This window comes from Lacinutrix sp. Bg11-31 (assembly GCF_002831665.1).
Classification (GTDB): Bacteria; Bacteroidota; Bacteroidia; order Flavobacteriales; family Flavobacteriaceae; genus Lacinutrix.
Genome location: NZ_CP025118.1, coordinates 2,191,518 through 2,249,188, shown reverse-complemented (window position 1 = coordinate 2,249,188; position 57,671 = coordinate 2,191,518). Strand labels below are relative to the sequence as shown.

The 57,671-nt window shown below is 31.6% G+C and carries 45 protein-coding genes and 1 tRNA gene (2 of these 46 cut by a window edge); 30 read left to right on the top strand and 16 right to left on the bottom strand.

From position 1 onward, the window contains the following. The 4 genes from leuB to CW733_RS10115 form a co-directional block, all read right to left on the bottom strand. Positions 1–206, bottom strand: partial view of a 3-isopropylmalate dehydrogenase gene (gene leuB / locus CW733_RS10130; RefSeq protein WP_100997070.1) — the beginning only. It extends 913 nt beyond the left edge of the window; the window shows 206 of its 1,119 coding nt (coding positions 1–206); the start codon lies at positions 204–206; its stop codon lies off the left edge, out of view. A 139-nt stretch (positions 207–345) separates the two neighbouring features. Further along, complete coding sequence (leuD, locus tag CW733_RS10125; RefSeq protein ID WP_100997069.1) at positions 346–927, bottom strand: 3-isopropylmalate dehydratase small subunit; 582 nt, start codon at positions 925–927, stop codon at positions 346–348. Position 928: 1 nt separating this feature from the next. Next, the gene (leuC, locus tag CW733_RS10120) at positions 929–2,329 is read right to left on the bottom strand and encodes a 3-isopropylmalate dehydratase large subunit (RefSeq protein ID WP_100997068.1); all 1,401 of its coding nucleotides are present in this window, start codon (positions 2,327–2,329) and stop codon (positions 929–931) included. 37 nt (positions 2,330–2,366) lie between these two features. Then, positions 2,367–3,542: a 2-isopropylmalate synthase gene (locus CW733_RS10115; protein WP_100997067.1), complete on the bottom strand. Its 1,176-nt coding sequence runs from the start codon at positions 3,540–3,542 to the stop codon at positions 2,367–2,369. Positions 3,543–3,690: 148 nt separating this feature from the next. On the opposite strand from CW733_RS10115, the gene CW733_RS10110 reads away from it, so the two are divergent. From CW733_RS10110 to CW733_RS10045, 10 genes are all read left to right on the top strand, one after another. Further along, a complete protein-coding gene (locus CW733_RS10110) occupies positions 3,691–5,232 on the top strand; it encodes a hypothetical protein (protein WP_100997066.1) in 1,542 nt (513 codons plus the stop codon). 271 nt (positions 5,233–5,503) lie between these two features. Further along, positions 5,504–10,450 (top strand): PAS domain S-box protein, encoded by a 4,947-nt coding sequence (locus tag CW733_RS10105; protein ID WP_100997065.1) that lies wholly within the window; start codon positions 5,504–5,506, stop codon positions 10,448–10,450. A gap of 90 nt (positions 10,451–10,540) precedes the next feature. Further along, the gene (locus CW733_RS10100; RefSeq protein ID WP_100997064.1) at positions 10,541–10,912 is read left to right on the top strand and encodes a response regulator; all 372 of its coding nucleotides are present in this window, start codon (positions 10,541–10,543) and stop codon (positions 10,910–10,912) included. A gap of 2 nt (positions 10,913–10,914) precedes the next feature. Continuing rightward, the gene (locus CW733_RS16630; RefSeq protein WP_232730347.1) at positions 10,915–15,798 is read left to right on the top strand and encodes a PAS domain S-box protein; all 4,884 of its coding nucleotides are present in this window, start codon (positions 10,915–10,917) and stop codon (positions 15,796–15,798) included. A 551-nt stretch (positions 15,799–16,349) separates the two neighbouring features. After that, positions 16,350–16,535, top strand: coding sequence for a hypothetical protein (locus CW733_RS10070; RefSeq protein ID WP_100997063.1), 186 nt, complete (start codon positions 16,350–16,352; stop codon positions 16,533–16,535). A 186-nt stretch (positions 16,536–16,721) separates the two neighbouring features. Further along, positions 16,722–17,333: a hypothetical protein gene (locus CW733_RS10065; protein ID WP_157811566.1), complete on the top strand. Its 612-nt coding sequence runs from the start codon at positions 16,722–16,724 to the stop codon at positions 17,331–17,333. Positions 17,334–18,057: 724 nt separating this feature from the next. After that, positions 18,058–18,480, top strand: coding sequence for a hypothetical protein (locus CW733_RS10060; protein WP_100997061.1), 423 nt, complete (start codon positions 18,058–18,060; stop codon positions 18,478–18,480). After that, positions 18,470–18,895 (top strand): hypothetical protein, encoded by a 426-nt coding sequence (locus CW733_RS10055; RefSeq protein ID WP_100997060.1) that lies wholly within the window; start codon positions 18,470–18,472, stop codon positions 18,893–18,895. The genes CW733_RS10060 and CW733_RS10055 overlap by 11 nt, the downstream gene beginning before the upstream one ends. Next, positions 18,882–20,720 carry a PAS domain S-box protein gene (locus CW733_RS10050; RefSeq protein ID WP_100997059.1) on the top strand — a complete coding sequence of 613 codons (1,839 nt, stop codon included), beginning with the start codon at positions 18,882–18,884 and terminating at the stop codon, positions 20,718–20,720. Before CW733_RS10055 ends, CW733_RS10050 begins: the two co-directional genes overlap by 14 nt. Positions 20,721–20,734: 14 nt before the next feature. After that, the gene (locus CW733_RS10045) at positions 20,735–21,202 is read left to right on the top strand and encodes a response regulator (protein ID WP_100997058.1); all 468 of its coding nucleotides are present in this window, start codon (positions 20,735–20,737) and stop codon (positions 21,200–21,202) included. Positions 21,203–21,484: 282 nt separating this feature from the next. Here CW733_RS10045 and CW733_RS10040 read toward each other — a convergent pair. After that, positions 21,485–21,560, bottom strand: a tRNA-Phe gene (locus CW733_RS10040). A 191-nt stretch (positions 21,561–21,751) separates the two neighbouring features. On the opposite strand from CW733_RS10040, the gene CW733_RS10035 reads away from it, so the two are divergent. The 7 genes from CW733_RS10035 to CW733_RS10005 all read left to right on the top strand — a co-directional run bounded on the left by CW733_RS10035 (position 21,752) and on the right by CW733_RS10005 (position 29,621). Next, the gene (locus CW733_RS10035) at positions 21,752–22,480 is read left to right on the top strand and encodes a type III pantothenate kinase (RefSeq protein WP_100997057.1); all 729 of its coding nucleotides are present in this window, start codon (positions 21,752–21,754) and stop codon (positions 22,478–22,480) included. After that, the gene (locus tag CW733_RS10030) at positions 22,480–23,796 is read left to right on the top strand and encodes a hypothetical protein (protein ID WP_100997056.1); all 1,317 of its coding nucleotides are present in this window, start codon (positions 22,480–22,482) and stop codon (positions 23,794–23,796) included. The genes CW733_RS10035 and CW733_RS10030 overlap by 1 nt, the downstream gene beginning before the upstream one ends. Positions 23,797–23,814: 18 nt before the next feature. After that, positions 23,815–25,146: a hypothetical protein gene (locus CW733_RS10025; RefSeq protein ID WP_100997055.1), complete on the top strand. Its 1,332-nt coding sequence runs from the start codon at positions 23,815–23,817 to the stop codon at positions 25,144–25,146. Further along, positions 25,146–25,700: an LPS export ABC transporter periplasmic protein LptC gene (lptC, locus tag CW733_RS10020; protein WP_100997054.1), complete on the top strand. Its 555-nt coding sequence runs from the start codon at positions 25,146–25,148 to the stop codon at positions 25,698–25,700. Before CW733_RS10025 ends, lptC begins: the two co-directional genes overlap by 1 nt. A 130-nt stretch (positions 25,701–25,830) precedes the next feature. Further along, positions 25,831–26,025: a hypothetical protein gene (locus CW733_RS10015; RefSeq protein WP_100997053.1), complete on the top strand. Its 195-nt coding sequence runs from the start codon at positions 25,831–25,833 to the stop codon at positions 26,023–26,025. Then, positions 26,026–27,318 (top strand): hemolysin family protein, encoded by a 1,293-nt coding sequence (locus CW733_RS10010; protein WP_100997052.1) that lies wholly within the window; start codon positions 26,026–26,028, stop codon positions 27,316–27,318. A gap of 158 nt (positions 27,319–27,476) precedes the next feature. Continuing rightward, positions 27,477–29,621, top strand: a complete 2,145-nt coding sequence (locus CW733_RS10005; RefSeq protein WP_100997051.1) for a peptidylprolyl isomerase — start codon at positions 27,477–27,479, stop codon at positions 29,619–29,621. A gap of 142 nt (positions 29,622–29,763) precedes the next feature. Here CW733_RS10005 and CW733_RS10000 read toward each other — a convergent pair whose 3' ends face one another. Both CW733_RS10000 and CW733_RS09995 read right to left on the bottom strand, forming a co-directional pair. Beyond that, positions 29,764–30,678: a GYDIA family GHMP kinase gene (locus tag CW733_RS10000; protein ID WP_100997050.1), complete on the bottom strand. Its 915-nt coding sequence runs from the start codon at positions 30,676–30,678 to the stop codon at positions 29,764–29,766. After that, on the bottom strand, positions 30,678–31,976 hold the full coding sequence (locus CW733_RS09995; protein WP_100997049.1) for a hydroxymethylglutaryl-CoA reductase, degradative: 1,299 nt from the start codon (positions 31,974–31,976) through the stop codon (positions 30,678–30,680). The genes CW733_RS10000 and CW733_RS09995 overlap by 1 nt, the downstream gene beginning before the upstream one ends. A 180-nt stretch (positions 31,977–32,156) precedes the next feature. Between CW733_RS09995 and CW733_RS09990 the strand changes: the two genes are divergently transcribed. From CW733_RS09990 to CW733_RS09975, 4 genes are all read left to right on the top strand, one after another. Further along, entirely contained in the window at positions 32,157–34,391 is a 2,235-nt protein-coding gene (locus CW733_RS09990) for a S9 family peptidase (protein WP_100997048.1), read from the top strand. Positions 34,392–34,414: 23 nt separating this feature from the next. Then, positions 34,415–35,932 carry a peptide MFS transporter gene (locus CW733_RS09985; RefSeq protein WP_100997047.1) on the top strand — a complete coding sequence of 506 codons (1,518 nt, stop codon included), beginning with the start codon at positions 34,415–34,417 and terminating at the stop codon, positions 35,930–35,932. A 26-nt stretch (positions 35,933–35,958) separates the two neighbouring features. Continuing rightward, on the top strand, positions 35,959–37,737 hold the full coding sequence (locus CW733_RS09980; protein WP_100997046.1) for a peptide MFS transporter: 1,779 nt from the start codon (positions 35,959–35,961) through the stop codon (positions 37,735–37,737). Between the two features lie 103 nt (positions 37,738–37,840). Further along, entirely contained in the window at positions 37,841–38,392 is a 552-nt protein-coding gene (locus CW733_RS09975) for a thioredoxin fold domain-containing protein (RefSeq protein ID WP_100997045.1), read from the top strand. Between the two features lie 6 nt (positions 38,393–38,398). Here CW733_RS09975 and CW733_RS09970 read toward each other — a convergent pair whose 3' ends face one another. The 5 genes from CW733_RS09970 to surE all read right to left on the bottom strand — a co-directional run bounded on the left by CW733_RS09970 (position 38,399) and on the right by surE (position 43,254). Continuing rightward, positions 38,399–40,417 (bottom strand): ComEC/Rec2 family competence protein, encoded by a 2,019-nt coding sequence (locus CW733_RS09970; protein WP_100997044.1) that lies wholly within the window; start codon positions 40,415–40,417, stop codon positions 38,399–38,401. 117 nt (positions 40,418–40,534) lie between these two features. Then, positions 40,535–41,071 (bottom strand): C40 family peptidase, encoded by a 537-nt coding sequence (locus CW733_RS09965; protein WP_100997043.1) that lies wholly within the window; start codon positions 41,069–41,071, stop codon positions 40,535–40,537. Between the two features lies 1 nt (position 41,072). Then, a complete protein-coding gene (gene lpxB / locus CW733_RS09960; protein WP_100997042.1) occupies positions 41,073–42,194 on the bottom strand; it encodes a lipid-A-disaccharide synthase in 1,122 nt (373 codons plus the stop codon). A 3-nt stretch (positions 42,195–42,197) separates the two neighbouring features. Beyond that, positions 42,198–42,485 (bottom strand): hypothetical protein, encoded by a 288-nt coding sequence (locus tag CW733_RS09955; protein ID WP_100997041.1) that lies wholly within the window; start codon positions 42,483–42,485, stop codon positions 42,198–42,200. After that, positions 42,478–43,254, bottom strand: coding sequence for a 5'/3'-nucleotidase SurE (gene surE / locus CW733_RS09950; RefSeq protein ID WP_100997040.1), 777 nt, complete (start codon positions 43,252–43,254; stop codon positions 42,478–42,480). Before surE ends, CW733_RS09955 begins: the two co-directional genes overlap by 8 nt. A 165-nt stretch (positions 43,255–43,419) precedes the next feature. On the opposite strand from surE, the gene CW733_RS09945 reads away from it, so the two are divergent. Continuing rightward, positions 43,420–45,564: a carboxy terminal-processing peptidase gene (locus CW733_RS09945; protein ID WP_100997039.1), complete on the top strand. Its 2,145-nt coding sequence runs from the start codon at positions 43,420–43,422 to the stop codon at positions 45,562–45,564. Positions 45,565–45,570: 6 nt separating this feature from the next. Beyond that, positions 45,571–46,662, top strand: coding sequence for an ABC transporter permease (locus CW733_RS09940; RefSeq protein WP_100997038.1), 1,092 nt, complete (start codon positions 45,571–45,573; stop codon positions 46,660–46,662). 47 nt (positions 46,663–46,709) lie between these two features. Here the strand turns inward: CW733_RS09940 and CW733_RS09935 are convergent, their stop codons facing one another. The 4 genes from CW733_RS09935 to CW733_RS09920 form a co-directional block, all read right to left on the bottom strand. Next, entirely contained in the window at positions 46,710–47,501 is a 792-nt protein-coding gene (locus tag CW733_RS09935; protein WP_100997037.1) for an energy transducer TonB, read from the bottom strand. Positions 47,502–47,626: 125 nt separating this feature from the next. Beyond that, positions 47,627–48,490, bottom strand: a complete 864-nt coding sequence (locus CW733_RS09930; RefSeq protein WP_100997036.1) for an RluA family pseudouridine synthase — start codon at positions 48,488–48,490, stop codon at positions 47,627–47,629. Between the two features lie 43 nt (positions 48,491–48,533). Further along, a complete protein-coding gene (gene yihA, locus CW733_RS09925) occupies positions 48,534–49,139 on the bottom strand; it encodes a ribosome biogenesis GTP-binding protein YihA/YsxC (protein ID WP_100997035.1) in 606 nt (201 codons plus the stop codon). 262 nt (positions 49,140–49,401) lie between these two features. Next, positions 49,402–50,166 carry an alpha/beta fold hydrolase gene (locus CW733_RS09920; RefSeq protein ID WP_100997034.1) on the bottom strand — a complete coding sequence of 255 codons (765 nt, stop codon included), beginning with the start codon at positions 50,164–50,166 and terminating at the stop codon, positions 49,402–49,404. Between the two features lie 296 nt (positions 50,167–50,462). Here CW733_RS09920 and mraZ point away from each other — a divergent pair, with 296 nt between their 5' ends. The 7 genes from mraZ to murD form a co-directional block, all read left to right on the top strand. Further along, positions 50,463–50,933 (top strand): division/cell wall cluster transcriptional repressor MraZ, encoded by a 471-nt coding sequence (gene mraZ, locus CW733_RS09915; protein ID WP_100997033.1) that lies wholly within the window; start codon positions 50,463–50,465, stop codon positions 50,931–50,933. Next, complete coding sequence (gene rsmH / locus CW733_RS09910; protein WP_100998766.1) at positions 50,920–51,816, top strand: 16S rRNA (cytosine(1402)-N(4))-methyltransferase RsmH; 897 nt, start codon at positions 50,920–50,922, stop codon at positions 51,814–51,816. Before mraZ ends, rsmH begins: the two co-directional genes overlap by 14 nt. Positions 51,817–51,906: 90 nt before the next feature. Next, positions 51,907–52,230, top strand: coding sequence for an FtsL-like putative cell division protein (locus CW733_RS09905; RefSeq protein ID WP_100997032.1), 324 nt, complete (start codon positions 51,907–51,909; stop codon positions 52,228–52,230). A gap of 61 nt (positions 52,231–52,291) precedes the next feature. Then, positions 52,292–54,241, top strand: coding sequence for a penicillin-binding protein (locus CW733_RS09900; protein WP_198520132.1), 1,950 nt, complete (start codon positions 52,292–52,294; stop codon positions 54,239–54,241). Next, a complete protein-coding gene (locus CW733_RS09895) occupies positions 54,238–55,701 on the top strand; it encodes a UDP-N-acetylmuramoyl-L-alanyl-D-glutamate--2,6-diaminopimelate ligase (protein WP_100997030.1) in 1,464 nt (487 codons plus the stop codon). The genes CW733_RS09900 and CW733_RS09895 overlap by 4 nt, the downstream gene beginning before the upstream one ends. Before the next feature lie 63 nt (positions 55,702–55,764). Further along, positions 55,765–57,000 carry a phospho-N-acetylmuramoyl-pentapeptide-transferase gene (mraY, locus tag CW733_RS09890; protein WP_100997029.1) on the top strand — a complete coding sequence of 412 codons (1,236 nt, stop codon included), beginning with the start codon at positions 55,765–55,767 and terminating at the stop codon, positions 56,998–57,000. A gap of 90 nt (positions 57,001–57,090) precedes the next feature. Further along, a protein-coding gene (murD, locus tag CW733_RS09885) for a UDP-N-acetylmuramoyl-L-alanine--D-glutamate ligase (RefSeq protein ID WP_100997028.1) crosses the window boundary here: on the top strand, positions 57,091–57,671 show its 5' portion. The gene runs 757 nt beyond the window's last position; the window shows 581 of its 1,338 coding nt (coding positions 1–581); it begins with the start codon at positions 57,091–57,093; its stop codon lies off the right edge, out of view.

Below are 57,671 nucleotides of genomic sequence, written 5' to 3'. Positions count from 1 at the left end.
ATAGCGTCACTCGTTTTGCAAAGCTCTAAAGTGTTATCTGGTAAAGGATTGTTGTGTTCGTCTATAGCAACTGCACCAACCAATGCTTCTTTAAATAAAAACGTATGGTCAAATTCTAAAGCAATTGCTTTTAAAACTTTAATCGCTTGCTTGGTTACTTCTGGACCAATGCCATCTCCTGGTAAAACTGCAATGTTTAATTTCATAGAAAATTTATTTTTTTATTTCCATGTAAATGGAAATATTTTTATTATTATATTTTTTTGGCGTTACCTAAAGGTCAGGCTTTCACTACTCGCTCTTTTCAAGGAGCTCAAACATGCCGTTCTATCCTTAACGCACTAATTAACCAAGTGCATTTTCAAACGCTTCAATCTCTGTCTTTTTACTAAGCAAGTAATCGATGTCGTCGTAACCATTAATCATACATGTTTTTTTGTATGGGTCAATGTCAAAAGTTTCCAATTTATCACCTGCAGAAATAGTTTGTAATTCTAAATTAACTATAATTTTTGTGTCAGGATTGTTTTTTACTGTATTTAGTAATTTATTTAAAAAATCCTCGGTAACCTGAACAGGTAACAATCCATTGTTAAGTGCATTTCCTTTAAAAATATCTGCGAAAAAGCTAGATACAATTACTTTAAGGCCATAACCAACTAAAGCCCACGCTGCATGCTCACGACTAGAGCCGCAACCAAAATTATCTCCAGCAACTAATATGCTTCCAGAGTAATTTGTATTGTTTAAAGAGAATTTAGAATTTTCAGAGCCATCTTTATTATAACGCCAATCTCTAAAAACGTTATCTCCAAAACCTTTTTTATCTGTCGCTTTTAAAAAACGCGCAGGAATAATTTGGTCTGTATCTACATTCGCAATATCTAAAGGTATTGCTCTCGATGTTAATGTTGTAAATTTTTCCATGCTATGCGAATTCTAATGTTTCAATATTTTCTGTTACATCTACTATTTTTCCAGCAATTGCTGCTGCAGCTGCTACTAAAGGGCTTGCTAAAATGGTTCTAGAACCTTGACCTTGTCTGCCCTCAAAATTTCTATTTGAAGTTGATACGCAATATTCGCCTTGTGGTATTTTATCGTCGTTCATTGCTAAACAAGCAGAGCAACCAGGTTGCCTTAGCTCGAATCCAGCAGCATCAAAAATGTCTTTTAGGCCTTCGTTAATAATTTGTGTTTCTACTTGCTTGCTTCCAGGAACCAACCATGCAGTTACATTATCTGCTTTTTGTTTACCATCTATATATTTTGCTGCTACTCTAAAATCTTCGATTCTAGAGTTGGTGCAACTACCAATAAATACATAATTTATTTGCTTGTTAATTAAGCTTTCGCCAGCTTCAAAATTCATGTACTCTAAAGACTTTACAAATGAAGTGTCTTTATTATTTGGGATGTTTTCTGAGATTTTAATTCCCATACCTGGATTTGTTCCGTAGGTAATCATAGGTTCTATATCTTCAGCATCAAAAGTGTATTCTTTATCAAAAGCAGCACCTTCGTCTGTTGGTAATGTTTTCCAATAAGCTACTTTTTTATCGAAAGCATCTCCTTTTGGTGCGTATTCGCGTCCTTGAACATAATCGAAAGTAGTTTGGTCTGGAGCAATCATGCCACCACGAGCTCCCATTTCTATACTCATATTACAAACTGTCATTCTGCCTTCCATAGTCATGTTTTCAAAAACATCTCCTGCATACTCACAAAAATAACCAGTACCAGAATTGGTGCCTAATTTTGATATAATATAAAGAATAACATCTTTAGGTAATACGCCATTTTTAAGCTTGCCATTAACGGTAACTCGTAAGCTTTTTGGTTTTGTAAGTAGTAGGCATTGGCTTGCAAAAACCTGTGCTACTTGGCTAGTTCCAATACCAAAAGCGATAGTACCAAAAGCACCATGTGTTGAGGTGTGGCTATCTCCACAAACCATTGTCATTCCTGGTTGTGTAAATCCTAGCTCTGGAGCCATTACGTGTACAATACCATTGTATTTGTGCCCTAATTCGTATAGTGTAATATTGTTTTTTTTACAGTTTGTAGACAGTTGCTCTAATTGATTTCTAGACTGTAAGTCCTTAATTGGCAAATGTTGATTTTCTGTTGGTGTGTTGTGATCTGCAGTTGCTACAATTTGATTTGGTCTAAAAACAGCAATTCCGCGATCTTCTAATTCATTAAAAGCTTGCGGGCTTGTTACTTCGTGTATTAAGTGTTTGTCTATATAAAGTATCTGTGGACCGTTTTCTATACTGTCGACCACGTGTGCATCCCAGACTTTATCGAATAATGTTTTTTTACTCATATTTTGTTATTCCTGCATAGGCAGAAATCTAATTTAATTAGGCAGATATAATTTCTCTATACATGTTACTAGTTTCGATAATTTGGTGAATATCTTTATCGTTTACTTCTTTCTTTCTATCTGCAAAGCTTAAAAAATTTGCATAAACATCATCTAATTGTAGCTTGGTTAATTCGTAACCAACATTTTTAGCTCTGTAAGCTAAAGCAGCACGACCGCTTCTTGCTGTTAAAACAATAGCAGATTCTGTTACGCCAACATCTTTAGGGTTTATAATTTCGTAAGTTTCGCGGTTTTTAATCACACCATCTTGGTGAATTCCAGAACTGTGGGCAAAAGCATTTGCGCCAACAATTGCTTTGTTAGGTTGCGTGTAAATTCCCATGCTATCTGAGACCAACTGGCTCATTCCGTATAACATTTCGGTTTTAATATTAGTATCTAAATTAAGATAAGGATGTTGTTTTAAAACCATAACAACTTCTTCTAAAGCTGTATTTCCTGCACGTTCTCCAATACCATTAATAGTACACTCAATTTGTCTTGCTCCATTTATTACACCTTCAATAGAATTTGCAGTTGCTAAGCCTAAATCGTTATGGCAATGACAAGATAAAATAGCTTTTTCAATACCTTTTACGTTTTCTTTTAAGTATTTAATTTTTGCACCATATTCACTTGGTAAGCAGTAACCTGTTGTGTCTGGAATATTTAATACTGTTGCTCCAGCTTTTATCGCTGCTTCGCAAACTCTGGCTAGGTATTCGTTTTCTGTACGACCAGCATCTTCTGCATAAAACTCAACATCTTCAACAAAAGACTTAGCATACTTTACGGCTTGAAAAGCACGCTCGATAATTGTTTCTCTATTAGATTTGAATTTATGAACAATATGAGAATCTGAAGTCCCAATACCAGTATGTATTCTCGGTTTTTTAGCATGTTTTAATGCTTCCGAAGCCACTTTTATGTCATTTTCTACAGCTCGTGTTAAACCACAAACAGTTGCGTTTTTTACTATTTTTGAAATCGCTTCAACAGATTTAAAATCACCTGGACTAGAGACAGGAAAGCCAGCTTCTATAACATCCACTCCTAATAAATCTAATTGTGCTGCGATGACTACTTTTTGTTCAGTATTTAGTTTGCAACCAGGAACTTGTTCTCCATCACGAAGCGTTGTATCGAAAATTTGTATGTTATTATTTGACATTTAAGGGTGTTTTATTTTTCTATTGAAAGACTAATTTATACTTTGGTTATTCGTTACTAGTAATCACAATTTATAGTGTTACGATGTTCAATCTTTAAAATAGAGCATAAAATACTAGTAATCAATTACTTAAAGCAGTTATTAGTTGATGACTAAAGATCAAAAAGATAATTTATTCGCCTTAGTTAAGTCTTTAAACAAGTCTGAAAAACGCCAATTCAAATTGTATGTTGGAAGATTGGGTGTAAATTCCGATTCTAAATTTTTAAACTTATTTACAGTTTTAGACAAGTCTAAAAACTATGATGAGGCTTCTATATTAAAGTCTACCCAAATAAAAAAACAGCAATTAGCAAATGTAAAAGCACATTTGTATAAACAGATTCTTATTAGCTTAAAACTAAACCCATCACATCAAAATATTAGGTTACAAATTAGGGAGCAGTTAGATTTTGCTTCAATATTATACCATAAGGGGCTTTATAAACAGAGTTTAAAAATTTTAGATAAAGCAAAAGATGTTGCTATTGCTAATGAGGAAAAAAATCTAGCCTTTGAAATTGTAGAGCTAGAGAAAATTATTGAAGCACAATACATAACTAGGAGTATAAGTACTAGAGCAGATGAGCTTACTATTCAGGCAAAAGAATTAAGCGAGTTAAATGTAATTACTAGTAAGTTGTCCAACCTGTCGCTTCAATTATATGGGATAATATTAAAAACGGGTTATGTAAAAAATGAGCAAGAAAGCAATGAAGTAACCAAATATTTTAAGGATAGATTGCCAAAATTTAAGATATCTAAGGTTGGTTTTAGAGAAAAATTGTGGTTTTATCAAGCTCATTTATGGTACAGTTTTTTAATGCAAGATTTTTTAAATTGCTATAAATACGCTTCAAAATGGGTCGATTTATTTTATCAATATCCAGATATGGTGAATTTGAATCCTGTATTCTTTTTAAAAGGAAGTAACTATTTGTTAGAATCTATTTTCTTTATAAATAACAAGTCAAAATTTTTAGAAGCGTTTTCAAAATTAAAATCAAGAATTGAAGTGTCAAGTTTTCCAAAAGACGAAAATGTACAGTCATTAACGTTTCTGTATCTTAACTTTCATGATATAAATAAACATTTTATAGATGGTAGTTTTCAAGATGGGTTAGCATTAATACCTAAAATTGAAATAGATTTAATTCAATTTAAAGATAGGGTAGACGAGCATCATACAATGATATTCTATTACAAGTTTGCTAGTTTGCATTTTGGAGTTGGTAACAATAAGGAGTGCATAAAATATTTAGATAAGATTATTTCTAATAAATCGCTTTCTATGCGAGAGGATTTGTTGTGTTTTTCTCGAGTGCTAAATTTGGTAGCGCACTATGAAGCAGGATTAGATTACCATTTAGACGCTTTGCTAAGAAGTACTTATAAGTTTTTAATTAAGATGAATGATCTTCACGAAGTACAGAAGGAGATGATAAAATTTATTAAAGGCTTACAGGGTCTTTATCCTCAAGATTTAAAAAACGCATTTAGAACTTTACGAGATACTTTAAAAACATACGAAGATCACCCTTATGAGCGTCGTGCGTTTTTGTACTTAGATATTATTTCTTGGTTAGAAAGTAAAATAGAGAATAAACCGGTAAGTCAAATTATTAGATCTAAATATTTGAAAAAAACATAATAAAAATAAAATCACGATTTAAATTAATCTATTTTACGTAATAAGGGTAAGTATTAGAAGTTTTTGGTTTTAATTTCTTGTTAAGATGCTTATTTTTAACAGTTAAAAACAGTTTGTGCTTTTTTTATTGTTTCCATTCGAATTATAGTATTGTGCTTTGTGTAGTTGACTAATAATTAGTGTTGTTTTTTTTAATTTATAGTTTTTAAATTTATTTTTTAGTTTTAAACTAAAATTGTATTTTAAGCCCCTTGCTTAACCAAATCATTATATGAATACATATACTATAGTACTTGTAGAGTTTTTATTCATATCCTCTAGTATCCTTTTGTTGTTTAAGCTTAGAAAATTATTAGGTTTAGCTCCTCTTTATCTTTTTTTGGGTGCTGTGAGATACCTACAGGTGCTTTCGGTTACAAGGATAAGTTTTACCGACTTAGAAGGAATAACAATTTACCCAGTATCTGTTGTAATATTTAGTTCTCTTCTATTTGCGGTTTTATTAATCTATATTAAAGAAGGTGTTTCTAGTGCTAGAGCTCTTATTTTAGGAATTATCATTTCAAACCTCCTTTTATCTGCATTGTTTGGTATTGCGCATATGCCAAATTTGGACAACATAGAGTCATCATTTGCTTTTTTAATAAATGATAAATATTTCATTTTGGGTACTATTTTATTGCTACTAGATTTTCTGCTATTGATAATAATCTATCAATTTTTAATTTCAAAAACTAGTAAACAATATTTCTTTTTTATACTCTTTATTTCGTTATTTATAGTTTTTGTTTTTGATGCACTTATTTTTAATGTAACACTATATTATGGTTCTGCTGATTTTGTTAATTTGCTATTAGGTAGTGTTGTAGCTAATGTTTTTGCCGCATTGGTGTTTTCTTTGGTTTTATATGTCTATTTAAAGTATATAGATAATGAGAAAAGTAATACTTATTTAACACCTAATAAAGAGCGAAATGGTTTTTCAATATTGAGGTATGAAAAAGAATATTTAAAAATAAAGGCTGAGAAACAGCAGTTAGAAGAAAATATAGCCTCTCAATTAGAAGCTTCTTTAAATAATATTTCTGATGGGTTTATATCTTTAGATACTAAATGGTGTTTTACTTTTGTTAATAAAAAAGCAGGGGAGTTTATTGGAAGGTTACCCGAAAGTTTAATTGGTAAACATATATGGACAGAATTACCTCAAGGGATTAATACACCTTTTTATAATGCATACTACAAAGCTTTAAATAGCCAAGAAACACAATATATTGAAGAGTTTCATGAAGTGTTAGGTAGGTGGATTAATAGTAGAGTTTATCCGTCACCACAAGGTTTAACTATTTATTTTACAGATATAACAGAACAAAAAAAGGCAGATGCTAATAATCAAATGCTACGTTCTTTAGTAGAAACTAGTGACGATTTTATTGGCTTGGCAACCTTAGAAGGCGACCCTATTTATTTAAATGATAATGGTAGGCAATTAGTAGGGTTGGGAGCATATGAGAAACTGCCAATTTCTATTAAAGATTTTTTCTCTGAGAATTATCATGATATAATAGTAAATAAACATTTACCTGCTATTTTTAGTAAACAATATTGGAATGGAGAAGCGCACTTTAAAAATTTTAAAACAGGTGATTTAATACCAATTGAAATGTCTGGGTTTTTAATTAAACATAAAGAGACAAATAAACCAATAGCACTAGGTATTGTTGCTTCAGATATTTCTAAACGTAAAGAAGCGGAAGAAAAGTTAATAAATAGTGAGCAACTTTTTAGAGGGCTAACATCTAAAGCGCCAACCGGAATATTTCAAACGGACGCAAACGGTTCTTGTAATTATGTAAATGAAAAGTGGCTTGAAAATGCAGGGTTATCTTATGAAGAAGCTATGGGTTATGGTTGGGCTGCAAATATTCATCCTGAAGACAAAGAAAGAGTCGCTAAACAATGGGAAGCATATGTTTTATCAGGAGATAAAGAACTTGAAAATGAATTTAGATTTTTATGTAAAAATAATAAGTGTACCTATGTATCTGTAACTACTGTTGCCACGTACGATGCTCAAAATAATTTATCTGGTTATATAGGAATGCAATTAGATATTACTGAACGTAAGAAAGCTGAAGAAGAATTAATAAAAAGCGAGCAATTATTTAGGCGATTATCTTCTAATGCACCAGTTGGTATTTTTCAAACAGACAAAGATGGCGCTTTCAATTATGTTAACGAAGAATGGATGAAGTGTTCTGGATTAACTTTTGAGGAAGCAATGGGATTTGGCTGGGTTGAAGGTTTGTGTTCAGAAGATAAAGAAAGAGTAATTAATGGCTGGAAAGCAGCTCTATTATCTGGTAAAAATTTCACTATAGATACTAGGTTTGTAGACAAAAGAGGCAAAAAAACCTGGGTTTCAATTAAAGCAGTTGGTTTGCGTGATGCTAACAAAATATTATATGGCTATATAGGAATGCAATTAGATATTACTGAACGCAAGAAAGCTGAAGAAAAGTTAATAAATAGTGAGCAATTATTTAGACGATTATCAGCTAATGCACCTGTTGGCATTTTTGAAACCGACAAAGAAGGAGTTTGTAATTATGTTAATCAAGAATGGATAAAATATTCTGGACTAACTTTTAGCGAGTCTTTAGGTTCTGGTTGGTTAAATGCTATTCATCCGGAGGATAGAGATAGGGTTTTAAGTGAGTGGGAACAAGCTGCTTCTAGTAGGAATGGATTCGTTTCGGACTTTAGGTTGTTAAATAAAAATGGGAACACAAAATGGCTTTCAGCGAAATCAACTAGTTTATATGATTCTAATAATCAATTATATGGATATATAGGTACATTTGTAGATGTTACCGAGCGTAAAGAAGCTGTAGAGAATTTAATAAATAGTGAACAGTTATTTAGACGATTGTCATCTAATGCTCCTGTTGGAATTTTTCAGACAGACAAAGATGGTGTTTGTAACTATGTAAATAAAGAATGGATAAAATATTCTGGATTAAACTTTGATGAAACTTTAGGCTTTGGTTGGTCAAATGCTATACATCCAGAAGATAGAGATGGAGTTCTTAAAAAGTGGCAAAGTGCTATTTCTACAGAAACAGAGTTTGCAACAGATTTAAGGTTTCTTAATGAAAAAAAGGGGATAACAACTTGGCTTTCAGTTAAAGTTGTCAGTTTGTATAATGCTAACAAAGAGTTGTATGGCTATATAGGAACACTTATAGATATTACCAATCGTAAAAAATCTGAAGAGCAAATTATTAAAAGCGAAAAGTATTTAGAGAATATATTAAATAGTATTGGTGACCCTGTATTTGTAAAGGATGATAAAAGCCGAATGTTATTAGTAAATAATGCGCTTTGTTCCATGTTTGGTATGTCTAGAGATGCTATTGTTGGAAAAACATTAGCCGAAAACGTGCCTTTAGAAGAAAGAAATCGTTTTTTAAGTAATGATAAGCAAGTGCTTTTAACAGGTATTGAAAACGTAATAGAAGAAACGTTGAGTTTAGGTAAAAAGACCAGTGATATTCGAACTATTTCTACAAAAAAAACGCGATTTATTGATAATAGTGGAGATAAATTTATAATTGGAGTAATAAGAGATATTACAGAAAGAAAAAAAGCAGAAATTGAATTAAAGGAAAGCGAGGAGAAGTTCTCTAAAGTATTTAAATCAAGTGTAATAGGTTTTTCTATTACAGATTTAGACCACGTTAGGGTTGAAGTTAATGATGCTATGGCAAAGCTGTTAGAGTCAACACGAGAGCATTTACTTGGTAAAACAGGAGAAGAGTCAGGAGTAGATGTATTGAATGCTGCTTTCTATGAGCAAAAAAATAGGTTCGAAGAAAAAATTAAAAAGAATGGTTTCTTAAGTAATGAAACAGTTTACAGGACCTTAATAAGTGGAAAAAAGATAACTACCTTGGTTTCTGTAGAGCTTATAGAAATACAAGGTGTTCCTCACTTTCTTAGTGCAGCAATTGATATTACAGATAAGGAAAATGCAGAAATAGCACTAAAAGAGAATGAAGAAAAATTCTCTAAAGCTTTTAATTCTCATGCTATAGGAAAAGCGATACTTAATAAAGAAAAAAAAATTATTGAAGTAAACGAGGTGCTAGCAGGCATTGTTGGATTTAAAAGAGAAGACTTGTTAGGTAATATAGCAGAAGAAATAGGGCTGTTTAATTTTGACAGTGAAAAAAACAAAGAAAATGAAAATAAGCTATGGAGTGAATTTAGTGAAAAAGGATATGTCTCAAATATTGAATTAAAATACCTAATGAAAGCAGAAAGAGAACTTTATGTATTAATTTCTTTGGAAGCACTTGAGCTAAATAATGAAGGTCATATTTTGTTAACTATTGTAGATATAACTGAAAAGAAAAATATTGAAAAAGAATTAGAAAAACATAGAAATAATCTTGAAGAGCTAGTGAGGTTAAGAACTTCAGAATTAGAAAAAGAAAAAGTGAAAGCGCAGTCTGCAGATTTATTGAAATCGGCCTTTTTAGCAACCATGTCGCATGAATTAAGAACACCTATGAACTCTATTATTGGGTTTACTGGCATTCTATTAAAAGAATTTGCTGGACCTTTAAATACAGAGCAAAAGAAGCAGTTAACCATGGTTAAAAGTAGTGGGCAGAACTTGCTAGGGTTAATTAATGATGTTTTGGATATCTCTAAAATTGAAGCAGGAAAATTAAATATGTCTATTTCTCCTTTTAATTATTTAACAACATTAAAAAATACTATAGACTTCTTATTGCCACAAGCGTCTAAAAAAGGGCTTGTTATTAATTCAGAAATAGCTAGAATAGATATTACTTTAAATAGTGATGAGAGAAGAGTTGAACAAGTATTACTAAATCTATTTTCTAATGCTATTAAATTTTCTAGACAAGGAACTATTATAGTAAAAGTAGATGTTATAGATAATTTGCTTGTAACGCAAATAATAGATCAAGGAATAGGTGTTAGTAAAAAAGATCTTAATAAACTATTTCATCCTTTCATTCAGTTAGATGGAGGATTAAATAGAAGTCATGAAGGCACAGGTTTAGGATTAGCAATTTGTAAAAGTTTAATAGAAAAATTAGGAGGTACAATTAAGGTGCAAAGTAAATTAAAAGAAGGAAGTAATTTTACTTTTAAATTACCATTAGAGCCTATTGATAATAAATAACTTAGAAAAAGCACAATGTTAAAATGCTTATAGTATTTTAGTATAGCTAGAGGTTAATTTACTGTTTGTAAAATATTTATAACTAAATTTATGAAGTCAACAATTTTAATAATCGAAGATAACGAGCAGAATATGTATATGCTATCTTACCTGCTTACTAGAAGCAATTATAATGTAATTGAAGCATTTAATGGGTTAGATGGGTTTAGATTGGCGCATGAACATAATCCGGAAATTGTTTTAATAGATATTCATCTTCCAGATATGGATGGTTATGAAATATGCAATAAATTAAGACATAAAGGCCTTCCTAAAGGCACTACAATAATAGTTGTAACATCTTGTGCAATGAGTGGAGATAGAGAGAAGGCAATAGGGGCTGGTGCAGATGGTTATTTAGAAAAACCAATAAACCCAGAAACATTTGTAAACGAAATGGAAAATATCATTAAGAAGAAATAAAAATGACTAATAAAACTATTTTAATAGTAGACGATACTTTCGAGAACTTATACCTACTTAGAGTAATACTTGAAGAAGCAGGTTTTAATATTATTGAGGCAGGCGATGGTAGTGAGGGGCTAAAAAGGTTGTATGAGAATAATAATGTAGATCTTATTATTTCAGATATTTTAATGCCTGTAATGGATGGGTATCTGTTTTGTCAAGCATGTAAAAAGGAAAACCTATTTAAAAGAATACCATTTGTTTTTTATACCTCAAATTATATTGAAAAATTAGATGAAGATTTTGCGTTAAAATTAGGAGCAGCAAAGTTTTTAAGAAAACCAATAGAGCATGACGAGTTGCTTACTACTGTAAAGGATATTTTAAAAACAGTAAGAACTAAGCCAAAATATAATAAAAAAATAAGAATCTCTGAAGGCGAAGTTTTAAAGCTTTACAGCGAAAGGCTTGTTAATAAACTAGAAAAGAAGAGTTTAGACTTGGGTAAAGAGGTTGTAGAGCGTAAAAGAGCAGAGCAATTATTAATTAATAAAAACGAGATATTAGATTTAATTGCTGTAAACACACCTTTAAAGAAGGTTTTTAAGCAATTACTATTAAACTACGAGTCTGTACACCCAAATTATTTTGGTTCTATTAGCTTAGTGGACGAGGAAGGTAAGTTTCTCCTTTTGGCATCTGCACCATCATTGCCAAAATCATACAATTTGGCCTTAGAAGAATTAGCTATCGAAAATAATACAGGCTCATGTCCTACATCGGCGTATACTAAAAAACCTGTAATAGTTAAAGATATAAGTATAGATAAGTTGTGGGTTAAACATAAAGACTTAGCCTTAAGTCATGGTTTAAAGTCGTGTTGGTCTATACCCATTTTATCGAAGGACAATGCTGTTTTAGGGACTTTTTCAATTTATAGTAAGTCTGTAAATACGCCTACTTTAGATGATATTCAAGAACTTGATTTTGCTGTAAGTTTGGCTAATATTGCAATAGAAAGATATCGAATACTTGCAGAAATTAAAAAGAAAGATGAGTCCTATAAATCCTTAATAGATCAAGCAAGTGATTCTATAGTATCCTATTCATTAGATGGCACAATATATGATTTTAATAAAGCAGCTTATAGAAATTTAGGCTATACTAAAAAAGAGTTTTTAAAATTAAAAATTCAAGATTTTAATACTGGTGATCTTATTCAAAATCCGGATAATCTTAAAAAAATACTTAATGGAGAGTCTATAATTTCTGCCAGGCGGTTCAAATGCAAAGATAAATCTGTTATAGATGTAGAAATATCTTCAAAATTACGAAAGGATGGTAAGATAGTTGCTATTTCCAGAGATATAACAGAGCGTAAAAAAGCAGAAATAAAACTTTTAGAAAGTGAATATAATTTAAGGCAGTCTCAAATAGTTGGTAACATCGGGTCTTATGTTATAGATATAAGTACCATGACTTGGGAAGGTTCTGTTGTGTTATTTAATATTTTTGGTATTGATAAAAATGATCAATCTTATTTAAAGACGATAGGAAATTGGGGTGCACGTATGCATCCAGACGACAGAGAAGGAGTGCTAAGTTATTTTGAATATTGTGTAGTAAACCATAGAAAATTTAACAAGGAATATAGAGTTTTAAAACTAAAGACTAATGAGGAAATTTGGGTCCATGGTTTAGGAGAGTTGCTTTTTGATACCGAAGGGAACTCTGTAAAAATGATTGGTACTATACAGGATATTACCGATCGAAAACAATCAGAAATTAAACTTTTAGAAAGCGAATACAGATTAAGGCAATCTCAAGTAGTTGCTAATATAGGGTCTTATGAGGTGGACTTGAATACAATGACTTGGGAGGGTTCTGTGGTATTAGATGGTATTTTGGGTATAAATGAGTCGTATGTAAAAACAGTTGAAAGTTGGAATAACCGTATTCATCCAGAAGAAAGAGCAGAGTTACTAGGTTATTTTGAAAACTGTATTATAAAGAATAAAAAATTTAATAAAGAATACAGGGTTATAAAGCTGGATACTAAAGAGGAGGTGTGGGTGCATGGTATTGGAGAACTGATTTTTGACAGTGAAGAAAATCCAATAAAATTAATTGGTACAATACAAGATATTACAAGTCGTAAAAAAGTAGAAATAGAACTTCAGGAGAGCGAATACAGTTTAAAGCAATCTCAAGTAGTTGCTAATATTGGGTCTTATATATTAGACTTGAATACAATGACTTGGCAGGGCACTGAAGTGTTAGATAAAATTTTTGGCATAAATGAATCGTTCGAAAAATCGATTAAAGGTTGGAGTAGTCTTATTCATGCAAATGAAAGAGAGGAGGTGCTAAGTTGCTTGATGGATGGTATTACAAATAAGATTAGATTTAATAAAGAGTATAGAGTTTTAAAGGAAGATACCAAAGAAGAAATTTGGGTACATGGTTTAGGAGAAATTATTTATGCTAATGGAGTAGCTGTAAATTTTATAGGGATTATTCAAGATATTACTGAACGTAAAAAAGCAGAATTAGATTTAATAATAGCTAATAAGTTCTCATCAAGTATTTTAAAGTCAATGAGCGAGGGTTTATTTGCTATAAATTTAGATTCAGAAATAATTAGTGCAAACCCATCATTTTGTGAAATGACAGGTTTTTCAGAAAAAGAATTAATAGGTATTAGACGTCCATATCCATTTTCTCCTCCAGAATTAAAAAAAGAGAATAATGAGCGTTATAACTTATTAATGCAAAATAAAAATAAAAAAGATTATGAAAACACTTACATGCATAAAAACGGGAATCGTTTTCCTGTGCATGTTTTAGTTTCAAGTATATATGATGAGAATGGTGTAAAAACCGCAAATTTTGCTACTATTCAAGATATTACCGAGCGTAAAAAAGCAGAAATAGACTTAAAACTTGCAAAAGAATTTAATGACAAGCTTATTGAATCTATGCAAGAAGGGATGCTTATGCTTGATATGTCTGGAAGAATTATAAAAGTAAACGATTCTTTATGTGAAATTTTAGGCTATTCAGAAAAAGAACTAATTGGTCTTGAGTTGCCGTATCCATTTGCTAAAGCAGAGGATCTTAGTGAAATGCAAGGAATTGAGACAAAAGTATCTAAAGGTGAAGCTCCATCATTTCAATTTGAATTTACAAGAAAAAATGGAGAGCAATTTATGGCCTCGTTTTTAGCAGGAAATATAAAAGATGATAATGGAGAGGTTATAGCAATATTTGCGACCGTGAAAGACATATCCGAAGAAGAAAAAGCAAAAAGAATTTTAGAGAACAATGCTGCTAAATCTAAAGAAAAGAAAGATGTTATTTTAGAATTAGCTAACCTTGTTGGTGAAAATATTAATATAACATTTAATAAGATAACGCATCTAGCTGCTAAAACTTTAGATGTAGAAAGAGTTAGTATTTGGAGTTTTAACAAGGATAAGAGCGAGTTGTATTGCGAGAAATTATATTTGCTAAAAAACAAGAAGTACGAAATTGGTGGTGTTTTAAAACAGATTGAGAACCCAAAGTATTTTCAAGCTCTAGAAAGTAAACAAGCAGTTCTAGTCTCTAATGCAGAAAAAGATAGTATTACAAAACGGTTAGCAAAAGAGTATTTAATCCCAAATAATATTAAATCCCTTATGGATGTTGTTATTAATAGTGCAAACGGGCATTATGGTATAGTTTGCTTCGAGCATGTTGGTGACGATTTAAGAGATTGGTCTGTCGAGGATCAAGCGTTTTCAACTTCTATTGCAAGTATAGTATCGTTAATGGTTGAGAGTACAGAACGAAAAGTAGCTGAAAATAAAACTTCAATTGCTAATCAGAAATTAACAGAAGCTAATAAAGAGTTAAACGTATTAAGAAACCAATTAGAGCAAGAAAACATGTATCTAAGAAATGAGTTAGATTTAGTTTTTAACTATGAAGAGATGGTATATGGTAGTATAGAGTTTAGTAATGTGCTATCAGAGGTTGAAAAAGTCGCACCAACAACAGCAACAGTTCTGTTGTTAGGAGAATCTGGCACAGGAAAAGAGCTTTTAGCTAGAGCAGTACATAATACAAGTTTACGTAATAAAAAACCATTAATTAAAGTTAATTGCTCAGCTATACCTCGAGAGTTAATTGAAAGTGAGTTGTTTGGTCATAAAAAGGGATCCTTTACAGGAGCGATTAATGATAAAATAGGAAAATTTGAGTTAGCAGATGGAGGTACTTTGTTTTTAGATGAAATAGGTGAGTTGCCACTAGATATGCAACCCAAAATATTAAGATTCTTACAAGAAGGAGAAATTGAAGTTGTTGGTGGTACTACTGGGTTAAAAAAATTAGATGTTAGAGTAATTGCGGCAACAAACAGAGATCTTAAAGCAGAGGTAGAAAAGAAACAGTTTAGAGAAGATTTATATTTTAGACTTAATGTGTTTCCTATAGAAGTGCCGCCTTTAAGAAAGCGAAAAGACGATATTCCTTTATTGGTTGAGCATTTTGTAGATAAATTTAATAAAGCTTATGGAAAAAGTATTAAGTATATTCCAGATGATGCTATGAGTAAGTTAAAAGCATATAATTGGCCAGGAAATATTAGAGAATTAGAAAATTTAATAGAACGCGCCTCAATAGTATCGACTAGCGATACTTTGTTAATTCCAGGTTTTGAGTCTTCTACGCAAAAATCTAAGTCAATTAGTAAAAAAGATTTGTCCTTAGATTCTGTGCAGCGTAATCATATAATACAGATTCTAGAGCAATGCAATTGGAAAATTAGTGGTCCCAAAGGAGCGGCAATAATACTAAATTTAAAGCCCAGTACATTGAGAGATAGAATTACTAAATTAGAGATAACAAAAGCGTAATAAATTAATGTAATACCACTAATTATAGTAGTTCGTCTTTAAAAATGCGGTACGTCGATATTTCATAGTGTTCAATAAAATTGTATTTAAATCACAAATATCTAGCAATTAGTGTTTTGTGATTTTTTTTGTTTGTAAATGAGTTTTTGGTATTTGTATTGGAATACATTTTTAAAATAATATTACTAGTAAGCATGAAGTTAACACGCGATAATAGTTCTGTTTTAGGCTTTTAAAACCATTAATAATAAACCAAAATTGCAAACAATCTTAACCTGCTTAATTTTTTAAAATTTAAAACCTCATTTAAAAACGCTTTTATTAGTTACAGTTATTTGTTTTAATTATTGTGCATTCTCTCAAGTAGGAGTTTGCACTTCTGGTTCTGAGCTTTCTTCAATTTTAGATATTAGTTCAACAGATAAAGGAGTGTTAGCGCCAAGGATGACTACGGCTCAAAAATCAGCAATAACAAGTCTTGCAGGTGGTTTGTTGGCGTACGATATGACAGAAAGTAGCTTTTTTTTTACGATTCAAGTGGTTGGGGAAGAATGGCTGTAGAAAAACGAAATAATCATAAGCTAATTAAATTTGTTGCAGATTTAAGTGATGAGCTTGTAACTGGAGGAGGTAGTGAGTCTTTATTAACAGTAAATACCTTATATGTAATAAATGGGATAATTACTTTGGTGTACTCAATAGATTTAAATAATGTCTACATTAGGGTTAGACACTAATGAAGATGTTTTATTAAAATCTGGATAAACAATGTTTGTTGGAGCTTTTTGGAGGTAGTATAAATGGAATAACAATTACTGCGCCATGAGAAACTATTTTTAATATGACCGGAAGTGATGCATAAAATTTGCTGTTTAGAGATTCTATTGTCGCAAATTTTCTATCAGTAGGTACTATCGATGGATTTGGATTGTTTTTTTTTAAGTATTGTTCAGTTTTCAGGAAATATAACAGGGATAACATATAATAATGATACAGATTTATTATTGAGTAATATGGGATGGTTTCCTAATAACTTAGGAACTTACGAAACATTTACTAATCTTGAAAAACAAGGTGGTTTCTCTGAAGTAAACGGCTCTACCATTGGATTAGATGTTAGTAGCAATCCTGTAGAGGAAAACGAAGTATTTTCAAATGTTAGTTTTAGAGGAACTAGTACACAGTATGTTAAAAAGTACACTACTGGCTCGTTTGCAGGATGTAGTTTTAATAATACATGGACAGTAGATTATCCTAGAATACCTATAGATTCAGATGAGGTTGCAACAGGTCATATTTATTATGATGGAACTATTACAACAGGTTTTGTACAATCAGTTTTATCCGGAAGCCCATATAATCTTTCTGTAAATTTACTTAGGGTGTCCTCACCACAAGATAATAGAATAACATATTTAGGGAAGAAAACGAAAACATTCCAAGCAAGTGCTTCATTGTCTGTTACGAGTAACGTTAATTTAGGTGACTACTATGCGTTTTTTATAGGAAAAAACGGAACAACTACATTAACTTAAACTAATATATTAATGAGAGTTAATCTCTTAGAAGATATTATTAGTAATTCAATTTCTGCAACCGTGGAGTTAGAGCCAAATGATTATCTTGAAATTTGGGAGCAAAAACTAGTAGGTTTTTTTTTTTTTTTTTTTGCCTTTTTCTTCAATAACTGTTTTTTCTTTAAACCTTAATATAAAATAAATTATTAATACTTAATAAGTGTCAATAGAGGCGCTTTCTGTTTAGTACTATTTAAGAGATATTTTGACTGTTAAAAAAAAAACAAAAAATTCAACTGCCATAAGTACTGAAAATCAGATGGTTTAATACGTTAAGCCGATTGTTTTTAATGATTTAGTTAATCGTATTTACTAATGTGTAGTCTTGTTTTCTTTAGGCGTTTCAATTAATTCTAACCACCTAAAATGGTTTTGGTCTCCAAAATTGATTCGTTGAATACTAGATGTTGATTTTAATTAAAGTTATAAGGTGGTATTTGCCAAGCTTAGCCTTTAGAATGTCGTGTTAATCTAGAACTTTTAAGAGCCCTGTAAAACTAACGGTAATCCGTTGATTCCTATGTTTGTATTAAATAGATTTCGCGGTATATCGTACAATATAGTATTGCTGTAATTATACGTAATCATTGTTAAGCCTTTTAAATAGGCGGTTTAAAATATTTTTTTGTTTTAAAACACATTGCGGCACCTCTATTGGAGTTGATTTCTAAAAGTGATAATAATGAAAAACGAAATACAAATAAACAATATTAAGTTTTGGGTAGACCAAAACATTATTTATTGTAAGTTTTATAATGATTTTGATAAAAATTATTTTCATGATGGTTTTGAAGATATATTTTACGAAGCTATTTCCATATTGTCTAATGGAACTTATTTGCCTGTGATATTTGATTTAAGAGGGCTTAAAAGTTTGGTTTTGGTAAAACTATTCAAGTTGTTATCAAATAGCTCTAAACTTGAAAAGACGGTCTTATCAAAAGTGTTTTTAATTGAAAGCCAAAAACGAAAAATTATTCTTTCATTTTATTTAATGTTTCGTGATACTAATGTGCCTAATTTAATTTTTATGGAATCTGATTTAGCAATAAAATATAGTAATCATAATTATGCACTCTTTAATTCTTTAAGCTATGACCATTAATAGGGGAAACATGATTGAGATTGGGTTTTCTAAATTTTGGACAGACAATGGTGTTCTTTACTGTCAGTTTAGAAATGAAAATGCTAATTATAAATTTGAGTTAGATACAGTAAAGCTATTTATAAAAGTAATAGATAAACTATGTAACGGAGAGCCTATGCCTTTTCTAGTTGATTCAAGAGATTTTCAAGGCGTTTTTACTCGTGAAATATCAAATTTATTGGCTACTTCGCCAATATTAGTTAAGCTAAGAATTTCTGAAGCATTTGTTCTCAATTCTATTGGAATAAAACTAGTAATAACTTCTTATAAAAGAATTTACGAACCTATAACTCCTTTTTGTGTGTTTAGTGACATGGAAGCCGCAAAAAAGTATTGCATAGAAACTAAAAACAAATTTTATGGAAGCGATTAAATATAACTTATCTAATGTGCTCAATAATAATATGCTAGATCATGTTGTTGAAAGCGCTATAGTTTCAGTAACAGATTCATTGGGTAGAATAGAATTTGCTAATGATAACTTTTGTAAGATTTTAGAATGTGATGCTAATAGGATTATTGGTGAAACACACGAATTATTAAAATCTCCGCTCCATACTGGAAAAATATATAAAAATTTATGGAGAACAATAAAAAAGAGAAATAAGTGGAATGGGATTTTAGCAGACTTCTCTACTACTGGGAAGGAGTTTTGGTTAGATACTACAATTATTCCAATAGTAAATGAAGGAGAGAAAACGCTAAAATATCTATCAATTTATAAAGATGTTACTAAGTATTATAAAAAAAACACTGAGCTTTTAAAAACTGAATTAGTAAATAAGGATTTTTTAGAAGCGATGCCTTTACAAGTGTTTACTATTTCTAAGCATGGTAAGATTTTGAATGCGAATAAGAGTTTTTGTAATAAAGAAATTGGTGAGTTAATTAACACCTATATATATGATTATTTTATTCCTACAACTTTTGAGTCCTTTAAAGAGAATATAGATAAAGTTTTTGTCGATAAATTAACACATCAGTTTGAGTTATTTGATTATGATGCTCAGGGAAGAAAAGTGTTTTATTCCGTAGTAATTTCTCCTAATTCTAGAAAGATGGGAGAGGTTCTTTCTGCAACGATCGCTCTTTATGAGATAACCAAATTTAAAGGCCTTAGTAATAATCTTAGAGATAGTGAAGCTAAATTTAGATCAATATATCAATCTATTAATGTTGGCGTTATTGTCGTAGCAGACGGTAAAGGGAATATTACGGCATGGAATAAAGGAGCTGAGGCTGCTTTTGGTTATACAGAAGAAGAAATAATTGGTAGATCACTAACCGTTTTAGTGTCTAAAAAATTCAGAAATATTAACGAGTTGTTAAGGTCTGTTAGTAAGATTAAAAAGAAAGAAAATGTAGACATTATAGAAATGTGTTGCTTGCGTAAAAGCGGTGAAGTATTTCCGGTAGAATTTGCCCTAAGTAGTGGTAGTGTAAACGAGGATGATTTTTATTGTGCCATGATGTTCGATATAACAGAGCGTAAAGCTTTGCAGAACAGGTTAAAACAGAAAACTAAAGACCTTGAGTTGTTTTTGTATCGCTCTGCTCATGATCTTAAGTCTCCTTTTTCTTCAGCAGAAGGACTTGTTAATCTGCTTAAAGAAGAGAGAGTCAATGATAAAGTAGTGTTTTTAACAGGTATGTTAGATTCCGTTATAAAAAATGGAAAGGAATTGTCAGAAAATCTTTCTCAAGCCTCTAGTATTTCGGTTAATAAAAGTGAGTTTAAAAAAATTAATTTTTCTAGCGCTATAGATGACATATTGATGTCGTTGCGCTGTGAAAACAAATTGGGTAATATAAAAGTAAATATTAATGTCGTAGATGCTTTTGGGTTTTATTCTAGTCAAGAAATGATAAACTCTATTCTTCAAAATTTAATTTATAATGCCATAAAATACTCTGTAGCGCCAAATGGAAACTTTAAGTCTTATGTAAATATAACGGTAAAAACTTTTGAAGAAAAGGTGGTAATAACCGTAGAGGATAATGGTGTTGGAATATGTAAAACGAAGATTAATAAGATCTTCGATTTGTACTACAGGGCTAATAAGTACAATGTGCCAGGTCACGGTTTAGGGCTTTATATCGTTAAAAACATAGTAGATAATTTAAAAGGAGTAGTAACAGTTGAAAGTTATGTTAATAGCGGCTCTATTTTTGAAATTGTTTTGCCTAATAATATCTAAATAAAATTTAAAGTATGGACATAATGATAATTGACGATAGTAAGATTGACTTGTTTGTAAGTCAGAAAATTATTGAAAAGGTTAATTCAGATTGTAATATTGAAATATTCGCAAGTGGAAGTTCTGCTATAAATTTTCTAAAAAAGTCAGGAGGTAAAACATGTCAAAAAATATTTGTTCCCGATGTTATTTTTTTAGATATAAATATGCCAGAGATGGATGGGTTTCAATTTTTAAAAGAATTTAGTAAGCTTAGTAATGTAGATAAAAAAGATATTAAAATACATGTGTTATCCTCATCAACTAACTCTCAGGATATTAAAAAGACTCAAGAGAATAAGTATTGTGCTGGCTTTATTAATAAACCGCTTACAGCTACTAGTCTTAATAAAGTAATAGTTAGATATAGACCATATCTTAAAATGTTTGATTATCAAGCAGATGATGTTAATTTAAAAAGAAAAGTAAAACTAGTAGAATAGACTAATAGATTTTACATGTAGATTATTAACGACGATATCTTGATATAGGCAATAGTTCACTTAGTTTGGTTGGATAATAGTGATCCCTAAATCTAAAATAATTGTGAATTTATTGAGAGTGCCATAGTTAAAAATAAAAAAACAGCCTGTTTGAGGTGGATAAAGAGAGGTGTTAATTACTAACAATATTGGTTGAAATAGATAGTTGTTATGCTTTACCTACTTATTTTTAAATACTTATATAAAACCAAAAAACCCGATTCAGATGAATCGGGTTTTTAGTGGTGGTGCCTCCAGGAATCGAACCAGGGACACAAGGATTTTCAGTCCTTTGCTCTACCAACTGAGCTAAGGCACCAGTAGCAATAAATTGCGAGTGCAAATATAGTCTCAATTTTGATACTTGCAAAAGAAATGTTGTAAAATTTCAAAACAATTTTAATATTATTTTTTTAAAAGCGCAAAAGTCCAATTCAGACACCATAATATCAATAGATTACAGTAGAAAATACAACTTCAATTTTGTAGATTTGTTTTTCAAATTATTATATGAATTTAATTATTGATGTCGGTAATACGTATACCAAACTCGCTATTTTTAAAAAAAATAAGCTAATTGAGAAAGCGCGTGTAGAAACTAAAAAATGTATAATTGAAATTAGAAAGCTTCAAAAAGACAACAAAAGTGTTAAGTCTGCTATAGTTTCATCGGTTGGTAAATTAGATGATGAAGCCTTAGAGTTCTTGAAAAATGAATTTAAACTTCAAATATTAACACATAAATCTAAATTGCCTTTTAAAAATTTATATAGTACACCTAAAACTTTAGGAATAGACCGTATTGCATTGGTTTGTGCTTCTGTACAACAATTTCCAGATAATAATGTGCTTATTATAGATGCAGGAACGTGCATTACTTTCGATTTTATAAACACTAAAAACGAGTATCTTGGTGGTGCAATTTCTCCAGGCATTCGTATGCGTTACAAAGCAATGCATAATCAAACAGCAAATTTGCCATTGTTAGAAACAGAGGTTCCAAAATATTTTATAGGAGATGCAACAGCAACTTCTATGCACTCTGGAGTTGTAAATGGTGTTTTAAACGAAATTGATGGTTGTATAAGTCAGTATAAAGAAGAATATCAAGATTTAACAGTAATTTTAACAGGAGGAGACACTAAAATGTTGTCTAAACAATTAAAAAGTAGCATATTTGCGAATTCAAATTTCCTTTTAGAAGGATTGAATTTTATTTTACAATATAACCAACACTAATGATAAAAAAACTTGTATTAGTTTTTATTGCATTGTTTGCAATTCAAAGTTACGCTCAGGAAACAACAGCTTCTCCATATTCTTTTTATGGAATAGGAACTTTAAAGTTTAAAGGTTCTGTGGAGAATGCTAGTATGGGAGGATTGAGTATTTATAAAGATAGTATTCATGTAAATTTTAGAAACCCAGCGACTTATGGAGGTTCTAATATCGAGACCTTTAATAATGAAAGTCGTCCTGTAAAGTTTACAGTTGGTGGTAGCCATACATCTACAAAATTAAAAACCAACTCTAGTGAAGACCGTGTTAAGTCTTCAACTTTCGATTACTTAGCGCTGTCTATTCCGTTAGGGAAACTTGGTGTAGGATTTGGTTTATTGCCTTACACAGCAGTAGGCTACAGGTTAGAGACAAGTAATGCTGCAGGAAATGTTGATACACGTTTTAGAGGAGAAGGTGGTTTAAATAAAGCATTTCTTTCTTTTGGATATCAAATTACAGATGGTTTAAGTGCAGGAATAGATGCTAATTACAATTTTGGAAACATTCAGAACAGTACTATAGAATTTAACTATAATAATGAGAATGAGCCATTACAAACACAATCACGAGAGGAAAACAGATCAGACTTAAGTGGGCTTAATATTAATATTGGATTACATTACCAAAAGATGATTACAGATAAGCTAGAATTACAATCTGCTTTAACTTATTCACCTTCAAGCGATATTAATTCTAATAACGAACGTTCTTTTTCTAACATAACAATAAATAGTAGTACAGGAGCAGAATTTGTAGTAACTACTATCGATGCAGATTTAGCTGCAAATGGTTTAAATAAAACAAGTGTAAAATTACCTTCTAGATTATCTTTTGGAGCAGGAATTGGAGCGCCAAGAAAATGGTTTGCAGGAGTAGAATACACAACACAAAATGCTAGCGAATTTTCTAATACATTATATACAAACACAGGAACCACTTTTGTAGACGCCTCAACGCTATCTATGGGAGGATTTTATATCCCAAAGTATAATTCGTTCACAAGTTACTGGAGTCGTGTTGTTTACAGGGCTGGATTACGCTTTGAGAACACAGGTTTACAAGTGCAAAATGAGTCTATTAAAGAGTTTGGCATATCTTTTGGAGTAGGTTTACCAGTTGGAACAAATAAGAATCCATTCTCGAATGCCAATTTAGGTTTTGAAATAGGTAAACGTGGCACAACAAATGCCAACTTAATTCAAGAGAACTTTCTAAAGTTTAAACTCAGTCTATCGTTAAACGATAGATGGTTTGAAAAAAGAAAATACAACTAATAACAAAACACTAAGATTATGAAAACTAACATCACATTAATAATTGCCATCCTGTTTTTAGGGCTCAATGCAAATTTTGCTCAAACTAGCAATGAAGATTGTACAATAAACATGTCGTTATTGGCTGAGACTGTAAAAGCTAAAAAATATACTGAGGCAGTGCCTTACTATAATAAAGCAATAAAAGATTGCCCAAAATTTAACCTATCTGGTCTTTATAAATATGGAGAAGATATGTTTGAAGGCTTATTAGATGCTGCAACTACAGATGCTAAAAAAGTAGAATACATAAATGAATTAACTACGTTATGGGATTCTAGAATGGCAAACTATGCTAAAAAGTCTCCTAAAGGAAAATTTGAAGCAAAGAAAACAGAACTTAGATATGATAATAGAATATTATTAGGTTTAAATGATGAGCAAATTTATAATGAGTTTGATGCTATTTATAAGTCAGATTTAGCAAATTTTAAAAGCCCAAAAGGTTTATATGTTTACTTTAAAATGATGGTAAGCATGTACGATAAAGGAAGTAAAACACCTCAAGAGCTTTTTAATAAATATGATGATGTAGTTGATAAAATTGAAATTGAAGTTGGAAAAAACTCAATAAAATTAAACGAATACATTGCAAAAGGAGAAGGCTTATCTAGTAAAGATGCTAAGTACAAAAAATTCTATACGCAAACATTATCTGCTTTCGATAAAATTACAGGAAGCTTAGAAACAGAATTAGGAGAAAGAGCAAACTGTTCTGTCTTAATTCCAATCTATCAAAGAGATTACGAGGCAAACAAAAACGATGGTATTTGGTTACAAAGAGCAATGAATAAGCTATATGCTAAAGGTTGTAAAACAGACCCAATGTTTGTAAAAGTTGTAAAACAAAAGTATTCTTTAGCACCAAATGCTGATGTTGCACGTTACCTTTATGGAATAACTGGAGAACAAAAGTATTTAGATGAAATATTTAGATTAGAAACAGATCCATTAAAATTAGCAAAACTTAATTATAATTTAGCTTTAGAATTTAAAGGAAAAGGAAGTTATGGTCAAGCAAGAACTTACTTTAATAAAGCTGTGCAATTAAACCCTGCAGATACTAAACCTCACTTACAAATTGCTGCTATGTATGCTGCAAGTGTAAAAAGTTGTGGAAGTAGTAACTTCGAGAAAAGAGCTATCTTCTGGTTAGCTGCAAATGAAGCTGCAAAAGCAAGTAGCTCAACAGCTTCAAAATATAGAGCATTAGCGCCATCTAAAACAGAAATTTTCTCAGCAGGTATGTCTGGAAAAACAATTAAAATAGGATGTTGGATAGGTAGAAGTGTTACGGCACCAACTATCTAATGAAAATAAATAAAATACATATTTTAAAAAACGGAGTCATAGCATTAGCTATGACTTTGTTTTTTTCTTGTACTAACAACTTTCAAGAGGTTAATAAAATTGGTATTAGCGAAAACGAGCCTCAAGGTGTTGGTGTAAATATTAATGTAATACGTACCGATTCTGGTCGTGTGGTAGCTAATTTAATTAGCCCAAAATTAAGAGATTTCGAAAACAGAAAATTTGGCTATTCAGAATTTCCAGAAGGTGTAACATTACATATCTTCGATGAGCAAAAACAGCGTACAACCATAATATCAGACTACGCTATTATTTATAGCGAGACAGATGTTATAGATCTTCAAGGTAACGTTATCGTTTCTACTCACGAAGGCGATAGTTTATATGCAGACCAATTGTTTTTCGATCAAAAAAAAGAATGGCTGTTTACCAACTTACCTGTAAGGTACAAATCTAAAGATTACCTAACAAAAGGGAGAGGTTTCGATTCTGATCGTGATTTTACAAAAGCCGAAGTAATAGAAGTAAGTGGTCTTTTTGCTGTTAGCGAATAATACAAGGCTATATTAATTATAGCACACTTCAAAATTTTATATATCTTTACTATAACAAATTAACTATATTTTGAAACGAACGTAACATGTTAATTACGCTTGTTCTTCAACAAAAGGATTACTATAACCAATGAAATACTTAAAATTTTCTCAATACATTTATATAATTGCAGGTGTATATTTTTTATACGATTGTATTGCAACATGGAATACAGATAGAAGCCACGCATATTTATCCCTATTTTTATTTGCACTAGCAACGTTTATGTTTTTCTTTAGAAGGCATTTTCATAAAAAATATGAAGATAGAAATAATAAGAAATAAATGACCACAACAGTAATTATCGTTATTATTATAGTGTCGTTATTATTATCGGCATTTTTCTCTGGAATGGAGATTGCTTATGTTTCTGCCAATAAAATTCATATTGAAATAGAAAAAAAGCAAAACGATTTTTTAGCAAAAATTCTTACAAAGTTAACGGCAAAACCATCTAAATTCATTGCAACTATGCTTATTGGTAACAATATAGCATTAGTTATTTATGGTTTTTTTATGGGAGATTTATTAGTGAAGTGGTTTGCTTCATTAGTTGGTAACTATCCTTTTTTAAAGTATTTGCTCACAGATTTAAGTTTGTTTTCACAAACAATAATTTCAACTTTACTAATATTATTTACTGCGGAATTCCTTCCTAAGGTCTTCTTTCAAATTTATAGTAATACACTAATAAAAGTCTTAGCTTTTCCAGCGTACCTATTTTATTTGCTATTCACTTTTATTTCAGATTTTGTACTCTGGATTTCAGACTTTGTACTTAAAAAATTCTTTAAAACCGAAGGTGATCAAGTGCAATTAGCATTTACAAAACTAGAATTAGGAAATTATATAAGCGAGCAAATGGAGTCTGTGGAAGCACATGATCATGTGGATTCCGAAATTCAAATCTTCCAAAATGCATTAGAATTTGCAGAAGTTAAAGCAAGAGAGGTTATGATTCCGCGAACAGAGATCGTAGCATTAGAAATTAATGATTCTGTTGCTAATTTAAGCAACTTGTTTACCGAAACAGGAATGTCTAAAATATTAATTTATAAAGATACAATAGACGATATTATAGGTTACGCACATGCTTTCGAGTTGTTTAAAAAACCACAAACTGTTAAAGCAATGGTATTACCTGTGGAGTTTGTGCCAGAAACCATGTTGGCAAACGATATTTTGAACGCACTTATTAAAAAACGTAAGAGTATAGCTGTAGTTTTAGACGAATATGGTGGAACTTCTGGAATAATGACGGTTGAAGATATTGTAGAAGAACTCTTAGGCGAAATTGAAGACGAGCATGATACTGTAGTTTTAAGAGAAGAAAAAATAGACGATTTAAACTTTATCTTTTCTGCAAGACTAGAAGTCGATTATTTAAACGAAACTCATAAATTAAACCTTCCTGAAGGTGAAAATTACGAAACACTTGGTGGATTAATTGTCGATCATACAGAAGAAATTCCGCAACAAAACGATATTGTGACTACAGATAATTTTCAGTTTAAGATACTTGAAGTGTCAAATACCAAAATAGATTTGGTTTCTTTAAAAGTAAAAACCGACGATTAACATTGAAATAGCTCTAATATTGCAGGAATTTTCATAAAAAAGCTATTCATTTCAATAATTCTAAAATTATTGCCAATTTCTACTTTTATTATTAAATAGAAAATGGTATTTTCGCCCACTATATTTTAACAATAACAGAACACAATCTATATCAACAGATGGCAATTTTAAATAAGATAAGACAGAAAACAGTTGTACTAATTTTAGTAATCGCATTAGCGCTATTCGCGTTTATACTATCGAGCCTTTTCGATAATAAAGATGCTTTGTTTAACAAATCTCCGGATGTAGTTGCTACTATTAACGGAAAAGACATTTCTCGTCAGGCTTTTATGGCACAAGTAGAAGCACGTAACAATCCAAATGCTACGCAGTCTCAAATTATGAACCAAGTTTACGAAGCAGAAGTAAGAAAATCTGTAATGGAATCTCAGTTTAACGAGTTAGGCTTAACTGTTGGTAGAGAGCAAATGCGCGATTTATTAAAAACAACTTATGCATCTAGTCCTCAGTTTTTAAATGCTGACGGTATTTTCGATGAGTCTTTATTAAACCAATATATTTTAGACTTAAAGAATTCTCCTAATCAAGATTTTTATAACAGATGGGTTCAAGGTGAAGAAAGTATCGCTTCTGGTGCTTTGCAACAAAACTATATTAACATGATTAAAGCGGCATCTAATGCTACTTTAGCAGAAGGTGAGTTAGAGCACAAATTACAAAGTGATTTAGTAGATATTAAATATGTATCTATTCCTTATACAACTATTGCAGATAGTACTATCTCTGTTTCTAAATCTGAAATAACAGCTTATATCAATAAAAACAAGAACAAATACGAAGCTGAAGCATCTAGAAATTTACAATACGTAAAATTTGAAAATGTACCTTCTTTAGAAGATGAAACTACGCTTCAAAATGAATTAATTTCATTTATTAAAGGAGGAGAAGCATATAATGAAACAACTAAGCAAACTGAAAAAACTGCTGGCTTTGTTGCAATGAATGAAGCTAGCGCAATCACTTTAGTAAATGCTGAAACTGATGGAGCTGTAAAGTTTCAAGATAAATTTGTATTTGCATCTGCTTTTCCAAATGGTGTAAAAGATAGTATTTCAAAATTAAATGTTGGAGCCGTTTATGGTCCATATAAAGACGGAAACACTTTTAAAATCACTAAACTTTTAGACAGAAAGGTATTAGCAGATTCTATTCAGTCTAGCCACATTATTATTCCTTTTGTTGGATCTCAAGCAGCAACTGCAGAAACAACTAAAACAAAAGAACAAGCAAAAGTATCTGCAGATAGTATTTTTAAATTAGTTAAAAATAATAAAACAAAATATGCAGAAGTAGCAAACGAGATTAATACAGACGGTTCTAAAGGTAAAGACGGAAGCATTGGATGGTTTCGTTTAACAAACTACAATCCTGCTGGATTCGATCCAGATTTCGCAAGCTTTTTATTCTTTAATAAAGCTGGAAGTATAGATGTTGTAGAAACTAAATTTGGTTACCATATTATTAGAATCGACGATAAGAAAAATGAAGATACAGCTTACAAAGTAGCAACTATAGAAAGAACTATTGAGCCTTCTATAGATACAGAAAATGCAGTATTTAGAACAGCTACTAATTTTGAAGTATCTCTTGGGAAACAAGATTTTCAAGAAGCAGCAAAAGCAAGTAACTTAAAAGTTAATCCTGTTAACACTATCAAGGAGTTAGATGAAAACATTCCTGGAGTTGGACCATTAAGAACCTTAGTACGTTGGACATTTGAAAACAATGCTAAAGTTGGTGATACAAAACGTTTTGAAACTACAAACGGTTATATTGTTGCGCAAATTACAGGTATAAACGAAGCTGGTTTAATGAATACACAAGATGCTTCTGTAACTGCTTTACCAGAAATTAGAAAAGAAAAGAAAGCTAAACTTATAAAAGAAAGAATTAGCGTTAATACAATTGCAGATATTGCAACTGCCGAAAACCAATCAATTAGAACGGCTTTAGCTATTAATATGAAGAATCCAACAATAGCAGGAGCAGGTTTAGAGCCAACTGTAGTTGGAGCAGCATTTGGACTTGAAGAAGGACAGTCGTCTAAGTTAATTACTGGTTTAAAAGGTGTTTATATGGTTGAAGTTACTAAAAAGACTCCAGCTGTTAAATTAGAAAACTACCAGTCTTCTGCTAACCAAGTGGCTATAGAGAAATCTACGGCAATCAATACAAGATTATATAATGCTTTAAAAGAAGCTTCAGAGATTGAAGATTATAGAGCTAAAACAGTTCAGTAGTATTAAGAACTTATTATAAATAAAAAGCTTCGCATTTGCGAAGCTTTTTTTATGCTTGAGAAGTAGGTTTTATATTTGCAAAATCTAAAAAAAAGAAGAGCTAATTTATAATACGAATAAACAGAAAAGACTTATTAAAGCATTATAATATCATATCCTTAAAACGAACTATAGTATTATAGCCTTTGGATGTAAAATAGTTTTTAATATATTCCTTTTCACCTGTAACTAAAACAAAATCTCCATTCCAGCCACCAAGACTTTTTATCTGGTTTTTAAAATCGCTAAACAAACGTTTTTTAATAGGAGTCTGATTTGTTATTTCTCCAATTAGGTTTTCATGCGTTTCAATTAGAATATTAAAAGTTTCAATAGAATCTGAAGCAATCAATTTAGAGGTTATAGTGTTTGTCTTTAAAATAATAGTCTCAGTATTAGTTTTGTTATCTCTATAAGTTTTTATAGAGTCACGACTATTTTGTTTTCTGTTTAAATGAACAAAAAATAATTGGTCTTCAAATGCTTTATTAAAAGATACACTTTCAATTAAAGGTTTGGCGTCCACTATTTGATATACAATTGGCGTATTGTTTTGAGCGCAAGCAATATCGTAACCACTACCACCAAAAGTAGCATTAGACAATGCAAAAGCATCAATTTTTGCCCATTGTGCTATATTATTTAAAAGCGTAGAAGAGGAGCCTAATCCCCAATTATTAGGGAATTCTAATTTAGAGCTTGCTTTGTAACCTTTTTTACCTTGTAAAAAATCTGGGTTAAGCTTTTTTGCTGCATTTAATATTTCTATAAGTCTTTCACTTATGTCATTACTAGTTTTGTGCAAAGTGGTAATTTGTCCATTAGTTAGGCTAAACTCATCTTCAAACCAAACATCACCTTTATAGTCAATACTCTGCCAATTCAACTTATGTTCAACGTAAGTTTCAATAGATAGTGTTTGCCCGAATTTTGTAGGCAAAGCGAAAGCTTTGGCGCCATCAAGCACAACATATTCTGCAGTAAGTAATAGTTTTCCGTGACTATAGAAAGTTTGCATTATTGCCTTAGTTTTTCAATTTCTAAAACTACAGCACTATGTGTAACTGTATGGGTTTTAAAATGATTTACGATCACTTTCTTTTCATCATTAGTAGCATTAAACTGGTTTAATATATTCATTAAATGCATTTTCATGTGGCCTTCCTGAATTCCGGTTGTAGTTAAAGAGCGTAAAGCTGCAAAATTTTGTGCCAATCCTGCAACTGCAACAATTTGCATTAATTCTTTAGCAGAAGGTTGTCCTAAAATTTGCAATGCTATTTTAACTAAAGGATGCAATCCAGTTAGTCCTCCAACAGTTCCTAAAGCCAATGGTATTTCCATCCAAAAGGTAAAAACATCACCTTCAATTTTGGCATGTGTTAAGCTTGTGTATTTTCCATTTTTCACAGCATAAGCATGTACTCCAGCTTCAACTGCTCTAAAATCATTTCCTGTGGCTAGTACAACAGCATCAATGCCATTCATAATACCTTTGTTATGTGTTACCGCTCTATGAGGTTCTACTTCGGCGATATTAACAGCGCGAACAAATTTTTCGGCAAAAGCCTTACCGCTAATTCCTTTATCTGCTAAATCTTCAACTTTACAAGACACTTCTACACGAACAAGACAATCTGGAACGTAATTAGAAAGAATACTCATAACAACTTCTATTGGAGTACTCAGGTGTTTTTCAGCTTCAGCTTTAAACGTTTTAGCAAACTGTTCTAAACATGAGTTTATAAAATTGGCTCCCATAGCATCCAATGTTTCAAAGGTTGCGTGGAGTTGGTAGTAATTATCTAAGTCTTCTGTTTTGTTTCGTAATTCAATATCTAAAATACCACCACCACGTTTTTCCATATTGGCAGTAATAGCTTTAGTATCTGCTATTAGTTTTTGCTTAATGGTGTCGAAATATTGTTTTAAATCGTCAAAATTACCATCGAACATAAAATGCACTTGACCAATTTTTGTAGTCGAAAGCACTTCAGCTTTAAAACCACCGCGTTTCATCCAAAATTTAGCAGCATTACTTGCAGCAGCAACAACTGAGCTTTCTTCAATTGCCATTGGAATAGCATAAGTTTTACCGTTAATTTCAAAATTAGGAGCAACACCAAGTGGTAAGTAATAATTTGAAATAGTATTTTCTATAAACTCATCGTGTAGCTGTTGAAGTTTAGTGTCTGCATTAAAATACTGTGTGATAGTTTGTTTTGCAGTTTCAGAATTTGAAAGGTAGTTACTAACTATCCAATCTATTTTTTCGGATTTAGATAGTTTAGAAAAACCGGAAATTGTTGCGCTCATTAAGTGTTGTTTATAGATGCGAAGATACTAAACGTTGGTTATTTTTTAGCAGAGTTAGATTGATGAAATTGTTATCTCAATGTTTTTGCTTTTTAGAAACATGAATTAACTGTTAATAATTAGGGTTTTTTGCTTAATTTTTAGTAAACTTGACTTTATTTTATTAAAAAAATACTCTTAATGATTTTATCTAAATATTTAGCAATTTTATGCTTATTAGTAACTACTTTATCTACAGCACAAAACAAGGAAATTAGTCTAGAAGACATATGGTCTAATGGCACATTTAGAACAGAAAGATTGGATGCTTTACATTCCATGAAAAATGGCCAAGAATATTCTGTTTTAAACTTTGATAGAGAAAATGGTTCCACAACAATCGATATTTACGATTACAAGACGTTGAAAAAAGTTAAGACTTTAGTAAACTCTGCTAGTCTTGAAACTATAAAGTATTTTACAGATTATACTTTTAGTGAAGATGAATCTTTAGTGCTTTTAGCAACTAACCAAGAATCAATTTTTAGACGTTCTACTTTGGCTAACTATTATGTTTTTAATACAAAGACAAATGGTCTAACATCAATTTCTGAAGATAAAATTCAAGAACCAACCTTTTCTCCAGACGGAAAAAAGGTAGCTTTTGGATTAAATAATAATTTATATGTAAAAGATTTGTCCTCTGGAAAAACGTCTCAGTTTACTACAGATGGTGTGAAAAACAAAATTATTAACGGAATTACCGATTGGGTTTACGAAGAAGAATTTGGTTTTGTTCGTGCTTTCGAGTGGAATGCGAATAGCGATAAAATTGCTTTTATTCGTTTTGATGAAACTAATGTTCCAGAATTTTCAATGGATGTCTATGGTAAAGATTTGTACCAAACGCAAACTGTTTTTAAATATCCTAAAGCAGGTGAGTCTAATGCAATAGTTTCGTTACATATTCACGATTTAAAGAAAGATAAAACTACTGAAGTAAAAGTAGATAAAGCATACAGCGATTTTTATATTCCAAGAATTAAGTGGTCTAACAATGCTAACGTGTTAAGCGCTCAGTATATGAATCGTCATCAAGACGAATTAGATTTGTGGTTAATAGATGCTACTAAAAACAAAGCCGATTTAGCTGTTGCCGAAAAAGACAAAGCTTATGTTGATGTAACAGATAATTTAACTTTTTTAAAAGACAATAGTTTTATTTGGACTAGTGAAAAGGACGGTTACAATCATATTTACCATTATGGCGAAAAAGGAAAACTTATAAATCAAGTAACTAAAGGTAATTGGGAGGTCACTAATTACTATGGTTTTGATGCTAAAACGAATAACATCTACTACCAATCTGTAGAAAATGGATCTATAAATCGTGATGTGTATTCAATTAATCTTGATGGAACAAATAAAACGCGTTTAACAAAAACAACAGGAACTAATAATGCAGATTTTAGTGCAGATTTTACTTACTTCATTAATACATTCTCTAGTGCAACAACACCTCCAGAATACACTTTAAACAGTGCTCTAAATGGTAATGTGGTAAAAAGCATTAAAGATAATAATGTACTAGCTAGTAAGGTTTCTGAGTTTGCAACTTCTCAAAAAGAGTTTACTACAATTAATGTAAACGGAAACGATTTAAACATGTGGATGATTAAGCCAGCCAATTTTGATGTAACTAAAGAGTATCCTCTTTTTATGTATCAATATTCTGGACCAGGTTCACAACAAGTAGCAAACAAATGGAATAGTGCTAACGATTATTGGTACCAAATGTTAGCTCAAAAAGGATACATTGTTGCTTGTATAGATGGAAGAGGAACAGGATTTAAAGGTGCCGACTTTAAAAAAGTAACTCAAAAAGAATTAGGGAAATTTGAAGTTGAAGATCAAATAGAAGCAGCAAAAATTTTAGGAAAGCGTGTTTATATTGATGCTTCAAGAGTTGGAATTTGGGGTTGGAGTTTTGGTGGCTTTATGTCTAGTAATGCATTATTTAAAGGTAACGATGTCTTTAAAATGGCAATAGCAGTCGCTCCTGTAACAAGCTGGAGATTTTACGATTCTATTTATACTGAGCGTTACATGACAACACCTCAAGAAAACGCAAGCGGTTACGATGATAACTCACCAATTAACCATGTAGATAAATTAAAAGGAGACTTTTTATTAATCCATGGAACAGGAGACGATAATGTACATGTGCAAAATACAATGCGTATGGTTGAAGCATTAATTCAAGCAGATAAACAGTTTGATTGGATGATATATCCAGACAATAATCATGGTATTTATGGTGGGAATACGCGCAAGCATTTATACACAAAAATGACCAATTTTATAGATCGTACTTTGGGAGATAAAATAAAGCCTACCAAGGAAGAAAAGATAAAAGAGGTTAAAATAAAAGGATAATATTTACTAACTAATATAAATTTATGTCAGATCAAGATTCAAAAACATTTGCTTTAGAAGACCCACAATTATTTGGGCACCCGAAAGGATTGTTTTATTTATTCTTTGCAGAGCTATGGGAACGTTTTAGTTTCTATGGTATGAGAGCGTTATTAACGCTTTATATGGTAGAAAAAATATTTGCAGCCATTACAGAAAGAGATGCTGCAACAGCTGTTGTTTATGCATCTTATGGTTCTTTGGTATACGCGTCAACAGTTATTGGAGGTCAAATCTCTGATAAAATATTAGGAATGCGTAGTTCTATCTTTTTGGGTGGAATATTAATGGCCTTAGGCCATTTTGTTTTAGCTGTTGAAAATGATATTGCTTTTTTCTTAGCCCTTGCATTAATAGTTGTCGGGAATGGTTTTTTTAAACCTAATATTTCAACTTTTGTAGGTGCATTATACAAAGATGGAGACGTAAGAAAAGATTCTGGATTTACTATTTTCTATATGGGAATTAATATTGGTGGAATGGTTGCTCCTTTTTTATGTGCTTGGCTAGCTGTTAAATATGGTTATCATTATGGTTTTGGTTTAGCAGGTATTGGAATGTTGGCAGGTTTAATTTTCTTTTGGAGCGGAATCAAAAAAAATGTTTTTGGAGATAAAGGAATGCCTCCAAGTCAAGAAGTTTACAATAAAAAAATAATTGGTGTCCCACAAAAAACTTTAATTCCAATCATTGCATTTTTATCAGCACCAGCTATAGCTTGGCTACTAGCATCTTGGAAAGATAATTATGTTACTGGAATTTTTAAATTTATAGGTATAGCTGTTTTAGTATATCTTGCTTATATTATTTATAATTTAAAGACCAATGAGGCTCGAAAAAAATTAGTGATGGCTGTTTTAATCACTTTTTTTATGACTTTGTTTTGGGGATTCCATGAACTATCAGGAAGTGTAATTACCTTATTTGCATCGAGAAATGTTGATCTAGATGGTATTATGAGTGCAGGACAGACTAATGGGTTAAACTCAATGTTTATAATTATTTTAGCAATCCCTATTTCACTTTTGTGGGGATATTTATCAAAAAGAAAATTAAATCCAAGAACGCCTTATAAATTTGGTTTAGGACTATTATTTGCAGGTTTAAGTTTTTATATTCTTTCTATAAGTGGTACTAGTGCAGATGAAAACGGAATGGTTCCTTTTTATTACTTATTTGCAATGTATTTTATTATTTCAATAGGAGAGTTATTTATGTCTCCAGTAGGATTATCAAAAATAACAGATTTATCACCTAAAAACATTGTTTCTTTTATGATGGGAGTTTGGTTCTTATCATCTGCTTTTGCATTTCAAATTGTAGGTTTTATTTCTGAAGAATTGGCTATAGAAAATACGCCTGGACAAGTTATTAATCCTTTAGAAACTTTAAGTGTTTATACAGATGGTTTCCATTTAATTTCACTTTACGCAATTGGAGCAGGAGCTGTTGTATTACTACTATCTCCATTAATGAAGAAGTTAATGGGTAACGTACACTAAAAATAAACTAACTAATTTTTTTACATATGAATACTGATATCGAAAATTTATTTGAAGACAAAGTAATTGGACATCCAGCAGGACTATTCGTCTTGTTTTTTACAGAAATGTGGGAGCGCTTTTCGTTTTATGGAATGCGTATTCTTTTAGTGTTATTCTTAACAGCACCTTTAATAGGCGATAACCCTGGTTGGGAATGGCCAAGAGAACACGCTTTAGCGTTAATAGGTACTTATGCCTCACTTTTATACCTAACACCAATTGTTGGTGGTTGGGTTGCAGATAAGATTACAGGTTATAAATGGGCTGTAGTAATAGGTTGTTTTATCATGATGCTAGGTCATGCTTCAATGGTATTTGAAACACAATTTACTTTGTATTTAGGTTTAGCATTATTAGTTATAGGAACTGGTTTTTTTAAGCCTAACGTAACTTCTATGATCTCTGAAATGTACAAAGGCAAAGAATCTAAAAAAGACGGAGCTTACACTATATTTTATATGGGAGTTAATGCTGGTGCCTTTTTTGGTATGATGCTTTGTGGGTATTTAGCAGAAAATATTGGATGGTCTTGGGGATTTGGTCTTGCAGGGATCTTTATGTTTTTAGGAATGTTACAATTCTGGTTAGCTAAAGATTTATTTGGACAAATTGGTGAAAAACCTTCTAAAGTTTATGAAGTCGAGCTTCCTCAAAATATTAATGAAGTAAGTCCTACCGAAAATGTGAAGTCTGAAGAAAAATTAAACCCTTTTACTGGTTTAGACAAAATATTAATAATCCTTTCTTCTTTAGGAGGGCTTCTGTATCTATTTAATGATCCAATGTCTAAAGTTGGAAATGTGAATATGTTAGACTTTAGTATTGGTGATTTGGACGGTTCTAACGTAACCATATTAACTGCTCTTGTTTTATTTTTATATTTAATAATATCTAGAATTTCAAGATACTCTCGAATTATAAGAGACAAAATTATTGCTGTTTCTATTTTTGGAATTTTTACTGTATTTTTCTTTGCAGCTTTTGAGCAATCTTTAGGGTCTATGACGATTTTTGCGAGAGATTATACCAGTAGAGCATTATCAGGTTCTTCTGCAATGATATTTAAAATTGTAGATTTAATTTTAACTGTTGGACCTTTAGCTATTATTAGTTGGGTATTATATTTATTATTTAAGAAAACATATTCTAAAATTCCGTATTCTAATATTATTCTAGCGTTGGCATTTGTTGCGCTTTGGGGAATAGTAATTTGGAAGGTAAATAGAGAGTTTAGTAAAGATGCTACAGAGGTAGGAGCGTCTTGGTTTGGTATTTTAAACTCCTTTTTTATTATTACACTAGCACCTTTGTTTTCAAAATGGTGGGAAAGTAAATACAATCCTAGTGCTGCAATGAAATACGGTTTAGGTCTTATTCTTTTAGGGTTAGGATTTGGTGTATTAGTTATGGGAACAATGGGCATTGAACAAGGTGCAAAAACAGCATCTGTTAGTATGTTCTTTTTAATATTTGCGTATTTATTTCATACTATGGGAGAACTTTGTATTTCGCCAGTTGGTTTGTCTTATTTAAGTAAATTAGTACCAGGAAGAATGATAGGTTTTATGTTTGGTATTTGGTATTTAGCCATTGCTATTGGACAAAAAGCAGCAGGAACAATGGGAGGAATGATTGATAAAATTTCAGAAGAACACGGTTTATCAACTTTCTTTTTAATATTTACATTAGTACCAATTGCAGTTGGTCTTATAGCGGTAGTTTTAAATCCTATTCTTAAAAGATTAATGCATGATGTTAAATAGTAGAGAACAAAATTTTAACAAAACGTCTCAATAGAGACGTTTTGTTTTTTTCGTAACTTTGGAACACTATTTGCAACTACATTAAAAAATATAATTTAGTAATATGAAAAAGTATATTGTTTTAGCATTGTTTACAGTTTTTGCAACTGTAACACTATCTGCACAAGAAATTAATTGGGTAACATTAGAAGAAGCAGTAGCGCTTCAAAAAAAGAATCCTAAAAAAATAATGATGGATGTTTATACCTCTTGGTGTGGACCATGTAAAATGCTTGACCGTAATACGTTTGCAAATAAAGACCTAGCAGAGTATGTAAATAAGCATTTTTATGCTGTAAAGTTTAATGCTGAAGGCAATGAAGTAATTAAATTTAAAGATAAAACATTTGAGAACCCTAATTACGATCCTGCAAAAGCGAAGCGTAGAAATTCGGCACATCAATTATCACGTTATTTTAGTGTAAAAGCATATCCAACAATAGTGTTTTTAGATGAAAAAGCAGAATTTATTGCTCCAGTTACAGGTTATAAAAAACCACAACAATTAGAATTGTATCTAAAAATGTTTAAAAAAAATGAGCACACAGGTATGGATACTCAAGCAAAATTTGATGCTTATTTTAAAAAATTCAAACCAGAATTTGCACAATTATAAATAGAACTACTCTATTATAAAAGCTCCCTTTTCACCAGTATAGTGAAAAGGGATTTTTTGTTTAATACATGTTGCTCTCCAACGCGCAACATAAGATTTGTAATTACTACCATCTGCAATAACCTGTTTAGGTTTTAATGAATCTATTAGTCTATCCATATTTAGTCTTGGAGATTGTGTAAGAAAAATAAAATCAGGTTTTAGTAGCTTTACTTTGTGTATACCAAGGCTATCAATAATTAATACAGTATTATTTTTAGTCTTAATAAAAGAAGGTACTTTATAGGTGTTAATTTCTGTAATGGTGTTGCCAATCGTGTAATCTGTTAAATTACTAAATTGAGAAAGGCTATCTAAACTAGAAAATACATTGAGTTTATCCTGCTTCTTTTGCCCAATAACGGTATATCTATTTTTATGAAAGAAAGTAAGTGTCTCTGTGCTGTTATTGTATTTGGTATAGACATTAACACCTTGAAAAAGTAAAACCGAAACCAAAGTTAATTTCAACCATTTATAGTTTTTCTTGATCCCTAATTGCACAAATGCTATAGCAAATAGGTAAGCAGCAATAACTTGCCACCCATTAAAAGAAATATCTTTAAATAAGAAGCTTTCTTGAAGCGACAACCATTTCATTAAATCATTCATTCCAGATATAAGAAAGCCAAAACCATCGACAAGAAATTTTGGTAAAGCATTACATAAAGCGAGAATAATAACTAAAATACCAATACCTAAAATGAAACCCAAAAATGGAATTATTATAATATTGGCCACAAAAAATAAACCAGGGAATTGATGAAAGTAATATAGGCTAATTGGCACAACACCAAACTGTGCAGCAATACCAACCGTAAAATAATCCCAAGCTTTACTTAAGAAAAAGTTTTTAGGTTGCCACAATTTCACCAATCGTGGTTGTATGGCAACAATAGCAACAACTGCTAAATAGCTTAACTGAAAACCAACATCAAACAAAAATAAAGGCTTAAAAAGTAATAACACAAATATTGAAATCGCTAATGTGTTATAAATATTGGTTGGTCGTCGCAAATGCATACCAACAGCAATAATACTAAACATAGTAACTGCACGAGTTACAGAAGCAGATAAGCCAGCAATTATAGCAAAACTCCACATCAATACCACTAAAATAATTATAGTTATTTCTTTGCCATATTTAAAGCGTTTTAATGGCTTTAATGCAAAATTAAGAAGTAACAATATCAAAGCGACATGAAGACCAGAAACAGCAAGAATATGCACCGCTCCAGCATCTGTATAACTATCGTAAATATCTTTACTAAGATCTTGACGTTGTCCTAAAATTAAAGCGTTTATAATAGCCAAAACATCAGGCTCAAAAGCATAGGTTTTTAGTTTTGTGTTAATAGTTTCTCTTACTAAATCCGCATATCCAAAAACAGTATGTTTGTTATCGCTTACGCGGAAAAGCCTTATGGGTTTTACATACAATTGTTTAAAAACATATTGTTTTTCGAGATAACTTCTATAGTTAAACTGATACGGATTTATAGTCGAAACAATAGGTTGAAATTCTTCGAAAGTAATATAAATATTATCAACCTTTAGAGCTTCATTTAAACTATCTCTCGAAACATTAAGTAATGCTTTGCCAGAAACGGAAGCACCGGCTATTTTTAAAATGTCAACAATATATTTATCGTTATAATTCCCGGATTTTAAAGTGGTTCTAATTCTAAAAGTGATTAGCTTTTCAGCTGAATCAATATTTGTGTAGTTTTTTTTATCTAACTTCTCGTCATGAAAATTAGTTACAAGTACTCCAATACAAACCATTGTTAAAAAACTAGCAACACCAAACCAAATGGTTTTGGTTCTTTTGTTTTTAGAAATGAAATAGAGTAGTGTTAATAGTGACAGAAGAAAAGCTGTTGCATACAAAATAGTAGGTAGTGGAATAGCTATAAAAAAAGCGATTAGAATTCCAAGAACTAAGCAAGCCGTTAATTTAATTATAGTGAAGTTAAGAAGTTTCACTCTTTGAAGATAGTAAATAAAATCTTACAAATAACTAATAATCAGTTTAAAAGTAGAATGCTTAAATTTTAATCTTGCTAGTTTTTGTTGCAAAACGATTTATTGTGTGCCTTAAACTTAAAGTACACGTCTAGCTTGTACAAAAGCAAAATACCAATACTTTTCTTTTAATTTAGAGGTAATAACGCCTTTACTAGTAGTAGAATGTATAAACTCTACATCTTTACCATTAATAGCAGTAACTAAGCCTACATGGTTAACTTTTCGGTTATTTTTTTTTGTAGCAAAAAATAATAAATCACCTTCACGAACTGTTTTTAAGTCTATCCAGTCTCCTGCTTTTGCCATTGCACTCGATACACGAGGAATAGTAACGTTATCTTCTTTAAAAGCTGTGTAAATTAAACCAGAGCAATCCATTCCTTTTTTAGTTGTACCACCATATTTATAACGTGTGCCTTCATATCTTTCGGCATTATTAATAATGGATTGTGCTATTTTAGGAACAGCAATACTAGAAGCGTTTGTGTGCTTTGGAGTCTTTTTAATCGTTTTTGTAGTTTTCGATTTTCTAGTAACTACGCGTTTGTTTTTAGTGCTTCCGCAACTAGATAATGTGATTATAGTAAGTAGGATTAGGGCGATTTTTCGCATTTTAGGAAGTAATGTTTATAGCGTTGTAAATAAGTTTAGCAGTATTCGCACTAGCTCCTTTTCCTCCTAAATCTCTTTCTAAATCGTAATAATCAACAAAGAATTTTGTGCGTTGGTATTTGTCTAATAAAATATCTAACTCTTTTTTTAACCTTATAGTGTTAAAGTCTCCTTGAATAAGTTCGGTTACAGATTCCTTATTTAAAATTAAATTGACTAAAGAAATGTAATCTAAATTAACAACACGTTTGCCAATCTGGTAAGACACCCAACTGCCTTTATAACAAACAACTTGAGGTACTTTAAATAATGCCGTTTCTAGTGTTGCAGTTCCAGAAGTAACTAGCGCTGCTGTAGAAACACTCAGTAAATCGTAGGTTTTATTGTTTAAAAAATGAACGTTAGACTTTTTAATAAACTGCTGATAAAACTCAAAATCTTGACCTGGAGCTCCTGCAATTACAAACTGATACTCTTTATAATCGTCAACCAAACTAAGCATAACCGATAAGATTTTTTTAATCTCTTGCTTACGGCTTCCTGGTAATAATGCTATAATTGGCTTTTCGCTTAAGCCATTTTGTTTTCTAAAGTTAAACTCATCGACTTGATGTCTGTCTCCAATAGCATCAATTAATGGATGTCCAACAAAGTGTACTGGAAATTTATGTTTGTCTTCGTAAAATTGTTTTTCGAAAGGTAGAATAACATACATTTCGTCGATATCTCTTTTAATAGCTGCAATTCGGCCTTCTTTCCAAGCCCAAATTTGTGGAGAAATATAATAGTGGTTTTTAAAGCCTTTAGGTTTTGCCCATTTGGCAATTCGTAAATTAAAACCAGGATAATCTATGTAGATAATAACATCTGGATTAAAGGCTTCAATATCTCGTTTGCAAAAAGACAGATTTTTTGCAATGGTTCTAAGGTTCATTATTACTTCCGAAAAACCCATAAAAGCAAGCTCACGATAATGTTTCACTAGTGTGCCACCAACAGCCTGCATAAGGTCGCCTCCCCAAAATCTAAAATCGGCATTTACATCTTCGCGAAGTAATGCTTTCATTAGGTTCGAGGCGTGTAAGTCGCCAGAAGCTTCTCCAGAAATAATATAGTATTTCATTAATTATAATTTATTCAGAATAAAAACTAAAGCTACTAAAACAATAGCAATTAAAACACCTTTAGCATAATCTTCTTTTTTCTTATTCAAAAAATAATAGAAAACTGGAAGGTTTAGCAAAACACCAATACTAGCACGTTTTCCTAAAACACTTGTAGATAGGATTCTATTAATAATTTCTTGAAAAGATAAGTCTAATGTTAATCCAATAATTATGGTGTAAATTGAAATACCAATAAAGGTTGTTATTACACCAATAAAAAATCCAATAATTATAGCTTTTTTATTCATCGAAAGTCCAAGTGTTTAGTTGTTGTATAGCATGATGTGCTGTTAAGTCGAATTGAACAGGAACCACAGAAACGTAACCGTTTTCTAAAGCCCATTCATCTGTATCTTCACCTTTGTCGTAATTTACAAATGTTCCTGTTAGCCAATAATAATCTTTGCCTTGAGGAGTTTTCCGTTTATCGAATTCTTCCTTCCAATTTGCTTTCGCTTGTCTACAAATTTTAATGCCTTTTAACTTATTTTTGTCTAAGTTTGGTATGTTTACATTAAGTACAATGCCTTCGGTTAGACCTTCATTTAAAACATTTTCAGTAATTGTTTTTATGTAAGATTTAGAGTGTTCAAAATTTGCATTCCATTTATAGTCTAAAAGCGAAAACCCAATAGCAGGAATACCTTCAATTCCAGCTTCTATAGCAGCACTCATAGTGCCAGAATAAATAACATTTATTGAGGAGTTACTACCATGGTTTATACCAGAAACAACCAAGTCTGGACGTCTATCTAGAATTTCGTTTACTGCAATTTTTACGCAATCTGCTGGTGTTCCAGAGCAGCTATAAGCATCATAATCTCCTTCGTCTACATGAATTTTTTCAACATGCAAAGTAGAGTCAAGCGTTATAGCATGTCCCATTCCGCTTTGTGGACTATCTGGTGCAACAACAACAACGTCTCCCAAGGTTTTCATAATACTTACTAAAGTGATAATGCCTGGAGCAGTTATACCATCGTCGTTTGTAACTAAAATTAGTGGTTTGTTTTTCATTTAAAGCCTTTAATAGCAGGCTAAAATACATAATTTCTATAGTATTCCCCTAAATTTCGTGGTTTAACAAAAAATTAGGGTGTCAACAGATACTTGGCACGGTTTTTTCTTCTATTTTAGTGGAAATTTTCCCCCAATAACGATACTATAAAAGATAACATACATATGAAAAGGAAATATAATATATTAATGCTGGTGCTTTTGTTAGCCTTTGGTTCTTGCAGTTTTACAGCCAAAGTGGATAACGATCCAGATAAAGATAAACTGTTAGTACAGATTATTACATTGGCTTTAGAACAACTGCATTTTGAGCCAAAAGATTTTAACGACGAATTTTCTAAAGATGTTTACACAACATATTTAAAACAAATAGATCCTTTAAAGCGTTTCTTTTTAAAGAGTGATATAGAAGAGTTTGAGAAATTTGAAACTGAAATTGACGACGAACTTAAAGTATACGACATTACATTTTTTAATGTTACCAATGAACGTTTGATGCAACGTATGGCTGAAGCTAAGTCTTATTATAAAGAAGTTTTAGAGCAACCTTTTGATTTTAATATAGATGAGGATTTTAATACAGATTACGAAAATCACGACTATGTAAAGAACAAGAAGAACTTGAAAAACCGTTGGAGACAGTTATTAAAATTTAGTACGATTTCTAATTACGACGAGTTAATTAGAACACAAGATAGCGATACAGTAGCAACAGAAGAAGATGGTAAGCTAAAAATTAAGAAGTCGCTTAAAGCGCTAGAGATTGAAGCGCGAGAAGAAACTTTGAAAAATCTAGACGTATATTATACAGATTACGTAGAGGATTTACAGCGTAAAGATTGGTTTGCAATGTATATAAACGCTATTGTTGAAGAGTTCGATCCACACACATCTTATTTTGCACCAAGAGATAAAGAGCGTTTCGACCAACAAATGTCTGGTAAATTAGAAGGTATTGGAGCAAGACTTTCTAAAAGAATGGATTACACTAAAATTGTAGAAGTTATTTCTGGAGGTCCAGCATGGAGAGGTCAAGATCTTGAGGTTGGTGATATTATTTTAAAAGTGCGCCAAGAAGACGAAGAAAAAGCGGTAAGTATTGTTGGTATGCGTATTGATGATGCTATAAAATTAATAAAAGGTCCAAAAGGAACTAATGTGTATTTAACCCTTAAAAAGGTGGATGGTTCTATAGAAGATATTATAATTACTAGAGATATAGTAGAGTTAGAGGAAACTTATGCTAAATCGTCTACAGTTATTAAAAACGAGAAAAAATACGGAGTTATTAACTTACCTAAATTTTATATCGATTTCACAGATTATAATGAGCGTAATGCAGCTTCAGATATTAAGCAAGAAATTGAAAGACTAAAAGCTGAAGGTATGGAAGGTTTAGTTTTAGACCTTAGAAATAATGGAGGAGGATCTCTAAAAACGGTTGTAGATATTGCAGGTTTATTTATAAAAGATGGACCAATTGTACAAGTACGCTCTACAAACGAACCAAAAGAGGTTTTAGAAGATACAGACGATTCTATTATTTGGGATGGACCTTTAGTAATTATGGTTAATGAGTTATCAGCATCAGCTTCAGAGATTTTGGCTGCAGCTATGCAAGATTACAAACGTGCTATTATTATTGGAAGTAAGCAAACTTATGGTAAAGGAACTGTTCAAAATATATTAGACTTAAACAGAATGGTGCGTAATAGTTCTCATGGAGATTTAGGAGCTATTAAAATTACGCGTCAGAAGTTTTATAGAATTAATGGAGGTTCAACACAGTTAGAAGGTGTAAAGAGTGATGTTGTGGTTCCAGACCGTTACAGTTTTGTCGATATTGGAGAACGCGATCAACATAACCCATTACCTTGGGATAAAATTGAAGCGGTAAAGTACGATTACTGGAATAGTTATTTCGATTACGATACTACAATAAGTAACAGTAAAGCGCGTATGGAAAACAATCCGCAATTAAAGCTTATTGAAGAAAATGCAAAGTGGATTAAAACACAAATGGATGAGAATGTTTATTCTCTAAATTATAAAAAATATAAAGCAGAATTAAAAGCTGACGAAGAAAAAGCAAAAGAATATGATGCTATTTCGGAGTATAAAACAAACTTGTCTTTCGAGTCTTTACCTTATGAAACTTCTCTTTTTGAAAAGGATACCGTTTTAAAAGAAAAGCGAGTAAGATGGCACGAAAGCTTAAGTCAAGATGTATATATGGAAGAAGCATTAAATGTGCTTGACGATTTAAAAATGACCTACGAAATTAAAAAAGTAGCAGCCATAAAAGATTAAATAACATTGAGTAACAAAGCAAACTCATTAAGTAAATTAGCGCTTCAAAAATTCAAAAAGAATTTTTGGGGCGTTTTTAGTTTCTATTTTATCGTGTTTGTAGGTGTTATTTCTGTGTTTGCATATGTGTTTGCTCCAGATAATTCAAGGTATGCTAACCAAATGCATGTTTCGATACATTCTAAAGCACCAGGTTTTAATGTAGACTTATTAGTGTTGCCTTCTCAAATTAAAAACGAGCAAGGTTTTTTTGATAAATTGTTCTTTGGAAACATTAATACTGTAACCGAAATTCCTATATCTCAGCACACTATTTCGGGTAATACAATAAGTTATACCGAATATGTTTCCGATGGATTAACAGGTATTGAAAAAGTATATACTATTGAAGATAAAACCATTAAGCCAGAGACATTAATTACTAAAAAAACGTTCTACTTAGGTACCGACAAATATGGTAGAGATTTGCTTAGCCGTATTTTGGTAGGCGCTCGTATTTCATTTTTTATAGGTTTTGTAGCGGTTTTTATTTCTTTGGTAATTGGAATATTTATGGGAAGCGTAGCAGGCTATTTTGGTGGTAAAGTAGATGCTTTTATTATGTGGATAATAAACGTGACTTGGTCTATACCAACATTATTGTTAGTTATAGCAATTACTTTGGCTTTAGGAAAAGGTTTCTGGCAAGTATTTATCGCAGTAGGTTTAACAATGTGGGTAGAAGTTGCTAGAGTAGTGAGAGGACAAATTATTAGCGCAAAAGAAATGCAATATGTTACTGCTGCTCGAGCTTTAGGTTTTAATAACTATCGTATAATTACTAAGCATATTTTACCAAATATAATGGCTCCAGTAATTGTAATTTGCGCAGCTAATTTTGCTGCAGCTATATTAATAGAAAGTGGTTTAAGCTTCTTAGGTATTGGTGCACAACCACCAATGGCGAGTTGGGGAGCAATGATAAAAGACCATTACAATTATATTATTCTTGGTAAACCGTATTTAGCCATTATTCCTGGCTTGTGCATCATGTTCTTAGTTATGGCATTTATGTTAATTGGTAATGCCTTACGCGATGCTTTAGATGTGAAGAATTAACTGTAAGCATCTTTTTCTTAATAGATTGATTTTAAAAAAAACAAGAATTAACAGCCTCCTTTTGGCCCAAAAGTAAAAGCAAATTCTTGTTCAATAATTTTACCATTATTATTTTTTGCAGGCTGCCATTGTCCTGGTATATTACTTATTAATTCTGTTAATTTTTTGTCTAAAATAGAATAGCCTGTTGTTCTATCTATTCTTACATGCTTAATAGTGCCTTCTTTTGTAATGGTAAAGTAAATTTTCGCGGGACGTACTTTTTTATTATCTAAGTTTGCTGTTTCTTCTTTACTGTTTATAATTAGATAATTTAATATTGCATCTTCTCCTTCTGTATATACTGCTTCTTTTTCTGGAGTTATGGTGTAATGAGGATTAAATTTCTTTTCTTCATTTATTAATGCATCAGTGTTTTTTTCTTGAAAAAGTGTTTTCATAGAAAAGTGAGTGTTGTAATCAAGAGATTTAAAAAGCGCTTTTTGAGATTCATTTAATTTTTCAGAAGTACCATATATACGTTTTTCTGTTTGTCTGTCGTTTTCAATAATTATTATTTCAGTAGAATTAACGCTCTCAATTTTCTCGTTTTCATGATCGCGATTAAATGGAAAAATAGTTGTTGCATTGTACAAGTCTGTTTTGCTAATAGCTTCAAACCTTGAACTTATTCCGTAGTAATACTCAGATTCAGATTCTCCAGGTGTCATGTTTTGGTCTTCTGATTCAAGTTGTGCAGTGTCTTTTATATTTAATTCACTTTCATTAGAAACTTTACAGTTAGTGAAGCTAAAAGCAATAAAAATTAAGAAAATTAATAGAGTGCTTTGATTTTTCATGATTACTATTTTTAAGATTAATGTCTGTCAAATATATAGAGAGGACAAAGATTAATCTGTACAACAAATGTAAAAAAAGTGTAAATTCTTTGTAAAACACGAAATTTTTTTTATAATATAATGAATTATATAGAATCAAAAATCTTCTTAAACTTCTCAGGTAGCACGTCTTTTACAGACAGTTTCTCTTGAGTAAAAGGATGAGTAAACTTCAAAGAATAAGCATGTAAGTATAAGCCTTTGCCATTTAAAATTAAATGCTCAATATTATAGTCTTTGTCGCCCAAAATTGGATTTCCTATACTTAGTAAATGTTTTCGTAGTTGGTGTTTTCTACCTGTTTTAGGTTTCAGCTTTACTAAATTAAGCATGCCAAATCGTTCAGAAAGAACGTTTGTTTTTACTTTATAATGAGATTGAGATGGTTTGTTATCAATATCTGTAGTTATTTCACCTTTTGGCTGCATTTCACCAATAGTTACAGCGTAATAAGATTTTTTAATTTTTTTATCTTCAAACAATTTGTTTAAAGCACGAATACTGCTGTTCGTTTTTCCTATTAATAACAAACCTGTTGTTGGGTAATCTAACCTATGTACAGGTTGAGGTGTTGTTCTGTCAAGAAGATTGCTGGGCTTTAAGTTTTGAATCAATGCATTCGCTATCGTTTTAAAACTATTACCACTTACCAATATGCCACCAGGTTTATGTACGATTGCCAAATAATCGTCTTCGAATATTACGTTTAGCTTTAAAATTAGTTTTGTTCTAGGCTTATTGCTTTCTGGAATTGTTAAACAAATAGTTTCTCCACCAGAGATAAAAGTTGCAGAGGTGGCACCAATGCCATTAACAGTGATGTATTGTTTTTTTAAAGCTTTTTTTAATGCAGATTTTGTAAAAACTAAATTAAAGATACCAACACCATATTCTTGAAGTCTAATTGACTTTGCTAGTTTTGGAACGATGTGGGTTTTAGTTTGGTGCATATAATTAATGCTTTAAATTTGGGAATATAATGGTTCTAATAAATTAGTTCTCAACCATCCCATCATTCAATTCTCCAATATATCCAAGCACTTCTTCTTTACCAATATCTTTAGAGCTAGAAGTAATAAAATGTTTAGGCATTTCTTCCCAAGTTTCTAACATGACATTTTTGTAGTCTTCAACGTGCCTTTCAATAGCTTTAGGTTTCAGCTTATCCGCTTTAGTGAAAATAATACAAAACGGAATCCCTGCTTCTCCTAGGTATTGCATGAAATCTAAATCTATAGGTTGTGGCTTATGTCTAATATCTACCAAGGCAAACGCGCAAACAAGTTGCTCGCGTTCCTGAAAGTATTTAGTAATAAATTTCTGAAACACCTTTTTTGTGCTCTTAGAAACTTTTGCATAACCATAACCAGGTAAATCTACCAGGTACCAGTCTTTATTAATAAGAAAATGATTAATAAGTTGAGTTTTTCCAGGTCTTCCAGAAGTTTTAGCAAGACTTTTTTTGCTAGTAAGCATATTAATAAGTGACGATTTACCAACGTTACTTCTGCCAATAAAGGCATATTCAGGCAGCATATCTTTTGGGCATTTTGCCACATCAGAATTACTTAATACAAATTCAGCAGACTTAATTTTCATCTTTCTCATTCCTGGCGAAGGCAGGAATCTCATTATTAATTAAACAAAACACTCAAGCAAGTTAAATTTTAACCAGTTGATTAAGCTACAAAAGTAAGCACATTTAAGTGAGCAAAAAAGAGTAAGCACTAAAAATAGGGCAACAACTTAAGATATATGATAAGTATAATGATATCTTCTTCCTAGAAAGTGAGTCTAGAAAAGGTTTTTTATTAGAGTAAGACTAATGAGTAAAGATTGAAAAATTAAAACTGGGATGAACCTAAAATTTACGCTCTTTCAACCAGTTTCCAAGAATTTCATTAAATTTTGTAGGATGTTCCATCATGGCAGCATGTCCACATTTGTCAATCCAAAACAAATCAGAATCCGGAAGTAATTTATTAAATTCGTCTGCAACATCAGGAGGTGTAACCGCATCATTTCTTCCCCAAATAATACAAGTAGGTGTATTCATCTTTGGTAAATCTTTTGCCATATTATGCCTAATAGCACTTTTGGCAATAGTAAGCGTTTTAATTAGTTTAATTCTGTCGTTTACAGTTTCGTAAACTTCATCAACAATTTCTTTTGTTGCTACAGCAGGATCGTAAAAAACATCTTGTGCTTTTTTCTTAATCACTTCGTAATCACTACGTTTTGGGTAGCTTCCGCCCATTGCGCTTTCGTATAAACCTGAGCTTCCTGTAATAATTAACGCTTTTACTTTTTCAGGATTCATTTTTGTAAAATAAAGACCAATATGTCCACCAAGAGAGTTTCCTAATAAAATAACTTCGTCAAATTTTTTAAATTTTAAAAACTCACCTAAGTACTTAGAGAATGCCTTAACGTTGGTTTTTAAAAGAGGCATAGTATAAACAGGTAATTGTGGTATAATGACTTTGTATCCTTCATTACTAAAGCGATCTATAACAGCATCAAAATTGCTTAGGCCACCCATAAGTCCATGTAGAACTATTATTGGCGTGCCTTCTCCAGCTTCAATGTAATTAAATTTTCCTTCAGTAATAAGTGTATGCGACATTAGGGTTTTTTAGTCAATCGGTTAAAGCAAATATAGTTATTTCAAATAAATAATTAGAGTATTATTTAGATACTTCGTAAAACTATGCTATTGTACATATCAACAGTTGTTTATTACTAATTTTGTTATTTCTTAATCGTCTGAAAACAACGTGTTTAAAGGTTGGCTGGCTTTTTTTTGTGCTTAAAACACAAGCGTATTTCAATTACTTATTAACAAAGTGGTAAAATGTGGTAAAATGTGGTAAAATTTTCAATATATTTGACTCTTATACGTTTATATATAAAAAACCCACATTGAACTCATTAATAGGAACATACGAATGTAAAGCAGACGCTAAAGGAAGGCTAATGCTTCCGGCTGCGCTTAAAAAGCAGTTGTCTCCTGTGTTGCAAAATGGTTTTGTGTTGAAACGAGCAGTTTTTCAGTCGTGTTTGGAATTGTATCCAATGGCGGAATGGGAGGTGTTAATGCAAAAGGTAAACAAGCTTAATCGCTTTAAGAAAAAGAACAACGATTTCATCCGTAGGTTTACTGCAGGTGTTAAAATGGTTGAGGTGGATGCGAGTGGAAGATTGTTGATTCCTAAGGATTTAACGGTTTTTGCTAGTATTTCTAAAAACGTGGTTGTGTCTTCGGCAATTAATATTGTTGAGATTTGGGATAAGGATAAATACGAACAAGCCATTGACGATGCAGCTGTAGATTTTGCAGATTTAGCTGAAGAAGTTATGGGTCAAGATGAAGATGAAAATGGAATATCATAATCCAGTATTATTAAAAGAAACAGTCGATGGTTTAAATATTAAACCAGACGGAATCTATGTGGATGTCACTTTTGGTGGTGGTGGACATAGTAGAGAAATATTAAGTCGTCTTGGAGAAAAAGGAAAGTTATTTGCTTTCGATCAAGATGCAGATGCGCTTGAAAACAAAATTGATGATCCAAGATTTACACTTATTCATGAGAATTTTAGATTTATAAAACGTTTTTTAAGATTTTATGGTGTTAAAGAAGTAGATGGGATTTTGGCAGATTTTGGTGTGTCGTCTCATCAATTCGATGTTGCTGAGCGTGGCTTTTCAACACGATTTGAAGCTGAGTTGGATATGCGAATGAATCAAAAAAATCAGCTATCTGCATATCATGTTATTAATGAGTATGACGAAGCGCAAATTAAGCAAGTGTTGTTGCAATATGGTGAGTTGCGAGCAGCTCCAGCAATGGCAAAGTTAATTGTTGAATTTCGTAAAGATGAAGTGATAAAAACTAGCGATCAGCTTAAAAAGGTAATGAAGCAGTTTTTGTCTCCTAAGCATGAAAATAAAATTTTAGCTCAAATATATCAAGCCATTAGAATTGAGGTGAATCAAGAAATTGAAGCTTTAAAAGAGTTTCTAGCGCAAACACCAGAGGTTTTAAAACCTAATGGAAGGTTAAGCTTAATAAGTTATCATTCTTTAGAAGATAGATTGGTGAAGCGTTTTATAAGAAACGGATTGTTTGAAGGTGAACCAGAAAGAGATGTTTTTGGGAATTTTGAAGTACCACTTAAAAAGGTTGGAAAGTTAATTATTCCTTCAGCAGAAGAAATAAAAATAAACAATAGATCTAGAAGTGCTAAACTTCGTATTGCTGAAAAAATTTAAATAAATTGTCACTTCGAGTGATTTGTGAAGTATGAACAAATTGTATCGAGAAGTATTTTAAAAAAAATACCGCTTTCGCGGAAACTGAAGATGAAAAAAAACATCTATAGCGTATTAAGAGGAACGTTTCTAGTTAGCGACGATTCTTTCAAGAATTGGAGAATGATTTTCTTTGTTTCTGGCTTGGCTATAGTGATGATTGCAAGTTCGCATAGTGCAGATAAAAAAGTATACGAAATTGCAAGGTTGGGTAATGAGGCAAAAGAGTTGCGTTCGGCATTTATAGAAGGTAGAGGTCGATTGATGGAATTGAAAAAAGAATCTGTCGTCTCCGCAAAAATGAAAGAAAAAGGCTTGAAAACTTCAGAAGTTCCGCCTCAAAAAATAAAAGTTAAACCACAAAATAAAGAGTAGTTCAGTCTTGGCAGTAAACGAAACGAACATATTAAACCGATTGTATTTTGTAGCTGGATGTATGTTCATCTTCGGCCTTGCTGTGGTTGTAAAATTATTACTAATCCAGTATGTGGATGGTGATAAATACCGCGAATTAGCAGATAAGGGAACTATTGAAAACAAGCCAATTCCTGCAAACAGAGGTAATGTGTATTCTGTAAACGGAAACTTGTTGGCAACATCAATTCCTAAATACGATATTAGAATAGATACAAAAACACCAAAGAAAAAGGTGTGGCAGGAGCAAATTGGACCATTGTGCGATTCGTTATCTAAATACTCGGGAAGATCTTCTGGTTATTACAGAGAAAATTTAAGAAAAGCACGCGCGAAAAAGAACCGATACTATTTGTTGGCTCGTGATATTGGGTATTCAGATTATATAAGGTTGCGCGATTTTCCATTATTAAAATTAGGTGCTTTTAAAGGTGGTCTAATTGTGGAGCAAACAACAAAGCGCGAACATCCAATGGGAGGGATTTCTATGAGAACTATAGGTTATGAGCGAACAGATGAAGATGGTAATATAACACGTGCAGGATTAGATGGTGCATTTGGAGAGAAGTATTTAAAAGGTGTCGATGGGCATCGAATGAAGCAGAAAATAGGTAAAGGCCAGTGGAAACCTATTAAGGATTCTAATGAAATTGAACCACAAGATGGTTATGATATTTACACAACTATAAATGTAAATATTCAGGATATTGCACATCACTCTTTATTAGAGCAACTAGAAAAATACGATGCAGAGCATGGTTGTGTTGTTGTCATGGAAGTTAAAACTGGAGAGATTAGAGCTATTTCAAACTTAGGGAAATCTAAATCTGGTAAGTATTACGAGAAAAGAAATTATGCTGTTTGGGAGTCTCACGAACCTGGTTCAACTTTTAAATTAATGGCAATAATGGCTGCTTTAGAAGATAAAGTTATAGATACTTCTACCATTATTGATACTAAAAGTGGGTACAAAACATTTTATGGAAGAGGAATTACAGATACGCGTGGTTATGGTAAAATTTCTGCCGGAATCGCATTCGAGAAATCTTCTAATATTGGTTTAGCATCTATTATAGATGATAACTATTCTAAAAACCCAAAGAAGTTTATAGATAGGTTAAAACAATGGAAGCTTCATGAAAATTTAGACTTGCCAATTGTAGGTGAGGGAGATCCTGTGATACCAGAGCCAGGTGATAAGATTTGGAGTAGAAATGCATTGCCTTCAATGGCTTATGGTTATAATATGCAATTAACACCATTGCAAACCTTAACATTTTATAATGCTATTGCTAATGATGGTGAGATGTTAAAGCCTCGTTTTTTGCGTCAGGTAAAAGAGTTAGATAGGGAGATTGAGAGTTTTGAAAAAGTAGTGCGCGTAAAGAAAATTGCTTCAGATGAAACTATTAAAAAAGCACAAAAGCTTTTAGAGAATGTGGTGGAGTATGGTACCGGAAAAGGAATGTATTCAAAATACTTTTCTATGGCAGGAAAAACAGGAACTGCAAGAACAGATTATAGCAATTTTGAAAAGTGGAAAAAAGATAAAAAGTATGTGTCTTCTTTTGCGGGTTATTTTCCTGTCGAGAATCCTAGGTACTCTTGTATTGTGGTAATACATAAACCAAGTATAAAAGTTGGATTTTATGGAGCAGATGTTACAGGTCCAGTGTTCAAGCGTATTGCGCAAAAGATTTTTACTGATACACCAATTATTGATGAGATAGAATCTTTGGAAGTTGAAAACGCTTCAATAGATAAAGAGTTTCAAAATTTTTATGATATAGCAAATACCTATTTAACAATCATGCCAAGTGTAATTGGTTTGCCGATAATGGATGCTTTGGCTTTGTGTGAAAATTTAGGGTTAAAAGTAAAAATGAATGGTGATGGCGTTGTGAAATCGCAATCCATACCAAAAGGACAAAAAGTAAAGAAAAATCAAACTATAGTTTTAGAATTATCGTGAATTTATTAATAGATATATTATATAAGGTTACTATCAATGCCGTTGTTGGGTCAACAGGTGTGTCTATAGGTAGCATCCATTTTAACTCAAAAAATATTGTTGTAAACGATTTGTTTGTTGCAATAAAAGGAAGTGTTGTAGATGGACATGATTATATAGAAAAGGCAGTGCAGCAAGGTGCAGTTGCTGTGGTTTGTGAGCAGTTGCCAGAAGCGTTAAAAGATTGTGTTAGTTATATCGTAGTAGAAGATTCTAGTTCAGCATTAGCTGTTATGGCTTCCAATTATTATGGTAATCCATCATCAAATTTAAAATTAGTTGGTGTTACTGGAACTAACGGAAAAACAACCATCGCAACCTTGTTATTTCAGCTCTTTAAAAAGGCTGGTTATAAAGTAGGTTTGTTATCTACTGTTGTTATTAAAGTTGATGAAAAGGATTATAAGGCAACACATACAACGCCAGATTCTCTAACGATTAATCGTTATTTAAAGGAGATGAATGACAAAGGAGTTGAGTTTTGTTTCATGGAAGTGAGTTCTCATGGTATTCACCAAAAAAGAACTGAAGGTTTAGAGTTTGTAGGAGGTGTTTTTACCAATCTTACTCACGATCATTTAGATTATCATAACACGTTTGCTGAATATCGCGACATTAAAAAAACGTTTTTCGATAACCTTGGGAAGCATGCTTTTGCAATAACGAATGCAGATGATAAAAATGGAGCAGTAATGCTTCAGAATACAAAAGCAAAACAATATAAATACGGATTAAAAAATTACGCAGACTATAAAGCTCAAATTCTTGAAAACTCTTTTAGTGGAATGTTGCTAAAGGTTAACGATAGTGAGGTTTGGACAAAATTAATTGGCGGATTTAACGCTTCGAATGTTTTGGCTATTTACGCTACAGCGGAATTGCTAGGACTTGAGAAAACAGAAATTCTTCGCTTAATAAGTCTTTTGGAAAGCGTAAGTGGAAGATTTCAGTATTTAATTTCTGAAGGAAAAGTAACAGCGATTGTAGATTATGCACATACACCAGATGCATTGAAGAATGTATTAGAAACAATAAACAGTATTCGTACTAAAAATGAAGAATTAATAACTGTTGTTGGTTGTGGTGGAGATAGAGATAAAACAAAGCGTCCAAAAATGGGGCATATTGCTTCAGCTTTAAGTACTAAAGCCATTTTTACAAGCGATAACCCAAGAACTGAAGTTCCTGGAACTATTATAGAGGATGTAGAAAAAGGTGTCGAACCTCAAAATTTCAAGAAGACGTTGTCTATTGTAGATAGAAAACAGGCTATTAAAACTGCTTGTCAATTGGCGAACGAAGGAGATATTATATTAATAGCAGGAAAAGGTCATGAAACCTATCAAGAAGTAAATGGAGAACGTAGTGATTTTGATGATTTCAAAATTGTAAAAGAATTATTAAAACAATTACAAAAATAAATTTTTTTGTCATTCCTGCGCATGCAGAAATCTACAATAAGAACAAATAATAAAAAATAGAATATGCTGTATTACCTATTCGAATATTTAGAAAAACAATTCCAATTAACAGGAGCGAGTGTGTTTCAATTCATCACGTTTCGTGCTGCATTGGCAATCATTTTGTCTTTGTTGTTTTCTACAATTTTCGGAAAGAAAATTATTCGAATACTGCAAAAAATGCAAGTTGGAGAATCTGTTAGAGATTTAGGTTTAGATGGACAAATGGAAAAAGCTGGAACACCTACAATGGGTGGAATTATTATTATTCTAGCAACATTAATTCCTGTTTTGTTGTTAGCAAAATTGGATAATATTTATGTAATCATGCTAATAGTAACTACGCTTTGGATGGGATTAGTTGGTTTTACAGACGATTATATAAAAGTATTTAAAAAAGATAAAGCAGGTTTAAGCGGAAAATTTAAAATTTTAGGTCAAGTTGGTTTAGGGATTTTTGTAGGTGCTATTATGTATTTTCATCCAGGAGTTACTATTAAGGAGGATGTTGGTTTGGTAGATAATATAGAAGTAGTACAGGTTGTAGATGGTGAAACACAACAAATTAGACCAGAAGTAAAATCGACAAAAACAACAGTTCCTTTTGTAAAAGATAATGAGTTCGAGTACTCAAAATTAATAAGTTGGTTGGGTGATGATTATAAGAAATATGCATGGTTAGTATTTATTCCAATTGTAATTTTTATTGTAGCAGCAGTATCAAATGGAGCTAATTTAACAGATGGTATCGATGGTTTGGCTGCAGGAACTTCTGTTATAATTGTTTTTGCGCTAGCTATTTTTGCTTTTGTTTCTGGGAATATTATTTTTTCCGATTATTTAAACGTCATGTTTATTCCGCGATTAGGAGAGCTTGTGGTGTTTATTGCAGCTTTTGCTGGAGCGTTAATAGGTTTTCTATGGTATAATACGTATCCAGCTCAGGTATTTATGGGTGATACAGGAAGTTTAACTATTGGAGGAATTATTGCGGTAATTGCAATAGCTGTTAGAAAAGAGTTGTTAATTCCGTTATTATGTGGAATCTTTTTTGCTGAATCACTTTCGGTAATTCTGCAAGTGAGTTGGTTTAAATACACAAAGAAAAAATATGGTAAAGGACGACGCATTTTTAAAATGTCGCCTTTGCATCATCATTATCAAAAAGGAGGCTATCACGAAAGTAAAATAGTAACACGATTTTGGATTGTCGGTATTTTTCTGGCAATTCTAACAATAGTTACACTTAAGTTGAGGTAAAAGGTTGTTATTCCTGCGAAGCCAGGAATCCACAAATAAATGAATAAAGTAAATAGATTCCTGCCTTCGCAGGAATGACAAAAAAGGAAATTGAAAAAACAAAGACTAGTCATATTAGGAGCAGGAGAAAGTGGAGTGGGAACTGCGCTTTTGGCGAAAGCAAAAGGTTATGCAGTATTTGTTTCAGATAAAGGAATAATAAAAGAAAAGTACAAAGAAGTTCTTATACATAATGAGATTGAATGGGAAGAGCAACAGCACACAGAATCTAAAATTCTAAATGCAAATGTTGTAATGAAAAGCCCTGGGATTCCTGATAAGGTGGCGTTAATTCAAAAGCTTATCAGTAATAATATTCCAGTCATTTCTGAAATTGAATTTGCTGCCAAATATACCAATGCAACACTAGTTGGTATTACTGGAAGTAATGGAAAAACAACAACAGCGTCGCTAGCATATCATATTCTAAAACAAGAATTAAATGTTGGATTAGCAGGGAATATTGGAGATAGTTTTGCGAAGCAGGTTTTAGAAGATGATTTTGAAAATTATGTGCTAGAAATTAGCAGTTTTCAATTAGATGGTATTGTCGAGTTTAAGCCAAACATTGCTGTGCTTACCAATATTACACCAGATCATTTAGATCGATATGATTATAAATTTGAAAACTA

Bases quoted from the DNA above. Each gene is read 5' to 3' on its own strand.
- CW733_RS09980 (WP_100997046.1), top strand. From the start codon at position 35,959: ATGAATACTGATATCGAAAATTTATTTGAAGACAAAGTAATTGGACAT.
- CW733_RS09920 (WP_100997034.1), bottom strand. From the start codon at position 50,166: ATGTCGCATACACTTATTACTGAAGGAAAATTTAATTACATTGAAGCT.
- CW733_RS10025 (WP_100997055.1), top strand. From the start codon at position 23,815: ATGAAAACTAACATCACATTAATAATTGCCATCCTGTTTTTAGGGCTC.
- rsmH (WP_100998766.1), top strand. From the start codon at position 50,920: ATGGAATATCATAATCCAGTATTATTAAAAGAAACAGTCGATGGTTTA.
- CW733_RS10070 (WP_100997063.1), top strand. From the start codon at position 16,350: ATGGCTGTAGAAAAACGAAATAATCATAAGCTAATTAAATTTGTTGCA.
- CW733_RS09965 (WP_100997043.1), bottom strand. From the start codon at position 41,071: ATGCGAAAAATCGCCCTAATCCTACTTACTATAATCACATTATCTAGT.
- CW733_RS09955 (WP_100997041.1), bottom strand. From the start codon at position 42,485: ATGAATAAAAAAGCTATAATTATTGGATTTTTTATTGGTGTAATAACA.
- CW733_RS10000 (WP_100997050.1), bottom strand. From the start codon at position 30,678: ATGCAAACTTTCTATAGTCACGGAAAACTATTACTTACTGCAGAATAT.
- CW733_RS09930 (WP_100997036.1), bottom strand. From the start codon at position 48,490: ATGCACCAAACTAAAACCCACATCGTTCCAAAACTAGCAAAGTCAATT.
- leuC (WP_100997068.1), bottom strand. From the start codon at position 2,329: ATGAGTAAAAAAACATTATTCGATAAAGTCTGGGATGCACACGTGGTC.
- mraY (WP_100997029.1), top strand. From the start codon at position 55,765: ATGCTGTATTACCTATTCGAATATTTAGAAAAACAATTCCAATTAACA.
- lptC (WP_100997054.1), top strand. From the start codon at position 25,146: ATGAAAATAAATAAAATACATATTTTAAAAAACGGAGTCATAGCATTA.
- CW733_RS10060 (WP_100997061.1), top strand. From the start codon at position 18,058: ATGAAAAACGAAATACAAATAAACAATATTAAGTTTTGGGTAGACCAA.
- CW733_RS09945 (WP_100997039.1), top strand. From the start codon at position 43,420: ATGAAAAGGAAATATAATATATTAATGCTGGTGCTTTTGTTAGCCTTT.
- CW733_RS10015 (WP_100997053.1), top strand. From the start codon at position 25,831: ATGAAATACTTAAAATTTTCTCAATACATTTATATAATTGCAGGTGTA.
- surE (WP_100997040.1), bottom strand. From the start codon at position 43,254: ATGAAAAACAAACCACTAATTTTAGTTACAAACGACGATGGTATAACT.
- lpxB (WP_100997042.1), bottom strand. From the start codon at position 42,194: ATGAAATACTATATTATTTCTGGAGAAGCTTCTGGCGACTTACACGCC.
- CW733_RS09990 (WP_100997048.1), top strand. From the start codon at position 32,157: ATGATTTTATCTAAATATTTAGCAATTTTATGCTTATTAGTAACTACT.
- CW733_RS10115 (WP_100997067.1), bottom strand. From the start codon at position 3,542: ATGTCAAATAATAACATACAAATTTTCGATACAACGCTTCGTGATGGA.
- CW733_RS09900 (WP_198520132.1), top strand. From the start codon at position 52,292: ATGTTCATCTTCGGCCTTGCTGTGGTTGTAAAATTATTACTAATCCAG.
- CW733_RS10045 (WP_100997058.1), top strand. From the start codon at position 20,735: ATGGACATAATGATAATTGACGATAGTAAGATTGACTTGTTTGTAAGT.
- CW733_RS10055 (WP_100997060.1), top strand. From the start codon at position 18,470: ATGACCATTAATAGGGGAAACATGATTGAGATTGGGTTTTCTAAATTT.
- CW733_RS09995 (WP_100997049.1), bottom strand. From the start codon at position 31,976: ATGAGCGCAACAATTTCCGGTTTTTCTAAACTATCTAAATCCGAAAAA.
- CW733_RS10110 (WP_100997066.1), top strand. From the start codon at position 3,691: ATGACTAAAGATCAAAAAGATAATTTATTCGCCTTAGTTAAGTCTTTA.
- CW733_RS09935 (WP_100997037.1), bottom strand. From the start codon at position 47,501: ATGAAAAATCAAAGCACTCTATTAATTTTCTTAATTTTTATTGCTTTT.
- CW733_RS16630 (WP_232730347.1), top strand. From the start codon at position 10,915: ATGACTAATAAAACTATTTTAATAGTAGACGATACTTTCGAGAACTTA.
- CW733_RS10035 (WP_100997057.1), top strand. From the start codon at position 21,752: ATGAATTTAATTATTGATGTCGGTAATACGTATACCAAACTCGCTATT.
- CW733_RS09975 (WP_100997045.1), top strand. From the start codon at position 37,841: ATGAAAAAGTATATTGTTTTAGCATTGTTTACAGTTTTTGCAACTGTA.
- CW733_RS10010 (WP_100997052.1), top strand. From the start codon at position 26,026: ATGACCACAACAGTAATTATCGTTATTATTATAGTGTCGTTATTATTA.
- CW733_RS10005 (WP_100997051.1), top strand. From the start codon at position 27,477: ATGGCAATTTTAAATAAGATAAGACAGAAAACAGTTGTACTAATTTTA.
- CW733_RS10100 (WP_100997064.1), top strand. From the start codon at position 10,541: ATGAAGTCAACAATTTTAATAATCGAAGATAACGAGCAGAATATGTAT.
- CW733_RS10105 (WP_100997065.1), top strand. From the start codon at position 5,504: ATGAATACATATACTATAGTACTTGTAGAGTTTTTATTCATATCCTCT.
- CW733_RS09985 (WP_100997047.1), top strand. From the start codon at position 34,415: ATGTCAGATCAAGATTCAAAAACATTTGCTTTAGAAGACCCACAATTA.
- leuD (WP_100997069.1), bottom strand. From the start codon at position 927: ATGGAAAAATTTACAACATTAACATCGAGAGCAATACCTTTAGATATT.
- yihA (WP_100997035.1), bottom strand. From the start codon at position 49,139: ATGAAAATTAAGTCTGCTGAATTTGTATTAAGTAATTCTGATGTGGCA.
- CW733_RS10030 (WP_100997056.1), top strand. From the start codon at position 22,480: ATGATAAAAAAACTTGTATTAGTTTTTATTGCATTGTTTGCAATTCAA.
- CW733_RS10050 (WP_100997059.1), top strand. From the start codon at position 18,882: ATGGAAGCGATTAAATATAACTTATCTAATGTGCTCAATAATAATATG.
- CW733_RS09905 (WP_100997032.1), top strand. From the start codon at position 51,907: ATGAAAAAAAACATCTATAGCGTATTAAGAGGAACGTTTCTAGTTAGC.